This window comes from Pseudomonas sp. MWU12-3088, assembly GCF_023242405.1.
Classification (GTDB): Bacteria; Pseudomonadota; Gammaproteobacteria; order Pseudomonadales; family Pseudomonadaceae; genus Aquipseudomonas; species Aquipseudomonas kribbensis.
Genome location: NZ_JALJEA010000018.1, coordinates 1 through 56,191 on the forward strand (window position 1 = coordinate 1; position 56,191 = coordinate 56,191).

At 59.4% G+C, this 56,191-nt stretch carries 55 protein-coding genes and 5 tRNA genes (1 of these 60 cut by a window edge); 48 read left to right on the forward strand and 12 right to left on the reverse strand.

Annotation, left to right across the window (positions count from 1 at the left end; translation table 11 throughout):
* Positions 1-3 precede the first annotated feature (3 nt).
* Positions 4-3,282, reverse strand: coding sequence for a PAS domain S-box protein (locus M5B98_RS27680; RefSeq protein ID WP_248744594.1), 3,279 nt, complete (start codon positions 3,280-3,282; stop codon positions 4-6).
* A gap of 68 nt (positions 3,283-3,350) precedes the next feature.
* A complete protein-coding gene (locus tag M5B98_RS27685; protein ID WP_085711996.1) occupies positions 3,351-4,241 on the reverse strand; it encodes a LysR family transcriptional regulator in 891 nt (296 codons plus the stop codon).
* A gap of 140 nt (positions 4,242-4,381) precedes the next feature.
* Here M5B98_RS27685 and leuC point away from each other — a divergent pair, with 140 nt between their 5' ends.
* From leuC to M5B98_RS27800, 23 genes are all read left to right on the forward strand, one after another.
* Entirely contained in the window at positions 4,382-5,800 is a 1,419-nt protein-coding gene (gene leuC, locus M5B98_RS27690; RefSeq protein WP_248744595.1) for a 3-isopropylmalate dehydratase large subunit, read from the forward strand.
* 12 nt (positions 5,801-5,812) lie between these two features.
* Positions 5,813-6,457, forward strand: a complete 645-nt coding sequence (gene leuD, locus M5B98_RS27695; protein WP_064594825.1) for a 3-isopropylmalate dehydratase small subunit — start codon at positions 5,813-5,815, stop codon at positions 6,455-6,457.
* Positions 6,458-6,493: 36 nt separating this feature from the next.
* The gene (locus M5B98_RS27700) at positions 6,494-7,261 is read left to right on the forward strand and encodes a class I SAM-dependent methyltransferase (protein WP_115077206.1); all 768 of its coding nucleotides are present in this window, start codon (positions 6,494-6,496) and stop codon (positions 7,259-7,261) included.
* A 69-nt stretch (positions 7,262-7,330) separates the two neighbouring features.
* Positions 7,331-8,413, forward strand: a complete 1,083-nt coding sequence (gene leuB / locus M5B98_RS27705) for a 3-isopropylmalate dehydrogenase (protein WP_248744596.1) — start codon at positions 7,331-7,333, stop codon at positions 8,411-8,413.
* Positions 8,414-8,479: 66 nt separating this feature from the next.
* A complete protein-coding gene (asd, locus tag M5B98_RS27710; protein ID WP_011333354.1) occupies positions 8,480-9,592 on the forward strand; it encodes an aspartate-semialdehyde dehydrogenase in 1,113 nt (370 codons plus the stop codon).
* A 112-nt stretch (positions 9,593-9,704) separates the two neighbouring features.
* Positions 9,705-10,715 (forward strand): aspartate-semialdehyde dehydrogenase, encoded by a 1,011-nt coding sequence (locus tag M5B98_RS27715; RefSeq protein WP_248744597.1) that lies wholly within the window; start codon positions 9,705-9,707, stop codon positions 10,713-10,715.
* A 209-nt stretch (positions 10,716-10,924) separates the two neighbouring features.
* Positions 10,925-13,582 (forward strand): FimV/HubP family polar landmark protein, encoded by a 2,658-nt coding sequence (locus tag M5B98_RS27720; protein WP_248744598.1) that lies wholly within the window; start codon positions 10,925-10,927, stop codon positions 13,580-13,582.
* Between the two features lie 151 nt (positions 13,583-13,733).
* Positions 13,734-14,558 carry a tRNA pseudouridine(38-40) synthase TruA gene (truA, locus tag M5B98_RS27725; RefSeq protein WP_085712002.1) on the forward strand — a complete coding sequence of 275 codons (825 nt, stop codon included), beginning with the start codon at positions 13,734-13,736 and terminating at the stop codon, positions 14,556-14,558.
* Positions 14,559-14,622: 64 nt separating this feature from the next.
* A complete protein-coding gene (locus tag M5B98_RS27730; protein ID WP_248744599.1) occupies positions 14,623-15,237 on the forward strand; it encodes a phosphoribosylanthranilate isomerase in 615 nt (204 codons plus the stop codon).
* 191 nt (positions 15,238-15,428) lie between these two features.
* Positions 15,429-16,349, forward strand: coding sequence for an acetyl-CoA carboxylase, carboxyltransferase subunit beta (accD, locus tag M5B98_RS27735; RefSeq protein ID WP_085712004.1), 921 nt, complete (start codon positions 15,429-15,431; stop codon positions 16,347-16,349).
* A complete protein-coding gene (folC, locus tag M5B98_RS27740) occupies positions 16,346-17,653 on the forward strand; it encodes a bifunctional tetrahydrofolate synthase/dihydrofolate synthase (RefSeq protein ID WP_248744600.1) in 1,308 nt (435 codons plus the stop codon). The genes accD and folC overlap by 4 nt, the downstream gene beginning before the upstream one ends.
* The gene (locus tag M5B98_RS27745) at positions 17,637-18,305 is read left to right on the forward strand and encodes an SPOR domain-containing protein (RefSeq protein ID WP_248744601.1); all 669 of its coding nucleotides are present in this window, start codon (positions 17,637-17,639) and stop codon (positions 18,303-18,305) included. Before folC ends, M5B98_RS27745 begins: the two co-directional genes overlap by 17 nt.
* Before the next feature lie 98 nt (positions 18,306-18,403).
* Complete coding sequence (locus M5B98_RS27750; RefSeq protein ID WP_007956464.1) at positions 18,404-18,964, forward strand: CvpA family protein; 561 nt, start codon at positions 18,404-18,406, stop codon at positions 18,962-18,964.
* A gap of 41 nt (positions 18,965-19,005) precedes the next feature.
* On the forward strand, positions 19,006-20,511 hold the full coding sequence (gene purF / locus M5B98_RS27755; protein WP_007956466.1) for an amidophosphoribosyltransferase: 1,506 nt from the start codon (positions 19,006-19,008) through the stop codon (positions 20,509-20,511).
* 80 nt (positions 20,512-20,591) lie between these two features.
* Positions 20,592-21,803, forward strand: a complete 1,212-nt coding sequence (locus M5B98_RS27760; protein WP_248744602.1) for an O-succinylhomoserine sulfhydrylase — start codon at positions 20,592-20,594, stop codon at positions 21,801-21,803.
* The gene (locus M5B98_RS27765; protein ID WP_248744603.1) at positions 21,800-22,576 is read left to right on the forward strand and encodes an SDR family oxidoreductase; all 777 of its coding nucleotides are present in this window, start codon (positions 21,800-21,802) and stop codon (positions 22,574-22,576) included. Before M5B98_RS27760 ends, M5B98_RS27765 begins: the two co-directional genes overlap by 4 nt.
* A gap of 90 nt (positions 22,577-22,666) precedes the next feature.
* Positions 22,667-22,742, forward strand: a tRNA-Val gene (locus M5B98_RS27770).
* A gap of 54 nt (positions 22,743-22,796) precedes the next feature.
* A tRNA-Asp gene (locus tag M5B98_RS27775) sits at positions 22,797-22,873 on the forward strand.
* 93 nt (positions 22,874-22,966) lie between these two features.
* Positions 22,967-23,043, forward strand: a tRNA-Asp gene (locus tag M5B98_RS27780).
* Positions 23,044-23,453: 410 nt separating this feature from the next.
* Positions 23,454-26,285 (forward strand): xanthine dehydrogenase family protein molybdopterin-binding subunit, encoded by a 2,832-nt coding sequence (locus M5B98_RS27785; protein ID WP_248744604.1) that lies wholly within the window; start codon positions 23,454-23,456, stop codon positions 26,283-26,285.
* A complete protein-coding gene (locus tag M5B98_RS27790; RefSeq protein WP_039771584.1) occupies positions 26,278-26,817 on the forward strand; it encodes a (2Fe-2S)-binding protein in 540 nt (179 codons plus the stop codon). Before M5B98_RS27785 ends, M5B98_RS27790 begins: the two co-directional genes overlap by 8 nt.
* Positions 26,818-26,819: 2 nt before the next feature.
* Positions 26,820-28,055, forward strand: coding sequence for a c-type cytochrome (locus tag M5B98_RS27795; RefSeq protein ID WP_248744605.1), 1,236 nt, complete (start codon positions 26,820-26,822; stop codon positions 28,053-28,055).
* A 2-nt stretch (positions 28,056-28,057) separates the two neighbouring features.
* Positions 28,058-29,029, forward strand: a complete 972-nt coding sequence (locus M5B98_RS27800) for an XdhC family protein (protein ID WP_248744606.1) — start codon at positions 28,058-28,060, stop codon at positions 29,027-29,029.
* A gap of 51 nt (positions 29,030-29,080) precedes the next feature.
* Here the strand turns inward: M5B98_RS27800 and M5B98_RS27805 are convergent, their stop codons facing one another.
* Positions 29,081-30,364 carry an NAD(P)/FAD-dependent oxidoreductase gene (locus M5B98_RS27805; RefSeq protein ID WP_248744607.1) on the reverse strand — a complete coding sequence of 428 codons (1,284 nt, stop codon included), beginning with the start codon at positions 30,362-30,364 and terminating at the stop codon, positions 29,081-29,083.
* A gap of 184 nt (positions 30,365-30,548) precedes the next feature.
* Between M5B98_RS27805 and M5B98_RS27810 the strand changes: the two genes are divergently transcribed.
* The 3 genes from M5B98_RS27810 (at position 30,549) to M5B98_RS27820 (ending at position 32,018) form a co-directional block, all read left to right on the forward strand.
* A tRNA-Val gene (locus tag M5B98_RS27810) sits at positions 30,549-30,625 on the forward strand.
* Between the two features lie 152 nt (positions 30,626-30,777).
* Entirely contained in the window at positions 30,778-31,212 is a 435-nt protein-coding gene (locus M5B98_RS27815; protein WP_248744608.1) for a GNAT family N-acetyltransferase, read from the forward strand.
* Positions 31,213-31,562: 350 nt separating this feature from the next.
* Positions 31,563-32,018 (forward strand): DUF2214 family protein, encoded by a 456-nt coding sequence (locus M5B98_RS27820; RefSeq protein ID WP_248744609.1) that lies wholly within the window; start codon positions 31,563-31,565, stop codon positions 32,016-32,018.
* 216 nt (positions 32,019-32,234) lie between these two features.
* Here M5B98_RS27820 and csrA read toward each other — a convergent pair whose 3' ends face one another.
* Positions 32,235-32,429: a carbon storage regulator CsrA gene (csrA, locus tag M5B98_RS27825; protein WP_003179932.1), complete on the reverse strand. Its 195-nt coding sequence runs from the start codon at positions 32,427-32,429 to the stop codon at positions 32,235-32,237.
* Positions 32,430-32,680: 251 nt separating this feature from the next.
* Between csrA and M5B98_RS27830 the strand changes: the two genes are divergently transcribed.
* Positions 32,681-33,049, forward strand: coding sequence for an SPOR domain-containing protein (locus M5B98_RS27830; RefSeq protein WP_248744610.1), 369 nt, complete (start codon positions 32,681-32,683; stop codon positions 33,047-33,049).
* Positions 33,050-33,136: 87 nt separating this feature from the next.
* The gene (locus M5B98_RS27835; RefSeq protein ID WP_248744611.1) at positions 33,137-34,048 is read left to right on the forward strand and encodes a siderophore-interacting protein; all 912 of its coding nucleotides are present in this window, start codon (positions 33,137-33,139) and stop codon (positions 34,046-34,048) included.
* Between the two features lie 54 nt (positions 34,049-34,102).
* On the opposite strand, the gene M5B98_RS27840 is transcribed toward M5B98_RS27835, so the two are convergent.
* The 3 genes from M5B98_RS27840 to M5B98_RS27850 all read right to left on the reverse strand — a co-directional run bounded on the left by M5B98_RS27840 (position 34,103) and on the right by M5B98_RS27850 (position 36,355).
* A complete protein-coding gene (locus M5B98_RS27840; protein ID WP_248744612.1) occupies positions 34,103-34,792 on the reverse strand; it encodes an endonuclease in 690 nt (229 codons plus the stop codon).
* A gap of 4 nt (positions 34,793-34,796) precedes the next feature.
* Entirely contained in the window at positions 34,797-35,087 is a 291-nt protein-coding gene (locus tag M5B98_RS27845) for a DUF1654 domain-containing protein (RefSeq protein WP_119427440.1), read from the reverse strand.
* Positions 35,088-35,266: 179 nt separating this feature from the next.
* Positions 35,267-36,355, reverse strand: coding sequence for an asparaginase (locus M5B98_RS27850; RefSeq protein ID WP_248744613.1), 1,089 nt, complete (start codon positions 36,353-36,355; stop codon positions 35,267-35,269).
* A 348-nt stretch (positions 36,356-36,703) separates the two neighbouring features.
* Between M5B98_RS27850 and M5B98_RS27855 the strand changes: the two genes are divergently transcribed.
* From M5B98_RS27855 to M5B98_RS27890, 8 genes are all read left to right on the forward strand, one after another.
* Entirely contained in the window at positions 36,704-37,153 is a 450-nt protein-coding gene (locus M5B98_RS27855; RefSeq protein ID WP_085712020.1) for a hypothetical protein, read from the forward strand.
* A 201-nt stretch (positions 37,154-37,354) separates the two neighbouring features.
* Positions 37,355-38,314 (forward strand): sugar ABC transporter substrate-binding protein, encoded by a 960-nt coding sequence (locus tag M5B98_RS27860; RefSeq protein WP_248744614.1) that lies wholly within the window; start codon positions 37,355-37,357, stop codon positions 38,312-38,314.
* 56 nt (positions 38,315-38,370) lie between these two features.
* Positions 38,371-39,924 (forward strand): sugar ABC transporter ATP-binding protein, encoded by a 1,554-nt coding sequence (locus tag M5B98_RS27865; RefSeq protein WP_085712022.1) that lies wholly within the window; start codon positions 38,371-38,373, stop codon positions 39,922-39,924.
* Positions 39,921-40,898, forward strand: coding sequence for an ABC transporter permease (locus M5B98_RS27870; protein ID WP_025111208.1), 978 nt, complete (start codon positions 39,921-39,923; stop codon positions 40,896-40,898). Before M5B98_RS27865 ends, M5B98_RS27870 begins: the two co-directional genes overlap by 4 nt.
* A 3-nt stretch (positions 40,899-40,901) precedes the next feature.
* The gene (locus tag M5B98_RS27875; protein ID WP_248744615.1) at positions 40,902-41,921 is read left to right on the forward strand and encodes a LacI family DNA-binding transcriptional regulator; all 1,020 of its coding nucleotides are present in this window, start codon (positions 40,902-40,904) and stop codon (positions 41,919-41,921) included.
* A 24-nt stretch (positions 41,922-41,945) separates the two neighbouring features.
* The gene (gene rbsK / locus M5B98_RS27880; protein WP_248744616.1) at positions 41,946-42,863 is read left to right on the forward strand and encodes a ribokinase; all 918 of its coding nucleotides are present in this window, start codon (positions 41,946-41,948) and stop codon (positions 42,861-42,863) included.
* Complete coding sequence (gene rbsD, locus M5B98_RS27885; RefSeq protein ID WP_248744617.1) at positions 42,860-43,264, forward strand: D-ribose pyranase; 405 nt, start codon at positions 42,860-42,862, stop codon at positions 43,262-43,264. The genes rbsK and rbsD overlap by 4 nt, the downstream gene beginning before the upstream one ends.
* A 46-nt stretch (positions 43,265-43,310) precedes the next feature.
* Positions 43,311-44,339 (forward strand): nucleoside hydrolase, encoded by a 1,029-nt coding sequence (locus M5B98_RS27890; protein WP_248744618.1) that lies wholly within the window; start codon positions 43,311-43,313, stop codon positions 44,337-44,339.
* A 36-nt stretch (positions 44,340-44,375) separates the two neighbouring features.
* Here M5B98_RS27890 and M5B98_RS27895 read toward each other — a convergent pair whose 3' ends face one another.
* Complete coding sequence (locus M5B98_RS27895) at positions 44,376-44,588, reverse strand: hypothetical protein (RefSeq protein ID WP_085712027.1); 213 nt, start codon at positions 44,586-44,588, stop codon at positions 44,376-44,378.
* A 132-nt stretch (positions 44,589-44,720) separates the two neighbouring features.
* On the opposite strand from M5B98_RS27895, the gene M5B98_RS27900 reads away from it, so the two are divergent.
* Positions 44,721-45,026, forward strand: coding sequence for a hypothetical protein (locus tag M5B98_RS27900; RefSeq protein WP_248744619.1), 306 nt, complete (start codon positions 44,721-44,723; stop codon positions 45,024-45,026).
* A 166-nt stretch (positions 45,027-45,192) separates the two neighbouring features.
* Positions 45,193-45,510 (forward strand): I78 family peptidase inhibitor, encoded by a 318-nt coding sequence (locus tag M5B98_RS27905; protein WP_248744620.1) that lies wholly within the window; start codon positions 45,193-45,195, stop codon positions 45,508-45,510.
* A gap of 72 nt (positions 45,511-45,582) precedes the next feature.
* Here M5B98_RS27905 and M5B98_RS27910 read toward each other — a convergent pair whose 3' ends face one another.
* Together M5B98_RS27910 and M5B98_RS27915 are read right to left on the reverse strand one after the other, a co-directional pair.
* Complete coding sequence (locus M5B98_RS27910; protein WP_003179963.1) at positions 45,583-45,795, reverse strand: cold-shock protein; 213 nt, start codon at positions 45,793-45,795, stop codon at positions 45,583-45,585.
* 292 nt (positions 45,796-46,087) lie between these two features.
* Positions 46,088-46,387, reverse strand: a complete 300-nt coding sequence (locus tag M5B98_RS27915; protein ID WP_085712030.1) for a hypothetical protein — start codon at positions 46,385-46,387, stop codon at positions 46,088-46,090.
* Between the two features lie 370 nt (positions 46,388-46,757).
* Between M5B98_RS27915 and thrS the strand changes: the two genes are divergently transcribed.
* The 10 genes from thrS (at position 46,758) to M5B98_RS27965 (ending at position 54,800) form a co-directional block, all read left to right on the forward strand.
* A complete protein-coding gene (gene thrS, locus M5B98_RS27920; RefSeq protein WP_085689202.1) occupies positions 46,758-48,680 on the forward strand; it encodes a threonine--tRNA ligase in 1,923 nt (640 codons plus the stop codon).
* Positions 48,680-49,231, forward strand: a complete 552-nt coding sequence (infC, locus tag M5B98_RS27925; RefSeq protein WP_170929631.1) for a translation initiation factor IF-3 — start codon at positions 48,680-48,682, stop codon at positions 49,229-49,231. Before thrS ends, infC begins: the two co-directional genes overlap by 1 nt.
* A 60-nt stretch (positions 49,232-49,291) precedes the next feature.
* Entirely contained in the window at positions 49,292-49,486 is a 195-nt protein-coding gene (gene rpmI / locus M5B98_RS27930; RefSeq protein ID WP_002553160.1) for a 50S ribosomal protein L35, read from the forward strand.
* 30 nt (positions 49,487-49,516) lie between these two features.
* The gene (gene rplT, locus M5B98_RS27935; RefSeq protein ID WP_007913489.1) at positions 49,517-49,873 is read left to right on the forward strand and encodes a 50S ribosomal protein L20; all 357 of its coding nucleotides are present in this window, start codon (positions 49,517-49,519) and stop codon (positions 49,871-49,873) included.
* Positions 49,874-49,982: 109 nt separating this feature from the next.
* Positions 49,983-50,999, forward strand: a complete 1,017-nt coding sequence (gene pheS / locus M5B98_RS27940; protein WP_085712031.1) for a phenylalanine--tRNA ligase subunit alpha — start codon at positions 49,983-49,985, stop codon at positions 50,997-50,999.
* Between the two features lie 26 nt (positions 51,000-51,025).
* Positions 51,026-53,404: a phenylalanine--tRNA ligase subunit beta gene (gene pheT / locus M5B98_RS27945; protein ID WP_248744621.1), complete on the forward strand. Its 2,379-nt coding sequence runs from the start codon at positions 51,026-51,028 to the stop codon at positions 53,402-53,404.
* Between the two features lie 3 nt (positions 53,405-53,407).
* Positions 53,408-53,710, forward strand: a complete 303-nt coding sequence (gene ihfA, locus M5B98_RS27950) for an integration host factor subunit alpha (RefSeq protein ID WP_002553164.1) — start codon at positions 53,408-53,410, stop codon at positions 53,708-53,710.
* Positions 53,691-54,047, forward strand: coding sequence for a MerR family transcriptional regulator (locus M5B98_RS27955; protein WP_003179985.1), 357 nt, complete (start codon positions 53,691-53,693; stop codon positions 54,045-54,047). The genes ihfA and M5B98_RS27955 overlap by 20 nt, the downstream gene beginning before the upstream one ends.
* Before the next feature lie 89 nt (positions 54,048-54,136).
* Positions 54,137-54,213 (forward strand) — tRNA-Pro (locus M5B98_RS27960).
* A 197-nt stretch (positions 54,214-54,410) separates the two neighbouring features.
* Positions 54,411-54,800, forward strand: coding sequence for a hypothetical protein (locus M5B98_RS27965; RefSeq protein ID WP_248744622.1), 390 nt, complete (start codon positions 54,411-54,413; stop codon positions 54,798-54,800).
* Positions 54,801-54,852: 52 nt separating this feature from the next.
* Here M5B98_RS27965 and M5B98_RS27970 read toward each other — a convergent pair whose 3' ends face one another.
* Complete coding sequence (locus tag M5B98_RS27970; protein ID WP_248744623.1) at positions 54,853-55,062, reverse strand: hypothetical protein; 210 nt, start codon at positions 55,060-55,062, stop codon at positions 54,853-54,855.
* Positions 55,037-56,191 carry the 3' portion of an RNA repair transcriptional activator RtcR gene (rtcR, locus tag M5B98_RS27975; protein WP_248744624.1) on the reverse strand. It continues 465 nt past the right edge of the window, so the window shows 1,155 of its 1,620 coding nt (coding positions 466-1,620); the start codon falls outside the window, past its right edge; it ends in the stop codon at positions 55,037-55,039. Before rtcR ends, M5B98_RS27970 begins: the two co-directional genes overlap by 26 nt.

Here is a 56,191-nt window from a genome sequence, read left to right on the forward strand (position 1 = left end):
CTGTCAATCCAGCAAGCCTTTCAACACCTCCAGCGCCACCGGCCGACTGTGCAGATACCCCTGATACAAATGGCAGCCCAGCCCTTGCAGGAACGCCAGTTGCTCGGGGGTTTCCACGCCTTCGGCGATCACTTCCAGTTCCAGGCTGCGGGCCATGGCGACGATGGCGCGGATGATCTCGGCGTCGTTGGGGTCGCTGGTGGCGTCGCGGATGAAGGACTGATCGATCTTCAGGGTGTCCACCGGCAGGCGCTTGAGGTAAGTCAGCGATGAATAACCGGTGCCGAAATCGTCCATGGCGAAGCTCACGCCGAGTTTTTTCAGGCGGCGCATCTTGCTGATGGTGTCTTCCAGGTTCTGGATCACGATGCCTTCGGTGATTTCCAGTTTCAGCAGCGAGCAGGGCAGGCCATGGCTGGTCATGCTGTGTTCGATACGTTCGACGAAGTCGTTCTGGCGGAACTGCCGGGGGCTGATGTTCACGCACAGGCTGAACGCCAGCGGATCGATCAGGCCGTCGGCAATCAATTGCTTGAAGGCATCGCAGGCTTCATCGAGGATCCAGGTGCCGACTTCGAGGATCAGCCCGCTGTCTTCCAGGACCTTGATGAACTCGGTGGGCGATTGCGCGCCGAGTTCCGGGTGATTCCAGCGCACCAGCGCTTCGGCGCCGATGATGCGGTTGTCCCGGGCGTCTACTTGCGGCTGGAAATGCACGTTGAATTCGCCACGGGACAACGCCAGACGCAAGTCAGTCTCCATGCGCAGCCGTTCGCTGGCCGCTTTCTGCATGGTGTTGTGATACATCTGCGTGGTGTTGCGCCCGGAGTCCTTGGCGCGGTACAGCGCGATGTCCGCGCGTTTGAGCAAGTCGGTCGGGGTCGAGCCATGATCGGGAATCAGCGCCACGCCGATGCTCGGCGTCACTTGCAGGCGCTGGCCGTCGAGGAACATCGGCTCCGAAAGCAATTCGCGGATGGTGTCCGCCAACTCACGCACCTGAACGCTGACCTCGTTGCGCGTGCCTTCCAGCCCGCTGAGCAACACCACAAATTCATCGCCACCAAGCCGCGCCACCGTGTCTTCCATACGCACACTGGCTTCGAGGCGCGCGGTGATGATTTTCAGCACCGTGTCACCGACCGGATGGCCGAGCGAGTCGTTGATGTGCTTGAAGTGATCCAGATCGAGAAACAGCAGCGCGCCGCGCAAATTGTGGCGCTTGAGCAGGGCGATCTGCTGGCTCAGGCGATCCATCAGCAATGCGCGGTTGGGCAGGTTGGTCAGCGGATCGTGATAGGCCAGATGGCGGATCTGCGCTTCGGCGTTCTTCAGCAGGCTGACGTCCCGGGCGGTCATCAGCAGGCAGGCGATTTCGTTGAGGGTGATCGGCTCGACCGAAACTTCCACCGTCAGCAATTCACCGCGTTTGTTACGCCCGAGCATTTCCTGATGATGCACACGGCCCTTGATCTGTAGCTCGGCGAGCAACCCCGAGCGTTGTTTCTCCTCGGCCCAGATGCCGACCTGATACACGGTTTTGCCCACCACTTCGTCGGCGCGGTAACCAGTCAGGCGACAGAAACCGTCGTTGACCTCCAGATAGCGCCCGGTGTCGCGTTCGGTGATGGTGATCGCGTCGGGGCTCGAGTGAAACGCCTTGGCGAACTTCTCTTCACTGGCCTTGAGCGCTGCTTCCGAGCGTTGTTGCTGGGTGATGTCACGCAGAGTGGTGACGATGCACGGCTGGTTGCCGACGCTGATCTGGCGGCTGGAAATCACGCAGGTCAGCGATTGGCCGTCCTTGTGCTGGACGATGATCGCGACATTGCTCAGGCCCTGTTCGCGGATCACCCGTTCGATGCGCTGCAGGCTTTTCGCCGACGCATCCCACAGGCCGATTTCTTCAGCGGTATGGCCGATGACATCGGTGGCGCTCCAGCCGAAAGTCTGGGTGAAACTGGAGTTGATCTCGATGAACTCCCCGGTTTCCTGGCGGGTTACGCAGATCGGATCGGGGCTGACCTGGAACAAGGTGGCGAATTTCTCTTCGGAAGCCACGAGGCGCTGTTCGCGTTCGACTTGATCGGTGATATCGAGCAAGGTGCCGGCCATGCGCAGCGGCGCGCCGTTTTCGTCGCGATAGAGGCGGGCGCGGCTTTCCAGATAGCGCGAGCTGCCGTCCGGCAGTTGCACGCGGTACGTCAGCTGATAATTGCCCGCCGGGCCCTCGCGCAGGCTGCGGTAGGCGTCGCGCATACTGTCGCGCTCCTCGCCGGGTACACCTTCGAAGAACTCGTCAAAAGATTCGTGGAACGGAATCGGCTCCAGCCCGTGCAATTGAGCGGCCCGGGCCGAGCCGTAAAGCATGCCGCTGGGAATGTGCCAGTCCCAGGTGCCGAGCTGTGCCGAGTCCAGCGCCAGATCGAGGCGTTCCTGGCTGTCCTTGAGGGCGTGTTCGGCGGCTTTGCGTTCGGTGGTGTCGAGAAACGTGCTTAACAGGTACGGCTGGCCTTCGAGTTCGACCTTTTGCGCACTGAGAATCCCGTCGTGAACCTGACCGTTACTCGCGCGGAACTGCACTTCCATGCTGATCAGCTCGCCCTTGGCCTTGGTTTTCTTGACCAGCTCAGCCCGTTGTTCGGGATGCACCCACAGGCCCAGCTCCAGGGTGGTGCGCCCGATGGCGCTCTGCACCGGCCAGCCGAACAGGCTCTCGAAATACTGGTTGGCCTCGCTGATCAGGCCGTCTTCCTGGCGGGTCAGCAACACCATGTTCGGGCACAGGTGAAACAGTGTGGCGAAACGTTTCTCCGAACTGCTGAGGGCCTGTTCCCGTTGCCGCTGGTGGGTGATTTCACGGATCACCCCGATCATTCGGGGGCGACCATGCTTGTCCGGCAGCAGACTGCCATTGATTTCCAGCCAGTGCAGGCTGCCGTCGGGCCAGCGAATGCGGTGATGCATCGCCTGTTCCAGCGGCGCGCCCGCAATCACCGCGTGGAAGGCGCGAATGGTTTTCGCCCGGTCTTCCGGCGGCAACAGGTCGAGGTATTCCAGGTCTTCGGGCAACGGCTGCCGTGGATCGAAGCCGAACAGGGCCTGGGTGCCCCGGGACCAACTGATCTGCCCGCGCTCGATGTCCCAATACCAGGCGCCGAGGCGGGCGCCGTTGAGCGCCGCGAGCAATTGCGGCGCGCTCTCCCAGCTCTGTTCGGAACGCCGTGGATCAATGGCCTGAATACGCGGCATCGGCGGAATACGGTCAACAGATTTCGGCATTGTTAAGGGGCCTTGAGCTGATTTGGGCGTTAGGCACAGGGACGGCAGCTCTATAGGAGTAGCACAAGTCAGCCGAGAGTCCCTGGCAGATCGATTTGCGCGTCCAGCAGGGCCATAAACGCCCGTGCAGCATTCGACAGCGTCCGTTCGGTGTGCAGGATATAGCCTAGCTGGCGACTGAGCTGTATGCCCGGCAAAGGTATGCGCGCCACCTGTTCATCGAGCATGGTACGCGGCAAGACGCTCCAGGCCAGGCCGATCGAGACCATCATCTTGATGGTTTCCAGATAGTTAGTGCTCATGGCGATGTTCGGCGTCAGGCCCTGAGCCTCGAACAGGCGTTGGACAATATGGTGGGTAAAGGTGTTGCCGCCGGGGAAAACCGCCGGATGGCCGGCAATGTCCGCCAATGTGACAGCGCCGTTGCTGATCAATGTGTGTTCCGGGGCGACTACGAAATCCAGCGGGTCATCCCAGACCGGCGTGGCTTTGACCAGTGTGTGCGGCTCCGGTGCGAGGGTGATGACTGCCAGTTCTGCGCGGCCATGGAGAATTTCCTCGTAGGCCACTTCCGAATCGAGGAACTGAATATCCAGTGCCACCTGTGGGTAGCGGCGGGTGTATTCCCTCAACAGGGGCGGCAAACGGTGCAGGCCGATGTGGTGACTGGTGGCCAGAGTCAGACGACCGGTGACTTCGCCGGTGAGGTTGGTCAGGGCGCGGCGGGTGTCATCGAGCACGTTAAGAATCTGATAGGCCCGTGGCAGCAAAGCCCGGCCGGCCTCGGTCAGTCCCACTTCACGGCCCAGCCGGTCGAACAGCCGCACATTCAGTTGCTGCTCCAGCCCGGCGATGCGTTTGCTGATCGCCGGTTGCGTCAGATGCAGGCGTTCACCGGCGCCGGAGAAGCTCCCGGACTCGGCGATCGCGATAAAAGCATTGAGGTTGGCCAGATCCATGTTTGTATTCCAGTTGGTTATCCAAAGCATAAAAAATATGAATTTGAGTTATTCAATCTAACCCCATAGGATCGGCCTCACAAGCCAAAGGGTTATTGATAAGCCCAGGGCATAGAAACAAGCTGATGAGGAAACGTCTGATGGCCGGCAAAACGCTCTACGACAAGCTCTGGGATTCGCATTTGGTCAAGCAGCGCGACGATGGTTCGGCGCTGATCTATATCGATCGTCACATCATCCACGAAGTGACCTCGCCGCAAGCCTTCGAAGGCCTGCGTCTGGCCGGGCGCAAGCCATGGCGCATCGATGCCAACATCGCGACCCCGGACCACAACGTACCGACCACCCCGGAGCGCAAGGGCGGCATCAGCGCCATTGCCGACCAGGTCTCGCGTTTGCAGGTTCAGACCCTCGACGACAACTGCGACGAATACGGCATTGTCGAATTCAAGATGAACGACGTCCGTCAGGGCATCGTCCACGTCATCAGCCCGGAGCAGGGCGCAACCTTGCCGGGCATGACCGTGGTTTGCGGCGACTCGCACACCTCGACCCACGGCGCATTCGGCGCATTGGCCCACGGTATCGGCACCTCCGAGGTCGAGCACGTGCTCGCCACCCAGTGCCTGGTCGCCAAGAAAATGAAGAACATGCTGGTGCGCGTCGAAGGCCAGTTGCCGTTCGGCGTGACCGCCAAGGACATCGTTCTCGCCGTGATCGGCAAGATCGGCACCGCCGGTGGTAACGGCCATGCCATCGAATTCGCCGGCAGCGCGATTCGCGATCTGTCCATCGAAGGCCGCATGACCATCTGCAACATGTCCATCGAAGCCGGCGCCCGTGTGGGCCTGGTGGCGGCGGACCAGAAGACTGTGGATTACGTCAAGGGTCGTCCGTTTGCACCGAAAGGCGTCGAGTGGGATCTGGCGGTCGAATCCTGGAAAGACCTGGTGTCCGACGCCGACGCGCATTTCGACACTGTGGTTGAACTCGACGCTGCGCAGATCAAGCCGCAAGTCAGCTGGGGCACTTCCCCGGAAATGGTGTTGGCCGTTGATCAGAACGTGCCGGACCCGGCCAAGGAGATGGATCTGGTCAAGCGCGACTCGATCGTCCGCGCCTTGAAATACATGGGTCTGACCGCCAATCAGGCGATCACCGACATTCAACTCGACCGCGTATTCATCGGTTCCTGCACCAACTCGCGCATCGAAGACTTGCGCGCTGCGGCGGTGATCGCCAAGGGCCGCAAGGTCGCATCGACCATCAAGCAGGCCATCGTGGTGCCAGGTTCGGGTCTGGTGAAGGCGCAGGCCGAGGCCGAAGGTCTGGACAAGATCTTCCTCGAAGCCGGTTTCGAATGGCGCGAGCCAGGTTGCTCGATGTGCCTGGCGATGAACCCGGACCGTTTGGAGTCCGGCGAGCATTGCGCCTCGACGTCCAACCGTAACTTCGAAGGCCGTCAGGGCGCCGGTGGCCGTACCCACCTCGTCAGCCCGGCCATGGCCGCTGCGGCGGCGGTGAACGGTCGTTTCATCGACGTTCGTGAATTGATCTAAAAGGAGCGCAGCATGAAAGCTTTTACCCAGCACACTGGTCTTGTCGCGCCTCTGGATCGTGCCAACGTCGACACCGACCAGATCATCCCGAAGCAGTTTCTGAAGTCGATCAAACGCACCGGTTTCGGCCCGAACCTGTTCGATGAGTGGCGTTATCTGGATGTCGGCCAACCGTATCAGGACAACTCCAAGCGCCCGCTGAACAAGGAATTCGTGCTCAACGCCGAGCGTTATCAAGGCGCCAGCGTGTTGCTGGCCCGCGAAAACTTCGGTTGCGGCTCCAGCCGTGAGCACGCGCCGTGGGCGCTGGAAGAATACGGTTTTCGCAGCATCATTGCGCCGAGCTACGCCGACATCTTCTTCAACAACAGCTTCAAGAACGGCTTGTTGCCGATCATCTTGAGCGATGCCGAAGTCGACGAGCTGTTCAAGCAGGTCGAGGCAGAGCCGGGCTATCAGTTGCAGATCGATCTGCACGAGCAGACCGTGACCAGCCCGAACGGCAAGGTGTACCGCTTCGAGATCGACGCGTTCCGCAAGCACTGCCTGCTCAACGGTCTGGACGACATCGGCCTGACCTTGCAGGACGGCGACGCGATTGCGGCGTTCGAAGCCAAACATCGTGCGAGCCAGCCGTGGTTGTTCCGCGACGCGTGAATTTGAAAGGTTGAAACCCCAAAAAAGGAAGTCCCCATGACCAGCACCGCCCAGCACAGTCAGGTTGTACAGAAGCAATTCGGTGAACAGGCCGCCGCCTACCTGAGCAGCGCCGTTCACGCTCAAGGCACTGAATTTGCGCTGCTGCAGGCTGAGCTGGCGGGGCAGGGCGAGGCTCGGGTGCTGGACCTGGGTTGCGGCGCCGGGCACGTGAGTTTTCACGTCGCCCCGCTGGTGAAGGAAGTGGTGGCCTACGACCTGTCGCAGCAAATGCTCGACGTGGTGGCCGCCGCTGCGGTTGATCGTGGTTTGAGCAACGTTTCCACGGTCAACGGTGCGGCCGAGCGCCTGCCGTTCGCCGATGGCGAGTTCGACTTCGTGTTCAGCCGTTACTCGGCGCACCATTGGAGCGACCTCGGCGTGGCCCTGCGCGAAGTGCGTCGGGTGCTGAAACCGGGTGGCGTGGCGGCGTTCATTGATGTGTTGTCGCCGGGTAGTCCGCTGTTCGACACCTATTTGCAGAGCGTCGAAGTTCTGCGCGACACCAGCCATGTGCGCGATTATTCTGCCGGTGAGTGGCTGCGCCAGGTCAGCGAGGCCGGTTTGCACACCCGCAGCACCACGCGTCAGCGCCTGCGTCTGGAGTACAACAGCTGGGTCGAGCGCATGCGCACGCCCGAGGTGATGCGCGCCGCGATCCGCCAGTTGCAGCAATCGATGGGCAATGAAGTGCGCGAATATTTTGAGATTGAGGCCGATGGTTCGTTCAGTACAGATGTACTGGTGCTCTGGGCCGAGAAATAACTTTAGAACGACAAGCATTTTTCCGGGCGCGCCAGTCGCTGGCGCACCGACTGAAGACACGAGGAAAGCATGAGCAAGCAGATTCTGATTCTCCCAGGCGACGGTATTGGTCCGGAAATCATGGCCGAAGCGGTCAAGGTGCTGGAGCTGGCCAACGACAAGTACAGCCTGGGCTTCGAGCTGAGCCATGACGTGATCGGTGGCGCGGCCATCGACAAGCACGGCGTGCCGCTGGCCGATGAAACCCTGGACCGCGCCCGCGCTGCCGACGCCGTGCTGCTGGGCGCCGTGGGCGGCCCGAAATGGGACGCCATCGAGCGTGACATCCGCCCTGAGCGCGGCCTGCTGAAAATCCGTGCGCAACTGGGCCTGTTCGGCAACCTGCGTCCGGCGATCCTGTATCCGCAACTGGCTGATGCCTCGAGCCTGAAGCCGGAAATCGTTTCCGGCCTGGACATCCTGATCGTCCGTGAGCTGACCGGTGGCATCTATTTCGGCGCGCCGCGTGGTACTCGCACCCTGGAAAACGGCGAACGTCAGTCCTACGACACGCTGCCGTACAGCGAAAGCGAGATCCGCCGCATCGCCCGTGTCGGTTTCGACATGGCCATGGTTCGTGGCAAGAAGCTGTGCTCGGTGGACAAGGCCAACGTATTGGCGTCCAGCCAGCTGTGGCGTGAAGTGGTCGAGCAGGTGGCCAAGGATTACCCTGAAGTCGAACTGAGCCACATGTACGTCGACAACGCTGCCATGCAACTGGTGCGCGCACCGAAGCAGTTCGACGTGATCGTCACCGACAACATGTTCGGCGACATCCTGTCCGACGAAGCGTCGATGCTCACCGGTTCCATCGGCATGCTGCCGTCGGCTTCGCTGGATGCCAACAACAAGGGCATGTACGAGCCTTGCCACGGTTCGGCGCCGGACATCGCGGGCAAAGGCATCGCCAACCCGCTGGCGACCATTCTGTCGGTGTCGATGATGCTGCGTTACAGCTTCAATCTGCACGAAGCGGCGGATGCCATCGAGAAAGCGGTCAGCGTGGTGCTGGATCAAGGCCTGCGCACAGGCGACATCTTTTCGACCGGTTGCACTAAAGTCGGTACGCAGGAAATGGGTGACGCAGTAGTCGCCGCGCTGCGGAATCTGTAATCTCTCGGGCCCGCTGCGAAATTCAATACAAAGCAGCGGCCCACTTTTCAAGAAGGTGTAGTTGCGATGAAACGTGTAGGTCTGATCGGTTGGCGCGGTATGGTCGGTTCCGTGCTCATGCAGCGGATGCTGGAAGAGCAGGATTTCGATCTTATCGAGCCGGTGTTTTTCACCACTTCCAATGTCGGTGGCCAAGGCCCGTCCGTGGGCAAGGACATTGCTCCGCTCAAGGACGCTTACAGCATTGAAGAGCTGAAGACCCTCGACGTGATCCTGACCTGCCAGGGCGGCGACTACACCAGCGAAGTGTTCCCGAAGCTGCGCGAAGCCGGCTGGCAGGGTTACTGGATCGACGCGGCCTCGAGCCTGCGAATGAACGACGACGCCGTCATCATCCTCGACCCGGTCAACCGCAAGGTCATCGACCAGCAGCTCGATGCGGGCACCAAGAACTACATCGGCGGCAACTGCACCGTCAGCCTGATGCTGATGGGCCTGGGCGGTCTGTTCGAGGCCGGTCTGGTCGAGTGGATGAGCGCCATGACCTATCAGGCGGCCTCCGGTGCCGGCGCGCAGAATATGCGTGAACTGATCAAGCAGATGGGCGCGACCCACGCCGCTGTCGCCGATCAACTGGCCGATCCTGCCAGCGCGATCCTCGACATCGACCGTCGTGTGGCCGAAGCCATGCGCAGCGACGCGTACCCGACCGAAAACTTCGGCGTACCGCTGGCCGGCAGCCTGATCCCGTGGATCGACAAGGAACTGCCGAACGGCCAGAGCCGCGAAGAGTGGAAGGCCCAGGCCGAGACCAACAAGATCCTCGGTCGCTTCAAGAGCCCGATCCCGGTCGACGGCATCTGCGTGCGCATCGGCGCCATGCGCTGCCACAGCCAGGCGCTGACCATCAAGCTGAACAAAGACGTGCCGATCGCTGACATCGAAGGGCTGATCAGCCAGCACAACCCTTGGGTCAAGCTGGTGCCGAACAACCGTGAAATCAGCATGCAGGAGCTGAGCCCGACGAAAGTCACCGGCACCCTGAACGTACCGGTCGGTCGTTTGCGCAAGCTGAACATGGGTTCGCAATTCGTTGGCGCGTTCACCGTCGGCGACCAGTTGCTGTGGGGCGCGGCCGAACCGCTGCGCCGCATGCTGCGGATCCTGCTGGAGCGTTGATCGCTTGAAGCAATGAACGAACCCGTGCCTTGCAAGAGGCGCGGGTTTTTTTTGCCTGTCTGGCAGCCACCCGGTAAAGTGCCGCTCCCCCCGTTCCACCAGAGGTCGCACCATGAGCCAGCCCATTGATATTGCCGTGATCGGCGCCACCGGTATTGTCGGCGAAACCCTTGTGCAGATTCTCGAGGAGCGCGACTTTCCGGTCGGCAACCTGCATCTGCTGGCCAGCAGTGAATCCGCCGGCAGCTCGGTGCTGTTTCGCAACAAGAACGTGCGCGTGCGCGAAGTCGACGAGTTCGATTTCAGCAAGGTCAAACTGGCGTTCTTTGCCGCCGGCCCGGCGATCACTCTGAGTTTTGCCGCTCGCGCCCATGCAGCGGGTTGCTCGCTGGTCGATCTGTCCGGCGCCTTGCCGGCGGATCAGGCGCCGCAAGTGGTGCCGGAAGCCAATGCCGATGTACTGGCCGGTTTGAAACTGCCGTTCCAGGTCAGCAGCCCGAGCCCGTCGGCCGCCACGCTGGCCGTGGTGCTGGCGCCGTTGCTGGATCTGGTCGATCTGCAATATGTGCATGTCACCGCCAATCTGGCCGTTTCTGCCCAGGGCCGTGAGGCGGTTGCCGAGCTGGCCCGTCAGACGACGGAGCTGCTGAACATGCGTCCGCTGGAACCGACATTTTTCGATCGGCAGATGGCGTTCAACCTGTTGGCTCAGGTCGGTACGCCGGATGCGCACGGCCACACGCTGCTGGAAAAACGTCTGGTGCGCGAGCTGCGCCAGGTACTGGCCAAACCTTCATTAAAGATTTCCGCAACTTGCGTTCAAGCCCCGGTGTTTTTTGGCGATAGCTTTAGCGTGACCTTGCAGTCAGCGAGCGCGGTCGACCTGGAAAAGGTCAATGCCGCGCTTGAAGATGCCGAGGGGATCGAGCTGGTCGAGGCCGGCGATTATCCAACCGCCGTCGGTGACGCGGTGGGGCAGGACGTGGTCTATGTCGGGCGGGTTCGCGCCGGTGTCGACGAGCCGTCGGAACTTAATCTGTGGCTGACGTCAGATAACGTACGCAAAGGCGCGGCGCTCAACGCGGTGCAAGTGGCCGAGTTGTTGATAAAAGACCTGCTGTAAAAGATACTTGGCAACAATTTGTCGACTGATTCTAGCCGGGCGCTATGCTTGGCCAGACCGCTTGATGACGTAATACCCTCCGGGACTTTCCGGGGCATCAAAGAAATGATCGCGCGCGGCATGCTGTCGTCGTCGCGCGCAATGCCTTACGGCAGCGACAATCAACATCTTCTCGCTGGCCGAGGAACGTTCAAACAAAGGAAGAGGCTATGGTTCAAGTTCGCAAACTGGTGTTAGCAATAGCGGCCGCCTCGGCGCTGTCCTCCGGTATGGCGCATGCCCTCGGGCTCGGGGAGCTGACCCTGAAGTCGACCCTGAACCAGCCGCTGGTGGCGGAAATCGAGCTGCTCGATGTCAAGGATCTCACCGCTGCCGAAGTGGTGCCGAGCCTGGCCTCGCCCGAAGATTTCGCCAAGGCCGGCGTCGATCGCCAGGCCTTCCTCAATGATCTGACCTTCACCCCGGTGCTCAACGCCAGCGGCAAAAGCGTGCTGCGCGTAACCTCGAACAAGCCGCTGTCGGAACCGATGGTGAAATTCCTCGTGCAGGTGATGTGGCCGAACGGCCGCCTGCTGCGCGATTACAGCGTATTGCTGGACCCATCGAAATTCTCGCCGCAGACCGCCGATGCCGCTGCGCAACCGGCGCCGTCGCAGACGATCACCGCACCAACTACCGGCGCCACGCATCCGAGCCACACCACCACGCCGCGCGATACCCTGTGGGAAATCGCAGCCAAGGCGCGCACTGGCGGTTCGATCCAGCAGACCATGCTGGCGATTCAGGCTCTGAACCCTGACGCATTCATCGACGGCAACATCAACCGCCTGAAAACCGGCCAGGTGCTGCGTCTGCCGGATCAGGTGCAAAGCACTGCGCTGCCGCAGTCGAAGGCGATTGCCGAAGTGGCTGCGCAAAACGAGGCCTGGCGTCAGGGTCGTCGTTACGTGGCCAAGCCAGGCACCGGTCAGCAGCAACTGGACGCCACCAATCGCGGTCGTGCCAACACCGGTCCTGCGAAGAATGCCAAGGACAATCTGAGCCTGGTCTCCGCTGAAGGTGCCAAGGGGCGTGGCAAAGGTCCGGCCGGTGATGCCAAGGCCCTGAGCAACAAACTGGCGGTCACCCAGGAAAGCCTCGACACCACCCGTCGTGACAATGCAGAGCTGAAAAGCCGCATGGCTGATCTGCAAAGCCAGCTGGACAAACTGCAACGTCTGATCGAGCTGAAGAACAATCAACTGGCGAAAATGCAGGCTGAAGGTCCGGGCGCAACCCCGGCGCCGGCAGCTGACGCGGCTGCGCCAGCCGTTGCGCCGGTTCCGGCCATTACTGCGGAACTGGCGGCGACTCCACCGGCGACTCCGGCCGAGGCTGCACCTGCCGCACCTGCGCCCGAAGCCGCCGCTCCGGCACCGGTTGAGCCAGTGGTCGAGCCGAAGCCTGCTGCCGACGAAGACAAGACCTTCAACGAACTGCTGACCAACCCGATCCTGCTGGGTCTGGTCGGTGGTGGCGCGGTGGTGTTCCTGCTTCTGCTGTTGTTGCTGGCCCGTCGCCGCAAGGCGCAACAGGAAGCCGAGAAACATCTGCGCATGGCTCGCGCTCTGGAAGAACAGTCGTTCTCGCCAGAGCTCGATCTGCCGGAAGACAGCTTCGAAGGCCTGGAAGTGCCGGCAGCAAGCGTCAAGCTCACGCCTGCACCGGCTCCGGCCCCAACTCCGGCACCTGCCCCTGTGGTAGCTCCTGTGGTGATGGCCGAGCCGATCGCCGCGCCGCTGGTAGCCCCGGCAGCCGAACGCTCCGATGACGTGTTGGATAAGGCGCAGTCGCACATCGATGGCGGTCGTCTGAATCAGGCGGCAGCGTTGCTGGAGGAAGGCGTCAGTCTGGAGCCGCAGCGCAGTGATCTGCGTCTGAAGCTGATGGAAGTCTATGGTCGCCAGGGTGATCGTGATGCCTTCGTCGGCCAGGAACGCCAACTGGTCGCCAATGGCGACAACTTCGCCAAGGTCGAAGAGTTGAAAAAACGCTTCCCGGCCATGGCGGTCGTTGCGGCTGCCGGTCTGGCGGCAGCGGCCATTGCGGCCGAGCTGGACGAGGATTACGTCAAGGAACTGCTGCTTGATGAGCCAGAAGCGCCTGCCGCCAAGGCGGACGACGATCTGGACAGCGCTTTCGACCTGAGCCTGGATGATCTCGACAACATCAAACCGGTGGAGCCTGTCGCTCCTGTGGCTGCTGTCGAACCTGAAGCGCCGGTCGAGCTGGACGAATTCCCGGCCGATGACGACCTGAGCTTCGAGTCGGTGCTGCAGCAGCAGACCGAAATCAAGGAAAACCTCGACGACCTGTCTGACTTCGATCTGGACCTGGATCTCGGTGCCGATCCTGCGCCTGTGCCGGTTGAGCTGGCTGACGATGATTTCCTGCTGGATCTCGACGAGAGCGTGAAGGATCTGCCGCCGGTCGAGCCGCCAGTGGTGGCTGAAGCCCCTCTGGATGATCTGGAGCTGCCAGCCGATTTCGATCTGTCCCTGGCCGACGAGATGGATGCGACCCCGGCCGAACCGGATGCCTTCGCCGCCGAGCTGGACGACGTCAATGCCGAGCTGGATCGCCTGTCGGGCAGCATCAACGAGCCGAGCTTCACCGAAACCGACGCAGCGTTGGGCGGCGATCTGAATGACGAGGACTTCGACTTCCTCGCCGGTACCGACGAAGCCGCCACCAAACTCGATCTGGCCCAGGCCTACATCGACATGGGCGACAACGATGGTGCACGCGATATCCTCAACGAAGTGCTCAGCGAGGGTGATGACAAGCAGAAGAGCGAAGCGAAGGAAATGCTTTCGCACCTGGCCTGAGTCAGCGTTCGGCAGTAAACAAAACGGCAGCCCATCGAGGCTGCCGTTTTTGCTTGGGTCTGGTATCCCCGGTGCGCCGCCTTATAATGCCCGCCTTTGTAGATCAGCAGGCTGTACCGACTTGGCAAACATAGATAACCCGGCCGCCGAAATGGCCCCCGAAGGCTTTTTTCGCGTCGCCCTGGGCGTTGAGTACAAGGGTTCGCGCTACAGCGGCTGGCAGCGCCAGTCCACGGGTGTGCTCACCGTGCAGGAAACCCTGGAAAAAGCCTTGTCGAAGGTCGCCAATTCGCCGATCTCGCTGCAATGCGCCGGGCGCACCGATGCCGGCGTGCATGCCTGTGGGCAGGTCGTGCATTTCGACACCCAGGTCGACCGCTCGCTGAAAGCCTGGGTCATGGGCGCCAACATCAATCTGCCCCATGACATCAGTGTCAGCTGGGCGAAGGTCATGCCTGCGCACTTCCATGCGCGGTTCAAGGCTATTGCCCGGCGCTATCGTTACGTGATCTACAACGATCAGATCCGTCCGGCGCATCTCAATGAAGAAATCACCTGGAATCACCGTCCGCTGGACGTCGAACGCATGGCTGAAGCCGCTCAGTACCTCATTGGTACTCATGATTTCAGCGCCTTCCGTGCTGGTCAGTGTCAGGCCAAGTCGCCGATCAAGCAGATGCATCATCTGCGCGTGACCCGTCACGGCAAGATGATCGTGCTGGACATTCGCGCCAATGCCTTCCTGCACCACATGGTGCGCAATATCGCCGGGGTGCTGATGACGATCGGTGCCGGCGAGCGGCCGCCGGAGTGGATGAAAGAAGTGCTGGAAAGCCGCGAGCGGCGTTCCGGCGGGGTCACGGCGCATCCGTTCGGTCTGTATCTGGTGCAGGTCGAGTATCACGACGAGTTCCCGTTGCCCGAGCGTTTCATCGGGCCACATTTCCTTACGGGTTTCTCGGAACTTGACGGCTGACGCCCTCGAATGCATTTGTTACCATCCGGGACTTTCCCGGATTTGCCCTGAGGTTTTTATCGACATGTCGGCCGTTCGCAGCAAGATTTGCGGGATTACCCGCATGGAAGATGCGTTGGCAGCCGTCGAGGCCGGGGCCGATGCCATCGGGTTCGTGTTCTACGCTAAAAGCCCACGTGCGGTGACAGTGCAGCAGGCGCGGGCGATCATTGCCGCGTTGCCGCCGTTCGTGACCACGGTGGGGCTGTTCGTCAATGCCAGCCGTTGCGAGCTTGGCGAAATCCTCGATGCCGTGCCGCTGGATCTGCTGCAATTTCATGGCGATGAGACCGCTGCCGAGTGCGAAGGCTGGCACCGGCCATATATCAAGGCCCTGCGGGTCAAGGCGGGCGATGACATCGCCGCCGCCTGCAATGCCTACCCGAGCGCCAGTGGTGTGCTGCTCGACACCTACGTTGAAGGCGTGCCCGGTGGAACCGGCGAGGCATTCGACTGGTCATTGATTCCGCAGGGTTTGAGCAAACCGCTGATTCTGGCCGGCGGTCTGACCCCGGAGAACGTCGCTGACGCCATTGTCCGGGTGCGACCGTACGCCGTGGACGTCAGTGGTGGGGTAGAGGTGAGCAAGGGCATCAAGGATCACGCAAAGATTCGGGCGTTCATCAACGCCGTACGTTGATGTGACGGCTGGCAGACTGCCGCCGTCCACAGCTCTGTAGAAAAGAGGCTGAGGGTCTTTTCGGGTTGTACGCAGGTCAGTTCCGCTGACCCGGCAATCCATCGATCATCGCCACACATGAATTTAGCTGAAGGGCATACGCGGGGCCGCGAACCAGAGCGTTCGGGCCGCCGGTACTGGAGAAAGAAAGCATGAGCAACTGGTTGGTAGACAAGCTGATCCCTTCGATCATGCGTTCGGAGGTCAAGAAGAGCTCGGTGCCTGAAGGTCTGTGGCACAAATGCCCGTCCTGCGAGGCCGTGCTGTATCGTCCGGAGCTGGAAAAGACCCTGGACGTTTGCCCCAAATGCAACCACCACATGCGTATTGGCGCACGTGCGCGCATCGACATTTTCCTGGATGCCGAAGGCCGTGTTGAACTGGGTGCAGACCTGGAGCCGGTTGACCGTCTGAAATTCCGCGACGGCAAGAAGTACAAGGATCGTCTGGTGGCTGCCCAGAAGCAGACCGGCGAGAAAGACGCACTGGTGTCCATGAGCGGCACCCTGCTGGGCATGCCTGTCGTGGTTTCGGCGTTCGAATTCAGCTTCATGGGCGGCTCCATGGGCGCCATCGTCGGTGAGCGCTTCGTGCGCGCCGCCAACTACGCCCTGGAAAACCGTTGCCCGATGGTCTGCTTCTCCGCCTCCGGTGGTGCGCGGATGCAGGAAGCCCTGATCTCGCTGATGCAGATGGCCAAGACCTCGGCGGTGCTGGCACGTTTGCGTGAAGAAGGCATTCCGTTCATCTCCGTACTGACCGACCCGGTCTACGGCGGCGTTTCCGCCAGTCTGGCAATGCTCGGCGACGTGATCGTCGGCGAGCCGAAAGCCCTGATCGGTTTTGCCGGTCCGCGTGTGATCGAACAGACCGTTCGCGAAAAACTGCCTGAAGGCTTCCAGCGCAGCGAGTTCCTGCTGGAGCACGGCGCAATCGACCTGATCATCGACCGTCGCGAGCTGCGTCCACGCCTGGGCAACCTGCTGGCGCAACTGACCGGCAAGCCGACGCCAACCTTCGTTGCCGCGCCGATCGAACCGATCGTCGTTCCGCCGGTGCCTGCCAACGTATGACCGAACGTACCCTTGGCGAGTGGCTCGCCTACCTTGAGCAGTTGCATCCTTCGGCCATCGACATGGGGCTGGAGCGTTCGCAACAGGTAGCGTCCCGCATGGGGCTGGGCCAGCCGGCGCCTCGGGTGATTACGGTCACCGGCACCAACGGCAAGGGTTCGACCTGCGCTTTCGTGGCTTCGCTGCTGCGGGCGCAGGGCCTGAACGTTGGTGTCTACAATTCCCCGCATCTGCTGCGTTACAACGAGCGGGTGCAGCTCAATGGCGTCGAAGCCACTGATGCGCAGCTGTGCGAAGCCTTCGCGGCGGTCGAGGCCGGGCGTGGCGAGACTTCCCTGACTTACTTCGAAATGGGTACCCTGGCAGCGTTCTGGCTGTTTCAGCAGGCCGGGCTCGATGCGGTGGTGCTGGAAGTCGGTCTGGGCGGGCGTCTGGACACGGTCAACGTGGTCGATGCCGACATCGCGCTGGTCACCAGCATTGGTGTCGATCACGCCGATTACCTGGGCAACACCCGTGAATCCGTGGCTTTCGAGAAGGCCGGGATTTTCCGTCAGGGCAAACCTGCGCTGTGCGGCGATCTGAATCCTCCACAACCTTTGCTGGACAAGGCGCGCGAGCTTGCTTGCCCGTTCTTCCTGCGTGGGCGCGATTTCGATCTCGGCATCACCGATCAATTCTGGCAGTGGCGCGGCACCGGTGCTGACGGTCAGGTCGTCGAGCTGCGGGATTTGCCGCTGCTCGATCTGCCGATGGAAAACGCTGCGCTGGCGTTGCAGGCTTATCTGCTGCTCGGTCTGCCTTGGGATGCTCAGCAGATTGTTGCGGCCTTGCAGGCGACTCGCGTGGTCGGTCGTCTGGATCGTCGCTCGTTCGAATGGAACGGCAAGCGCTTGAACCTGCTGCTGGATGTCGGGCATAACCCGCACGCAGCGGAGTATCTGGCCCGGCGTCTGGCGGCTCGCCCGCCGGTCGGCAAGCGCCTGGCGGTGTTCGGCCTGCTGGCGGACAAAGATCTGGACGGTGTGGTCGGTGAATTGAATGCCAGCGTCCAGCATTGGGCGGTGGCGCCACTGGATTCGCCGCGTGCGCGTCCGGTGGTTGAATTGAATGTTGCATTGCAGAACCTTGGTGCGTCGGTCACGTCTTATGACAGCGTGGCGGCCGCCCTGGAAGGGCAGTGCGCAGTGGCCACCAGCGACGACGAGATCTTGCTGTTCGGATCATTTTATTGTGTCGCCGAGGCCCTTGAATGGCTGGCCCGGCGCTCCACGGAGGAAGCGGCAAATGGCTTTGCTGGATAAAGCGTACAAGCAGCGCATGGTCGGTGCTCTGGTGCTGGTGGCGCTGGCGGTGATTTTCCTGCCGATGCTGTTTTCCCGTCAGGACGAGCAGCGTCAGGTGACCGTCGATGCGCCGGCTGCACCGCAGGCACCTGCCGTGGCGCAGATCCAGATGGAGACGGTAGCGGTGCCTGAGCCACAGGTTCTGCCTCAGGAGCCAGTGCCGAGCGACTACGAAGTTGCCGAGCAAACGGCGCCAGCGACACCGATTGCGCCTGCTGCGCCGACACCGGCTCCAGCTCCGGTAGCCAAACCAGTCGCAGTTGCTCCGGCACCTGCACCCGTGACCAAGCCTGCTGCAGCCCCGGCCCAGCCGATCGCTGCGCTGTCTGCCAAGCCGGATACCACCCAGAGCCGCGTCGATGCCAATGGCCTGTCGGTGAGCTGGTCGGTGCAACTGGCCAGTCTGTCGAGCCGCGCCAGCGCCGAAAGCCTGCAGAAAACCCTGCGCAGTCAGGGCTACAACGCTTATATCCGCTCCGCCGATGGCAAGAATCGGGTGTTTGTCGGTCCGCTGATCGAGCGCGCCGAAGCCGATCGTTTACGCGATCTGTTGAGCCGCCAGCAGAACCTAAAGGGGTTTGTGGTGCGCTTCCAGCCCGAGCGTGGCTGAAAACTATCACCTCGATTGAAATGCACTGACAATCGCAGCTTACCGACAGCCATGCGCTCTGCTAAAATGCGCCGCCTTATCCGTCTGTAGGCTGCACTGTGCCATTTACCTGGGTTGACTGGGCGATCGTTGCAATCATCGCCATCTCCGCTTTGATCAGTTTGAGCCGCGGCTTCGTCAAAGAAGCACTATCGCTGGTGACCTGGATCATCGCAGGAGCGGTTGCCTGGATGTTCGGTGGTTCACTGTCCGAGTACCTCGCCGGATACATTCAAACACCGTCGGCTCGTGTGATCACGGGCTGTGCCATCATGTTTGTCGCCACACTGATCGTGGGCGCAATGATCAATTATCTTATCGGCGAGTTGGTTCGCGTCACCGGGTTGTCCGGGACTGACCGATTCCTCGGCATGGCCTTCGGCGCTGCGCGTGGCGTGTTGCTGGTGGTCGTGGCGGTCGGGCTGTTGAGCCTGGGGCCGGTACAGCAGGACGGGTGGTGGAAAGAATCACAGCTCGTGCCAAAGTTTCTATTGGTCGCCGACTGGTCCAAAAACCTGATTCTCGGGTGGAGCAGTCAGTGGCTTGCCAGCGGAATCAGCGTACCCGCTGATATTCCGTTCAAGGAGCAACTCTTGCCGTCGGCCAAAACGCCTCAGTGAGTGTTGTTCAGTTCAGATCCATTAAGTAGGGGTTGCGTCGCATGTGTGGCATCGTCGGTATCGTCGGTAAGTCGAACGTCAATCAGGCGCTGTATGACGCGCTAACCGTGCTCCAGCACCGCGGCCAGGACGCTGCCGGTATCGTGACCAGCCATGATGGCCGGTTGTTCTTGCGCAAGGACAATGGCCTGGTGCGTGACGTGTTCCAGCAGCGTCACATGCAGCGCCTGGTCGGCCACATGGGTATCGGCCACGTCCGTTACCCGACTGCCGGCAGCTCGACCTCGGCCGAGGCCCAGCCATTCTACGTCAACTCGCCGTACGGCATCACCCTGGCGCACAACGGCAACCTGACCAACGTTGAACAGTTGGCCAAAGAAATCTACGAATCCGATCTGCGTCACGTCAACACCAGTTCCGACTCGGAAGTGTTGCTCAACGTGTTCGCCCACGAACTGGCCCAGCGCGGCAAGCTGCAACCGACCGAAGAAGACGTGTTTGCCGCCGTGACCGACGTGCACAACCGTTGTGTCGGTGGTTACGCCGTCGTGGCGATGGTGACCGGTTACGGCATCGTCGGTTTCCGTGACCCGCACGGCATCCGTCCGATCGTGTTCGGCCAGCGTCACACCGACGAAGGCGTCGAGTACATGATCGCGTCCGAAAGCGTTTCCCTCGACGTACTCGGCTTCACCCTGATTCGCGACCTGGCGCCGGGCGAAGCGGTCTACATCACTGAAGACGGCAAGCTGCACACCCGTCAGTGCGCGACCAACCCGTCCCTGACCCCGTGCATCTTCGAACACGTCTACCTGGCGCGTCCGGACTCGATCATCGACGGCGTGTCGGTCTACAAGGCCCGTCTGCGCATGGGTGAGAAACTGGCCGAGAAGATCCTGCGCGAGCGTCCAGAGCACGACATCGACGTGGTCATCCCGATTCCGGACACCAGTCGCACTGCGGCACTGGAACTGGCGAATCACCTGGGTGTGAAATTCCGCGAAGGCTTCGTCAAAAACCGTTACATCGGTCGTACTTTCATCATGCCCGGCCAGGCCGCGCGCAAGAAATCGGTACGCCAGAAGCTCAACGCCATCGAGCTGGAGTTCCGCGGCAAGAACGTGATGCTGGTGGACGACTCGATCGTTCGCGGTACCACCTGCAAGCAGATCATCCAGATGGCTCGCGAAGCTGGCGCGAAAAACGTCTACTTCTGCTCGGCCGCCCCTGCGGTGCGCTTCCCGAACGTGTACGGCATCGACATGCCGAGCGCTCACGAGCTGATCGCACACAATCGTTCGACTCAGGATGTCGCTGACCTGATCGGCGCTGACTGGCTGATCTATCAGGACCTGCCTGACTTGATCGAAGCGGTCGGCGGCGGCAAGATCAAGATCGAAAACTTCGACTGCGCAGTGTTCGACGGCAAGTACGTCACCGGCGACGTCGACGAGGCTTACCTGAACAAGATCGAACAGGCACGCAACGATGCCTCGAAGGTCAAGACCCAGGCGGTCAGTGCGATCATTGATCTGTACAACAACTGAGTTTCAACCGGCCCTTAGGGGCCGGTTTTGTATCTGGCAAAAGACTTTTATTTATCGAGAACAGGGCAAGGAGTGACAGCATGAGTCAGGAATGGGATGCCGGTCGGCTGGACAGCGACCTCGAAGGCGTAGCGTTCGATACCCTGGCCGTACGTGCCGGTCAGCACCGTACGCCGGAAGGCGAGCACGGTGATCCGATGTTCTTCACTTCCAGCTACGTGTTCCGTACCGCCGCCGACGCCGCTGCGCGGTTTGCCGGGGAAGTGCCGGGCAACGTTTACTCGCGTTATACCAATCCGACCGTTCGCTCGTTCGAAGAGCGCATTGCTGCGCTGGAAGGTGCCGAGCAGGCCGTAGCGACGGCGACTGGCATGGCCGCGATCATGGCGGTGGTGATGAGCCTGTGCAGCGCCGGCGATCATGTGCTGGTGTCGCGCAGCGTATTCGGTTCGACCATCAGTCTGTTCGAGAAGTACTTCAAGCGCTTCGGTGTGGAAGTCGACTACGTGCCGCTGGCTGATCTGTCGGCCTGGGATGCGGCGATCAAGTCCAACACCAAGTTGCTGTTCGTCGAGTCGCCGTCCAATCCGCTGGCTGAGCTGGTGGATATCACCGCGCTGTCGGAAATCGCTCACGCCAAGGGCGCGATGCTGGTGGTCGACAACTGCTTCTGCACGCCGGCGTTGCAGCAGCCGCTGAAGTTGGGCGCAGACATCGTTGTGCATTCGGCCACTAAGTTCATCGATGGCCAGGGCCGTTGCATGGGCGGCGTGGTTGCCGGTCGCAGCGAGCAGATGAAAGAAATCGTCGGCTTCCTGCGTACCGCCGGGCCAACCCTGAGCCCGTTCAACGCCTGGATCTTCCTCAAGGGTCTGGAAACCCTGAATCTGCGGATGAAGGCGCACTGTGCCAACGCCCAGCAACTTGCCGAATGGCTGGAGCAGCAGGATGGCATCGAGAAGGTGCATTACGCCGGTCTCAAGAGTCATCCGCAGCACGAACTGGCCCAGCGTCAACAGAAGGGCTTTGGTGCGGTGGTCAGCTTCGAGGTGAAGGGCGGCAAAGAGGGCGCCTGGCGCTTTATCGATGCGACCCGGTTGATTTCGATCACCGCCAACCTGGGTGACAGCAAGACCACCATCACTCACCCGAGTACCACGTCCCACGGCCGTCTGGCGCCGCAGGAGCGTGAAGCGGCGGGGATTCGTGACAGCCTGATCCGCATCGCGGTCGGCCTGGAAGACGTCGCTGACCTGCAAGCCGACCTGGCGCTCGGTCTGGCGGCGTTGTGATCGAGTTGTCCACACCAAATACGGGCATCCATGGCCGCGTTGCGCTGGTTACGGGGGCCGCTCGCGGTATCGGTCTGGGGATCGCAGCGTGGCTGATCAGCGAAGGCTGGCAAGTGGTGCTGACGGACCTGGACCGGGCGCGTGGTTCCAAAGTGGCGAAAGTGCTGGGTGAAAATGCCTGGTTTATCGCCATGGACGTGGCGGATGAAAGCCAGGTGGCGCTCGGTGTCGCGGAAGTATTGGGGCAGTTCGGTCGTCTGGATGCATTGGTGTGTAACGCGGCGGTGGCCGATCCGCACAACATCACTCTGGAAAGCCTGGATCTGGCCTACTGGAACCGGGTGCTGGCGGTGAATCTCGGCGGGCCGATGTTGCTGGCCAAGCACTGTGCGCCGTATCTGCGGGCGCACAATGGGGCAATCGTCAATCTGGCCTCGACCCGGGCGGCGCAGTCAGAACCCGATACCGAAGCCTATGCGGCGAGCAAGGGCGGCTTGCTGGCGTTGACTCATGCGCTGGCAATCAGCCTCGGGCCGGAGATTCGCGTCAATGCGGTCAGCCCGGGCTGGATCGACGCGCGGGATCCTTCCGCACGGCGTGCCGAACCACTGACTGATACCGATCATGCCCAGCATCCGGCAGGCAGGGTAGGGACGGTTGAGGATGTGGCGGCGATGGTGGCGTGGCTGCTGTCGAAGAATGCAGGGTTTGTGACGGGGCAGGAATTCGTGGTCGACGGCGGTATGACCAAGAAGATGATCTACTCGGAATGACATGTTTTTGTCTTTTTGAGAAAAACTTCAATCCTGCTATTGACTTAGGTTCGCTACCTGCGTAAATTTCGCGGCCTCGGAGATGCAAACGGGTGATTAGCTCAGCTGGGAGAGCGTCTGCCTTACAAGCAGAATGTCGGCGGTTCGATCCCGTCATCACCCACCACTCCCGAGAGACTTGCGAAAGCAAGAGGTAGGCTGAAAGTGCCTCCACCGACGCGCAGCGGTAGTTCAGTCGGTTAGAATACCGGCCTGTCACGCCGGGGGTCGCGGGTTCGAGTCCCGTCCGCTGCGCCATATTTAACGAGTCAGGCACTGTCTGGTTCGCGATTGAAAAGCACCGAAGCTTTCAGTCAAACGAGTTACTTGAGCGTCAGCTCAAAGCGATACGCAGCGGTAGTTCAGTCGGTTAGAATACCGGCCTGTCACGCCGGGGGTCGCGGGTTCGAGTCCCGTCCGCTGCGCCATATCTGTTTCAAGGACCACTGAACGCCTTGAAACACCGAAAGCAACCGTTGGTTGATTCGGAGTCGATAGCAAAGACCCTGGTCGAAAGACCGGGGTTTTTTGTGTCTGAAATTTGACCTTTCCCAAATTCCTCCTCCAGTTGCCTCGCGACGACTGCACGTTGTCCGCGCGGCAATATCCTCTGCGTCATCGGGTCGCTGCGATGCAATGCCACATTGATTTTTGATTCTTTAGTCAGATTTTTGTAACTGGTTGTTTGCTGCGAGCGCAGAAACCTTTAAAGTTAACCTTTCGGTCAGCTTTGCACTGTCATCACGCCCTTTGTTTAGCCAAAAAGGGCTTCTGCAAGACTCGAGATTCCCAGTAGATAACCAGAAGGGCGGATCCATAACCGCCCAGAGGATGATCCATGTCCAACCGTGAAATATCCCGGCGCTCGTTCCTTCAGGGCGGGCTGGTGGCGGGTGTGAGCGTTACGCTCACTCCGCTCAGCAGTCAGGCGCTGGCTGCCTTGATGGAAAACAGCGTGACCGTGCCGTCCGAGCAGTGGCTCGGCAACAACGGCAAGGCGCGCCAGCGTAACGATGCCTTGTCCAAGGTCTGCGGCAGCAAAGTGTTTGCCCGTGACATCCGTTCCAAGGACATGCCGGGCTGGCCCCAGCAGCAAGGCCACGCCATGTTGCTGAAAACCATCAAGGCCGATCGCATCTACGACGGCTACGACCTGTCGTGGCTTGGCGCCGATCTGCAGCCTGACCGCATCGTCACCGCGGCCGATCTGGACAAGGACGGCATCGTATTCCCGGAAGAGCACGCTCCGGATCCATTGCTGCCGGAAGGCAAGGTGCCGATGTTCATCGGTCATCCGGTCGCGATCCTGATCTGGAACGACTTCGAGCGTTTCCGTCAGGCCAAGAACAAACTCAAATTCAATGACAAAGCGATTCGTTACGGTGCAAAAGTACCGTTCTACGAAGGCGATCCCTATGGCAGTTTCCGCTACGTGCGCGTCGGTGGCCCGACCTCGGCGGACGAAGACGAGTTCGCCAGCCTCAAGGACTCGATCCTGTTCCCGATGCTGAAGAACCGTCGCCCGGTGTGGAATTCCCAGCCGAACCTGCACGGCAACCTGACCGAGCGCGGTCTGTTCTACGCCGACCGCATGAAGAAAGAGATCGACACGCCGCCGGACAACTGGCTGGTGTTCGACGAGCGCTACAAGACCCCGTCGATCGAACCTGCCGCGATGGAGCCGGACAACGGCAACGGCTGGTACGACCCTGCGACCAAAACCCTGCATTTCGTCGTCGCCACCCAGTGCCCGCTGGAAGCCGCCACCGAGACCGCAAAAATGATCTCGCCGTCGCGCTTCGGCTTGGCGAACCTGAACATGCATCCGGGTTACACCGTCGGTTACGGTTCCAAGGACCACAACATTTTCGTCTACTACGCGGCCCTGGCAGCGTTGTACGGCGCAGGTGTGCCGATTCGCCTGGCCAACGACCGCTACGAGCAGTTCCAGAGCGGCATCAAGCGCCACCCGTTCGACATCCGCTACCAGTTGGCAGTGGACAAGACCGATCACAGCTTCAAGATCTTCCGCGCCGAAATGAGCGTCGACGGTGGTGGCCGGATCAACTACAGCCCGTCGGTGGCTGCGGTTGGTGCAACAGCAGCTCAGTCGATTTACTACATGCCGCAGAACGATCTGCAAGTTACCGCTTACCACTCCCGTGGGGTTGAAGCGGGTTCGATGCGCGGCTACGGTACGCTGCAGAGCATGGCTTCCACCGAAATGATGGTCGATGAAATCGCCGATCGCCTCGGTGTCGATGCCATCGACCTGCGTCGCAAGAACGCGCTGCGTTCGGGGATGAAAAACACCCAGGGCGCGATCCCGGCCGGTGCACTGCGCCTGCACGAGATTCTCGACAAGGCTTCGCTGCACGAAGTCTGGAAGAGCCGCGACGCGATCAAGAAACAGCGCGAATCAGCGGATCCGGACAACTGGTACGGCGTCGGTTTCGCCATTTGCCAGAAAGACTTCGGCACCGGTTCCGAAGCGCCGATGGCCAGCATCGAATTCACCGCTGAAGGGCGCATTTCCCTGCGTCACATCGGCATCGAGATCGGCACCGGCATGTCCACTTCGCAAGCCCTGGTGGTCGCCGATTTCCTCGGCAGCCCGGCGCACGACGTGAAGACCGGCGAAACCGAATGGAAGGAAATGCAGCTGGTCACCGCCGGCAACCCTTACATCATGAGCCAGGCCGAGCAGGACAACTTCCTGCGCAACCCGCGCTGGGTCGGCAAGCTGGCGTCGGCCTCGTCGGCAACCAACTCCGCCTACTACTTCAGCCACGCCACCCGTGAAGCGGCGCGCGTGCTGTTCAACCACGGTCTGTGGCCGGCAGCGCTGGAGATCTGGCGTCAGGGTCCATACGGTGGCCAGGCCAACCCTTACGTCGTACGTCGCGAAGATGCGCATTGGGTCGACGGCAAACTGACGGCCAACGGCATGCAGCCGCTGAGTTTCGAAGAACTGGCCAAGCGCGCTCACGAGCGCGGTCTGGTCACGGCTGCCACGGTTCACGGCTTCAACCGCTGGAGCTGGGCAGAAGCCGAATACAGCATCGACGGCGTGCGCGAGCGTCTGCCGCTCGACGGTCTGGCCGTGAAGTACGGTGACGGCGCCCCGAAAGCCAAGAAAGCGCAAATGACCAGCGACGGTTTCCACCTGCTGGATCGGCAGAACATCGCCTATCCGGTGGTTCAGCTGAACAACGCTGCTGTGACCTACTACAGCCCGGTCGCAACGCTGGTCGAGTTGAAGGTCAACAAAGGTTCGGCAGAAGTCGAAGTGCTCAACCATCACTCGTGGCTGGAATGCGGTCGGGTGCTGGTCGAAGAACTGGTTCGTGGCCAGCTCGAAGGCGGGATCGCCATGGGCATCGGTCACGCCTTGATGGAAGAGATGCCGCTGTACGAAGGCGGGCCGGGGGAGGGGGACTGGAACTTCAACCGTTATCGCCTGCCGATGGCGCGCCATGTGGCGGTGTGGAAGCAGACGTCGGAAATCCTGCCGCCGCTGTCGCCAAGCGATCCGTCCAAAGGCATCGCCGAAGTGGTGATGATCCCGGTGGTTGGCGCCATCGGCAACGCCGTGGCCCACGCCATCGGCAAACGTGTCCGCGATCTTCCAATCACTGCTGCGCGCATCAAGGAGGCCCTCAATGGCTAACCGTCCGCTTCAACTGACCCTCAACGGTCAATCCGTCGGCCCGGTGGACATCCCTGATGACCTGCCGATGATCGATTACCTGCACGAATACAAGAACCTCACCGGTTCGCGCCTGGGCTGCGGCCAGGGCATCTGCCACGCCTGTGTGGTGATCGTCGACAACCCGGACGGCACCAGCGAAGAAGTGCGCACCTGCATCACCGGCGCGCATTACTTCGAGGGCAAGAAAGTCCGCACCATCGAAGGCCATGCCAAGCGTGACGAGCAGGGACAGGTCACCGAGCTGAACCCGATCCAGCAGCGTTTCGTCGATGAGTTTGCCTTCCAGTGCAGCTACTGCGCGCCAGGCTTCGTCAACGCCGCGACCGTGCTGGTGGAAAAGCTGCAACGCCAGCCGATCGTCAAAAGCAAACTGGAACAAGTCATCGAGGACAGCCTCGGCCATCACATCTGCCGTTGCACCGGGTACGTGCGTTACTACAACGCCACCCGCAACGTGCTGACCGATCTCGGCCTGGTCAAGGAGGGTTAAGCATGAAGCGTTTATTGACCCGCCTGACCCTGGCGGTCGGGTTTGCCGTGCCTGTTCTGGCGGTTCATGCGGATGATCAGGTCAAGCGCGGCGAATACCTCGCCCGCGCCGCCGACTGCATGGCTTGCCACACAGCTCCGGGCGGCGCACCGTTTGCCGGTGGCCTGCCGATCGTGTCGCCGTTCGGCACGATCTACGGCACTAACATCACCCCGAGCAAAGAGCACGGCATCGGTTTGTACAGCGATGACGACTTCTTCGCTGCACTCACCGAAGGCAAGCGTCGTGACGGCGCCAATCTGTACCCGGCGATGCCGTACACCTCGTATCACCTGATGCCGCGTGCGGATTCGGATGCGATTCACGCGTATCTGAAAACCATCGAACCGATTGAGCGCGCCGCGCCGGTGACGAGCCTGAGCTTCCCGTTCAACGTGCGTCCGGGCCTGATCGGCTGGAACATGATGTACGGCAAAGCCTTGAAGCTGGAGCCGGCCGAAGGCAAAAGTGACGCCTGGAAGCGCGGCCAGTACATGGTCGAAGTGCTGGGGCACTGCGGCGAATGCCACACGCCACGCGGCTTGCCGGGCGCGATGCAACTGGACAAGCGCCTGACCGGCGGCATCCTCAACGGCTATCTGGCACCGAGCCTGCTGGCAACGGATCTGGCAGCGCGCGGCTGGAATCAACAGGACCTGAGCACGTTCCTCAAGCACGGCATGAGTGCCCAGGGCACGATGTTCAACGAGATGTTCCCGGTATTCCACAACAGCACCCAGGGCCTGAATGATCCGGATCTGGCAGCGATGGCAACCTTCCTGCTCGGCGACAAGCCGCCGGCAGCGAAAGAGCTGACCGACGTGCCAGTGGAGAAGCTCAGTGCCAGCGCCCAGCGCGGCCGTCAGGAATACTTGAACGTCTGCGCCGGCTGTCACGCGGCCGGTGGCGAAGGCAAACCGCACATTGCGGTAGCCATGCGCGGCAATACCACGCTGCGCCTGGAAGATCCGCGCAATCTGGTTCGAGTGATCGAGGACGGTATCGGCGAGCAGAAATTCGCCGGATTCGAACACATGCAGCCGATGCCGGGTTTTGCCGACAAGCTCAGTGCTGAACAGTTGACCGATCTGCTGAACTACCTGCGTCAGGGTTGGGGTGGTCAATCTGCTGAACTGGCGGTGGGCGACGTGCAGAAGCTGCAGGCTGATGCCCCGTCCATCGAGCACAAGGCGCACTGATCATGCAGCATCTCGATCTGCAGGTTGTGCGTCGGGCGCTGGAATGGTCGACGGCGGGACAGCGCATCTGGCTTTGTACCGTGCTGACGACCTACGGCTCGGCGCCTCGTGCGCCGGGTTCGCTGCTGGCGGTGAACGATGACGGGCAGTGGATCGGGTCGCTGTCCGGTGGTTGCGTTGAGGAAGATTTTCTCGAGCGCGTCGCCGAAGGTGCATTTCTCGATGCAATCAACGTCGTGCGTTATGGCGAAGGTGACGATCCGCGTTCGCGGGTCAGCCTGCCCTGTGGCGGCATTCTCGATGTGCTGGTAGAGAAATTTGACGCCGGTTGCGATGTGCAGGCGCATCTGCGTGAACTCGAATCGGCGTTGCTTGGGCAGCGCCGCTTGATTCGCGAGGTCGATCTGGCCACGGGCGCGCGCAGCCTGTTTGCGGATCGCGAGCAGGGTGCGCGGATCGAGCGTGAAATCGATCGCGTGCGGATCCGCATCGGTGCTGCTCAGCGTTTGTTGCTGGCCGGCTATTCCAGTGTGGCGCAGGCCTGTGCGGAGTTCGCGGTCGGTCTCGGCTTCGAAGTGATTCTCTGCGACCCGCGTGACGAGGTGCTGGAAGGCGTGGTGCTCAATGGCGTGGAGATTCGCCGGCAACTGCCGTCAGTGTTCATCGCCGAGGGTGGCTGTCACCGTGATACGGCGGTGGTGGCGTTGACCCACGATCCGCGTATCGACGATCTGGCGATGATGGAAGCGGTGCGCACCGAGGCGTTCTACATCGGCGTGATGGGGTCGTTACAGACGTCGCAGAAGCGCTTTGAGCGTTTGCGTCGGATTGGCGGTCTGGGGGAAAGCGAGCTGGCGCGGATTCATGCGCCGATCGGTCTTAACCTTGGCAGCAAGACACCGTCGGAAATCGCTTTGGCAGTGCTCGCGGATATCCTGCGGATTCGTAGCGGGATTGCACGAGATCAGCTGTGATTGATGCTGAATGTAAAAAGGGCCGCTTTTCAGCGGCCCTTTTTTTGCGCGTCAGAAACCGAGCTTGTCGCGCAGTCCGTAATACCACGCGCCCAGCGCGGCAAACGGTGTGCGCAGCAGTTGCCCGCCGGGGAACGGGTAGTGCGGCAGGTCGGCAAACGCATCGAAGCGCTCGGCCTGGCCGCGCAGCGCCTCGGCCAGCACCTTGCCGGCGAGGTGCGTGTAGGTCACGCCGTGGCCGCTGCAGCCCTGGGAATAATAGATGTTGTCGCCCAGGCGCCCGACCTGAGGCAGACGCGACAGGGTCAGCAGGAAATTGCCGGTCCAGGCGTAGTCGATCTTCATGTCCTTGAGTTGCGGGAAGGCCTTGAGCATTTTCGGGCGGATGATCGCCTCGATATTCGCCGGATCCCGCGCGCCGTACACCACGCCGCCGCCGAAGATCAGGCGTTTGTCGCCAGTGAGGCGGTAGTAGTCGAGCAAGTAGTTACAGTCCTCGACGCAGTAGTCCTGTGGCAGCAGGGATTTTGCCAGCTCATCGCCGAGCGGTTCGGTGGTGATGACCTGCGTGCCGCACGGCATCGACTTGGCTGCCAGTTCCGGCACCAGATTGCCCAAGTAGGCGTTGCCGGCAACGATGATGAATTTGGCCCTGACTTTGCCCTGCGGTGTATGCACGACCGGGTTGGCGCCGCGTTCGATGCGCACGGCCGGTGACTGTTCATAGATGGTGCCGCCCAGAGATTCCACGGCAGCGGCTTCGCCAAGTGCCAGATTAAGAGGGTGGATGTGACCGCCGCTCATGTCGAGCATGCCGCCGACGTATTGATCGCAGGCGACCACTTCACGGATGCGGCGCTGATCCAGTAGCTCGAGCTGGGTGTGTCCGAAACGCTCCCACAGGCGCTTCTGTGATTCCAGGTGGCCCATCTGCTTGGCCGACAGGGCCGCGAATACGCCACCGTCCTTCAAGTCGCACTGGATATCATATTTGGCGACTCGCTCGCGAATGATCCGGCCGCCCTCGAACGCCATTTGCCCGAGCAACTGAGCCTGCTTCGGGCCGACGCTGCGTTCGATCACGTCGATGTCACGGCTGTAGCTGTTGACGATTTGCCCGCCGTTGCGTCCTGAAGCGCCGAAGCCGACTTTGGCGGCTTCCAGCACGGTCACGCGAAAACCGTTCTCCAGCAGGAACAGGGCCGAGGAAAGACCCGTATAACCAGCGCCGATCACACAGACATCCGTCTCCACGTCATCCTGCAGGGCAGGGCGTGGCGGTACGGCGTTGGCCGACGCAGCGTAATAAGACTCTGGGTAAGGGGTGTTCGCCATCCTGCAGCCTCTGTTTAATATATTTTACGAGTGCGACGATCCTACCCGAGTTGAAAAACCTCCGCCAGCCACCGGGAAATCTTCTTGCGATGGGTCGAAATTAAATATTTTGCATATTCATAGGGTTAGGTGAAAAAAAGGTGTTGACACCCCTCCGGAATTCCGTAGAATGCCGCCTCACAGCAGGCACGTAGCTCAGTTGGTTAGAGCACCACCTTGACATGGTGGGGGTCGTTGGTTCGAGTCCAATCGCGCCTACCAAACAAAATCCGCTCTGCTGGGCGGTCTGGAAGGGCTCACCGAAAGGTGGGCCATTTTTTGTTGTCTGCGATTTCTAAGGCCCGGCCTTGAAGCGTCAACTCGATTCATGATGGCTACACTCCGGCGAATGTCAGCTGTGGGGGAGGGAGTGCGTGAATCGCCAAGTCAGACGAGCCATCACGGGCGATATCGAAAGCCTGTTGAAGATTGATCCTGTCGCCGGAAGAGATGACAGCCGCCGAAAATACATTGCGAGGGCTGTCCGGGCGGGGGAGTGTTGGGTTGTCTACGAGAAGAACGATCCTGGTGCTCCTATCGGCTACGGTTGCCTGGATCGAAGTTTTTTTGGCGAATGGTTTATTCCTCTCGTGGTCGTCTCCAGTGAAATCAGGCGTTCCGGTGCAGGCCGGCAAATCGTGAGTTATATGGAGTGTCACTCCTCGGCAGAAAAGATCTTTACCTCGACCAATGTGTCCAATTTGCCGATGCGACGGCTTTTGGAGGGGCTTGGTTATCAACACAGCGGACGGGTGGAGAATCTGGATCCGGGCGATCCTGAGCTCGTTTTCGTGAAGTTCTTGAGTTAAGCGCGTGCCGCCGTTCGTCGCCGAAAACCTTGGCGTCCATTTAAAAAGTGTGGATATTTAAGGGGTTACGGTTTTTTTTAACTGGCCGGTTATCAAAAATACGTTGTTACACACTGAGAAAATCAGTAATATCCGCCCCGCGTTCACCACCACGGTTTATGCATTTTTAAATCCCAAGCTTCCATCAGCTGCTTGGGATTTTTTTTGCCTGCGATTTACCCCTCCTCACGCATTTGTCCTGTCGTCTTTCTCAACCTGCGCTGCCTTTCAGATCGGCATCGGGCAAGTCCATATTTTTTCGACTACTACTGTCTGGCCGATTTTCATCTCAGTCTGACGGGAGTTCATCAATGCTGGTTCATTGGTTTCTGGCTGCAGTTCACTTGCTGGCATTTGCCCTGGGTTTCTGGGCCGTGCTGACGCGCGGAACAGCTTTCAGCCGCCTGGCGGCCGGGGCGGGCGAGGTTCGGCGGGTTTTGCTCGCTGACAATCTATGGGGGTTATCTGCGCTGGTGCTGCTGGTTACGGGTGGCATGCGAGCTTTTGGCGGTTACGAAAAGGGCACCGATTACTATCTGCATCAGCCGCTGTTCCATTTGAAGATGACGCTGTTTGTGCTGATTCTGCTTCTGGAGCTTGCGCCGATGATTACATTGATCAAGTGGCGGATAGGTCTGGCGCGGGGAAATTCCCTCGAGACAGGGCGAGCGAAGATGTTTGCACGAATCAGTCATGCCGAGGCGTTGTTGCTGGTTCTGATGGTGATAGCGGCCACCGGGATGGCGCGTGGGGTGACGTTCGGCTAGGCGGGCGCAATTCCCGGCTTTGATTCGGAAACGTCCGACAGCCAGCCATTGAAATGATGGTTAGTATCGGTGGCGAGGAAGGGGGAGGGAGTTGCAGCAGGAGGGAAAATAGCCTGCGCCGTCACCAATGAGGTGGGGGGATGGCAATACGGCGCTCGGATCTTTAGCCAGTCATTACGCGAAGGTGAACAGACTGGCTACTGACTGCGAAAGGGCTCAGGGGGTTTGTGGCTTGTCCGGTGCGGTCAGGCCAGCCTGGATGCGCTGATAAATCTCTTCGCGGTGTACGGCAACGTTCTTTGGAGCGTTGATGCCGATGCGAACCTGTTGGCCGCTTACGCCGAGGATGGTGATCGTAATGTCATCACCAATGTTTATGCTTTCACCGACTTTGCGGGTGAGTATCAGCATGGTCTTCTCCTTGATTGCTTTGTAGGGCACCTGATTCAGACAGTGCAGAGGTCGGTGGTACGTATAGATTAGTGCGAAGTCTCACGGTTTGGGTGCCTCTTTCTGACGCGCAGATGCGGCATTAATTCCCAGCGCGTAACTATACAGGTGCGGCAATCATCAATCTCGTAGTTTTGTGCCCATTTTGCTGGGCTCTGAAAGTATTCGCGAATGTTAAGATCCCCCCTTTCGAGAATTCAGAGGGAAGCGTTGTGCGCAAATTGGTCTGGTTGGTCGCAGCACTGGCATTGGCGGGATGTGGTGAAGGCAAGAGTGTAGATGCTCAAAAGTCAAAATCGGTAGCGGTGGCAGCGCCGGCAGCCGTGTCCGGTCCGCAATGGGATCTGGAAGTGCGGGGCGAAACGCCTCAAGCCGTCAGTGATCTGAGCGGCTGGTTGATCGAGCATGCGTTTATCGCCAATGTCATCAAGGATGCCAGCGGAAAAACCCGGATCCTGCTGGGGCCATTCAATTCCAAAGCTGAAGCCGAAGCGAAACAGGCTGATGTGAATGCGGCGCTGATCAAGGCGAAAAAACAGAATATCGAGACGCTCGTGATCGAGCGTACCGCAGCACAGTAAAGATTCCTTTCGGCGGGGCTGACTAAAGGGTGTCCGGTGTGATTCGTTTTTAAAGGCGTCACCGAAGATACTCAGAAGGAGCTCCGCATGGCCTCCGCCAGTCCCTACAAGTTGTTCGACGTTGTTTTACGACACAAGCATCAGCTGAGTCCGCACCTCATGCGGATTACCCTCGCCAGCGAGGCTGTTGCCGAGATGGCAACGTGGGCGCCTGATCAGCGCGTCAAACTGTTTTTCCCGGCCGCGGACGGTTCGCCAGCCCGGCTCTCTCAGAGTGAGGGTTGGTACGCTCGTTTCCGCTCAATGCTGGCGGATCGACGCCCGGCGATGCGCACCTACACCATTCGCCACTTGCGTGCCGATCGGGGCGAAGTCGACATCGACTTTGTACTGCATGGCGAAACCGGGCCGGCTTCTCGCTGGGCTCTTCGAGCGCGGCCGGGCGAGTCGATGCAGATTCTGGCGCCCGATAGCCGGTTTTCGGCCGAGGAGGCGGGTGGTTTTGAATGGAAGCCGCCTCAAACCCTTCAACAACTCTTGTTGGTCGCCGACTCAACGGCTTTGCCCGCTGCGATGGGGATACTCGATGAACTGGCCGCGCTTGCAGAACCACCCCAGACTCAAGTGTTCTTCGAGGTCGACAGTGCTCAGGACATGCTCGCAGTCCCGGACTGGCCCGGCCTGTCGGTACAGTGGTTGATTCGAGAGCAGGAGGGAGCGGCGGTTGCCGGGACGCTGATGGTGGAGGCGGTGCGGAAGGCTGCGCTACCTGTCGACGCATCGACGGTCAATCAGGCGGTAGAACTGGCCGACGTCGATATCGATCAGGAGATCCTCTGGGAAATCGCCGAAACCGCCACTGACGGTTTTTATGGCTGGATTGCCGGTGAGTCTGCGGCGGTCATGAATTTGCGCCGATACCTGATCAAGGAGCGCGGTATCCCGCGAGATGCGCTCAATCTGATGGGCTACTGGCGATACAACAAGCCCGGCGGCTGACCACAAAAAAGGCCTCGAGCTTGAAACGCGAGGCCTTTTCTATTGCGTGATTGATTAGCCACAGGCTTTCATGTTCACCGGCCCGACAAACTCATTGCCGCGCCCCATCACGCACGCCACGCTTTGATTGCGCTGACGCTCCCAGTCTTGCACCGGGTACGTCTTGTCCCACGCTTCATACAGTTGGCGATCCTGCTTCGACAGGCGCAAGCCGTATTGCTTGCTCATGTAGAAATAGGTGCGGGCGATCATGCCGCGAATCGAAGGGCGGGGCATGACCTTCTTCGCCTTGAAGTCGACTTGGGTCAGGCAGGAGCCATATTGACCCTTTTCGACCGGTAGCCAGCCATAGCTGAAGTTGCTGCGATCACCGTTGACCTCGCCGATGCTCGGGACCAGATTGTGCAGGTCGGCTTCAGCTTTCTGGTAGCTCGGGTCATAACGCGTGCAGTTCTTGCGTCCACCTTCCTGCCAGCACTGGCGCTGATGGCCGAACTCCCAGGCCGGGACGATGTGCTCCCATTCAATGCGGGCGGCGCGCTTGGCATTTTTACGCGGTACATAACCGCAAGCCGCCAGGTCGACCTTGTTTCCCGTGTATTTGCACCCGCAATAAAACTCGGTGGATTGTGGTGCGTACAGCTTCCAGGCGACCTTCTTGGCCTCGGTGAATGTGCGGGGTGCGCCAGCCTGGGCACCCAGGGAAATGAGCAGTAAAAGCAAAGCAAAAAAACGGACAATCATTGAGTCAATCTTCCTTCGGTACAACCCAGAAAATCTGCACACCACCATCGTCTCGGTAGGCGAGGGTGACGTTGTCGTTCTCGTCGATCTCTTCCAGCAGGCGCTCCCACTCATCGATCGGTTCATCCGGAAGACGGAAGATCAGAGCGGCTTTGGCTTTTTGTGCGGTGGGGGAGTTGATGATCTTTTGAACGCGCATGCCCATGCGTTCGTAGGCATCGGGAGCGTCAGAGGAAGTGGCCACGAGGTTATCCTTATTAAGCTGTACGTGCATACAGTATTTAACTGTAGGCATTTTCGCAACTGCTTAAAAATCAAGAAAATCCTCTGACAGCGGTTTTCCGGTTTTGATGTGGCTCATCCGAATTTTTTGTGCAGGAAAGAAGCAGGGGCGGTGTAGGTAATTGCACCACCCGCCAGGACAGCGAGTGGTGAGACGGGTGCCCGACCGAGATCTGGCCGGGCGAGGGTGAATCAGTACTCCCAGAACATCCGTTGCAGCTCTTTGCTGTCATTGGTTTTGGTCAGGGCGACCATCGCCAGGATGCGGGCCTTTTGCGGGTTCAGGTCGTGAGCCACGACCCAGTCGTACTTGTCGTCAGGCTGTTCGGCGTTGCGTAGAACGAAGCCGCCGGCATTGACGTGGGAAGAACGAATGATCTGAACGCCATCCTTGCGCAGGGCCTGCAGGGCCGGGACGACGCGAGAAGACACCGAACCATTGCCGGTGCCGGCGTGAATGATGGCTTTGGCGCCGGACTGGGCCAGGGCTTTGTAGGCGGTGTCGCCGACATTACCGTAGGAATAGGCGATTTCTACGTCAGGAAGGCTCTTGATGTTCTTGATATCAAATTCCGAATCCATGGTATGGCGCTTGGCTGGCAAGCGGAACCAGTAGGACTTGCCTTCGACCACCATGCCCAGCGGGCCCCATGGGCTCTTGAACGCTTCGGTCTTGATGTTGATCATTTTGCTGACATCGCGGCCGGACTGGATTTCATCATTCATGGTCACCAGCACACCTTTGCCGTGGGCTTCTTTGCTGCTGGCGACGGCGACGGCGTTGTACAGATTGAGCATGCCGTCTGCCGACATGGCGGTGCCTGGGCGCATCGAGCCGACAACGATGATCGGCTTGTCGGTTTTCTCCACCAGGTTCAGGAAGTAAGCGGTTTCTTCCAGGGTGTCGGTGCCGTGGGTGATGACGATGCCATCGACGTCTTTGCTGTCGGCCAGCTCGGATACGCGGCGACCCAGTTGCAGCAGGTTTTCATTGGTGATGCTTTCCGACGCGATCTGCATGACTTGCTCGCCACGCACGTTCGCCAGTTTGCTCAGCTCGGGAATGCCGGCGATCAATTGCTCGATGCCGACCTTGGCGGCCTGATAGGTAGCGCTGTTGGCCGCACTGGCGCCGGCGCCGGCAATGGTGCCGCCGGTAGCGAGAACCACCACGTTGGCCAGTTTGGCCTGGGTTTCGACTTCTTTTGCCTGAAGGGCGGAGGGCAGGAGCAGCATTAGGGCCAAAGCGCCCGGAACCAATGTCTTGAAAGCAGATTTCATTATTTTTCTCTCTAGTAGTGAGACGGTGCTGATGCAGGTTCATCTAGATACGCCCCGGGCCGATCTGAATGCCAGGGGTGCAGGGAGGGAGCAGGATCTGTACCAGCCGTACTTTGCGTTAGAGAAATGTTTAACCTTATGATTTATATCAATATTTTATGGATTGGTGAGTCCCCGGCCGAATCGCTGATCCGGTATTCCGAACATTGGAGGCTTTCGCGTTCGGCTCTCCGAAAAGGACTACATCTTTTGCAGGACAAGTGAGGTTGCCGGATTTGCATTCTCTGCTAAAGAAAGCATCCCGCAGGCCGATGGGTTTTGAAGGAAACTGGAATTGAGGGAGTTCACATGTCACTGACGATCGGTTTTTCCAACCCCGGAGCTGTCACCATCGGCGGCAAAACCGCAGCTACGATCAATGCGATGAGTGATGCGCAAGCGGATGCTTCTACCGAAGCGCTGGGCGCAGAAAAACCAGAGAGCAATCAGGTCAGGACCGGCGGTCCCGCGCAAGAAGACAGCAAGACCGAAGGGGGTGGCGATAACCTGAGTGTCACCGTCAAGATGCTGCTCAAGCGGATGCAGGAATTACAGAAACAATTGCAGGAGCAGCAGCAACGATTGGCTGCGGCACAAGCTGCGAGCTATCCGACTCCGGAAGCGAAGTCGCAGGCGGTCATGGCCGTTCAGGGCGAGATCGCCGAAACCAGCGGTGCGCTGCTGGAAGTCTCGGCCGCGCTGGTCAAGGAAATGTCGAAAGGTTCTTCCGCCGGTAACGTGGTCAACACCACGGCTTGAACACTTAAGGGGCGAATCTGCGGATTCGCCCTACAATCAATACCGATTTCTGATTGTTGACAAACGTGGGCAGGATTCGCATAGTTCGGTCTACGCAAACGTTTGCGCGGCTTTTCCGAGACCCTGTTGTCTGGAAGATGCCGACGAAGCTTACGCCAGCGCAAGCGTTGCTCACAATAATCATAAGATCGGAGTGAACCCATGAAGCTGCCATTCGCTGGACGTCTTCTCGCTGTCGCCATGCTGGCTGCCGCATCCGCCGCACTGCCTGTCTCTTCGGCTTTCGCCGAGTCCCCCGAAAAACCCAAGGTCGCACTGGTCATGAAGTCTTTGGCCAACGAATTCTTCCTCACCATGGAAGACGGCGCCAAGGCTTATCAGAAAGAACACTCCGCCGATTTCGACCTGATCTCCAACGGGATCAAGGATGAAACCGACACGGCAGGCCAGACCCGCATCGTCGAGCAGATGATCCTGGCGAAGGTCAATGCACTGGTCATCGCGCCTTCTGACTCCAAGGCCATGGTGCCGGTGATCAAGAAGGCCGTCGACGCCGGCATCACCGTGATCAACATCGACAACCAACTCGATCCCGCCGTCATCAAAAGCAAGAATATCTCCGTACCGTTCGTAGGCCCGGACAACCGCAAAGGTGCACGTCTGGTGGGCGAGTACCTGGCCAAGCAACTGAAGGCTGGTGACGAAGTCGGCATCATCGAGGGCGTTTCCACAACGACCAACGCCCAGCAGCGTACCGCTGGCTTCAAGGATGCGATGGAAGCCGCGCAGATCAAGGTGGTTTCCCTGCAGTCCGGCGACTGGGAAATCGACAAGGGCAACAAGGTTGCCGCGTCGATTCTCAGCGAGTACCCGGACGTCAAGGCGTTGCTGGCCGGTAACGACAGCATGGCGGTCGGCGCTGTTTCCGCTGTGCGTGCGGCCGGCAAGGCCGGGCAGGTACAAGTGGTCGGTTACGACAACATCAATGCCATCAAGCCGATGCTGCAGGATGGTCGCGTACTCGCAACGGCTGACCAGTTCGCTGCCAAACAGGCCGTGTTCGGTATCGAGACCGCGCTGAAAATCATCAAGGGCGAGAAAGTCGACAGTGGCGCCAACGGCGTCATCGAAACCCCGATCGAGCTGGTCACCAAAAAGTAGTCCTTCGGCGACACAACGGCGCTCGCCCGTCCGGGCGAGCGCATGGAGAGTTTTTTATGTCAGTTTCCGCCCCGAACGCTGTCCTCTCGGTCAGCGGTATCGGTAAGACCTATGCGCAGCCGGTGCTCACCGGCATCGACTTGACGCTGATGCGCGGTGAAGTGCTGGCACTGACCGGCGAGAACGGTGCCGGTAAAAGTACCCTGTCGAAAATCATCGGTGGTCTGGTGACCCCGACCACCGGGCAGATGCAGTTCCAGGGCAAGGAATACCGCCCTGGTAGCCGTACCCAGGCCGAAGAGCTTGGCGTGCGCATGGTCATGCAAGAACTCAATCTGTTGCCGACTCTTTCGGTGGCGGAAAACCTGTTTCTCGACAACCTGCCAAGCAACGGTGGCTGGATCAGTCGCAAACAGCTTCGCAAGGCTGCCATCGAAGCCATGGCTCAGGTCGGCCTGGATGCCATTGACCCGGACACACTGGTCGGTGAACTGGGTATCGGTCACCAGCAAATGGTCGAGATCGCGCGCAACCTGATCGGCGATTGCCATGTGCTGATTCTCGACGAGCCGACCGCGATGCTCACCGCTCGCGAAGTCGAAATGCTCTTCGAGCAGATCACCCGGCTGCAGGCGCGCGGCGTTGCGATCATTTATATCTCCCACCGCCTCGAAGAGCTGGCCCGAGTCGCACAGCGCATTGCCGTGCTGCGTGACGGCAATCTTGTTTGCGTCGAGCCGATGGCCAATTACAACAGCGAGCAACTGGTCACCCTGATGGTCGGTCGCGAGCTGGGCGAACACATGGACATGGGCCCGCGAAATATCGGTGCTCCTGCGTTGACGGTGAAAGGCCTCACTCGTTCCGACAAGGTTCGCGACGTGTCCTTCGAAGTGCGTGCCGGTGAGATTTTCGGCGTTTCCGGGTTGATCGGGGCAGGGCGCACGGAACTGCTGCGCCTGATTTTCGGCGCCGATCTCGCCGACAGCGGCAGCGTTGCCCTCGGCTCACCGGCGCAGGTGGTGAGTATCCGCTCGCCGGTCGATGCTGTGCGTAACGGCATCGCCCTGATCACGGAAGACCGAAAGGGTGAGGGCCTGCTGCTGAGCCAGTCGATCAGCGCCAACATTGCCCTGGGCAATATGCCGGAGATCTCCAGCGGTGGTTTCGTCAACAATGGCGACGAAATCTCCCTGGCCAAACGGCAGATCGATGCCATGCGCATCCGCAGTTCGAGTCCGACTCAACTGGTGTCCGAACTGTCCGGCGGCAACCAGCAAAAGGTCGTGATCGGCCGCTGGCTGGAGCGCGATTGTTCGGTGTTGCTGTTCGATGAGCCAACTCGCGGTATCGACGTCGGTGCCAAGTTCGACATTTATAACCTGCTGGGTGAGCTGACCCGGCAGGGCAAGGCACTGGTGGTGGTCTCCAGCGACCTGCGCGAGCTGATGCTGATCTGCGACCGCATCGGGGTGTTGTCGGCGGGGCGTCTGATCGACACGTTCGAACGCGACAGCTGGACCCAGGATGACTTGCTTGCCGCCGCGTTCGCCGGCTACCAAAAACGTGATGCGTTGCTCAATGAAGCAGCGCCTAGGGATCTCCCATGAAAACTGCATCTTCTGCCGGTAAACGTAGTGGCAACTTCTACGGTCTGGGCACTTACCTGGGCCTGGCCGGTGCCCTGCTGGCGATGGTTGCGCTGTTCTCGGTCATGAGCAGCCACTTCCTGTCGTACAACACTTTCAGCACCCTGGCCAACCAGATCCCCGACCTGATGGTGTTGGCGGTCGGCATGACCTTCGTACTGATCATTGGCGGGATCGACCTGTCGGTGGGGTCGGTGCTGGCGCTCGCGGCATCGACCGTCAGCGTGGCGATCCTGGGCTGGGGCTGGAGTGTTTTGCCGGCTGCGCTGCTTGGCATGGCAGTGGCGGCGCTGGCTGGTACGGTGACCGGCTCGATCACGGTTGCGTGGCGAATTCCGTCGTTCATCGTTTCGCTCGGTGTGCTGGAAATGGCCAGGGGTCTGGCGTATCAGATGACCGGTTCGCGCACGGCCTACATCGGTGACTCGTTCGCGTGGCTGTCGAACCCGATTGCCTTTGGTATTTCGCCGTCGTTCATCATTGCCCTGCTGGTGATCTTCATTGCTCAAGCGGTGTTGACCCGGACCGTGTTCGGTCGCTACCTGATCGGCATCGGTACCAACGAGGAAGCTGTACGGCTGGCGGGCATCAATCCCAAACCCTATAAGATTCTGGTGTTCAGCCTGATGGGGCTGCTGGCCGGTATCGCGGCGCTGTTCCAGATTTCCCGTCTGGAAGCTGCCGACCCGAATGCCGGTTCAGGCCTTGAGCTGCAAGTGATCGCTGCGGTAGTGATCGGCGGCACCAGCCTGATGGGCGGCCGTGGTTCGGTCATCAGTACGTTCTTCGGGGTTTTGATCATCTCCGTCCTGGCGGCCGGTCTGGCGCAGATCGGCGCAACCGAGCCGACCAAGCGCATCATCACCGGCGCAGTGATCGTCATCGCGGTAGTGCTCGATACGTATCGCAGCCAACGCGCAAGCCGGCGGGGCTGAGACATGGCGACAATCAAGGATGTGGCGGCGCTTGCGGGAATTTCCTACACGACCGTCTCCCATGTTGTGAACAACACCCGGCCGGTAAGCCAGGAAGTGCGGCTGAAAGTCGAGGCGGCGATCAAGAGCCTCGACTACGTGCCAAGCGCTGTTGCCCGATCGCTGAAGGCCAAGACCACTGCCACCATTGGCTTGCTGGTGCCCAACAGCCTTAACCCGTACTTTGCCGAGCTGGCCCGGGGGATCGAGGATTATTGTGAGCGTAATGGCTACTGCGTAATTCTCTGCAACTCCGACGACAATCCGGAAAAGCAGCGCAGCTATTTGCGGGTGTTGCTGGAGAAGCGTATCGATGGCTTGATCGTCGCCTCCGCTGGCGGTGACAGTGGCCTGGTGCAAGGTCTGGCCGGAGTCAAGACGCCGATGGTGATCGTAGACCGGGGGCTGGAAGGGGTGGACGCTGATCTTGTGCGCATCGACCATGAATATGGCGCCTATCTGGCGACAAGGCACCTGATTGAGCTTGGGCATCGTGATATCGCCACGATTGGCGGACCGGCGAGCACCAGTGTTGCGCAAATGCGTCGGGCAGGATTTTGCCGCGCCTTGAAAGAGGCAGGTATTGAAGTGCCGCCATCGCGGATGCTGGAAAGCGATTTCACCAGCACTGGCGGTTACAACGCGGCTGCGGTTTTGCTTGAGGGCAATCCCCCCAGTGCAATCTTTGCCGGCAACGACATGATCGGTATCGGTGTGCTGCGCGCCGCCGCCGAGCGCAATGTGCGCGTACCTGCGCAGTTGTCGGTGATCGGCTTCGACGATATCCAGATGAGCCGTTACGTGTACCCGGCGCTGACCACTGTGGGGCAGTCGATCCTGCAGTTGGGCGAGATGGCGGCGGAAGTGTTGCTGCGAAGAATTGCTACCCCTGATCTGGCTACGGATCAGCGGATCGTGACCCCGAGTATTGTCTTGCGAGAGTCGACTGCGCCGTTGGCTGGCGTGTTTACCGAATATCGCTGAAACCGAATTGATGAGTAGTGATGTATGCCTGCAAATGTCGTGGTAATAGGCAGTCTGAACATGGATCTGGTCACCCGGGCACCTCGTTTGCCCCGGGGTGGCGAGACACTGATCGGACATTCGTTCGCCACTGTGTCAGGTGGCAAGGGTGCCAATCAGGCGGTGGCCGCCGCCCGGTTGGGTGCGCAAGTGTCGATGGTCGGCTGTGTCGGCAATGACGACTACGGCGTGCAATTGCGCGAGGCTTTGCTGGCCGAGCAGATCGATTGTCAGGCGGTCAGCGTGGTCGAGGACTCCAGTGGTGTAGCGCTGATTGTGGTCGATGACAACAGTCAGAACGCTATCGTCATCGTTGCCGGAGCCAACGGTTCGATGACGCCTGCGGTGATCGACCAGTTCGATGCGGTCTTGCAGGCCGCGGATGTGATCATTTGTCAGCTGGAAATTCCCGATGCCACCGTCGGTCATGCGCTCAAGCGCGGTCGTGAACTGGGCAAGACGGTTATCCTGAATCCGGCCCCGGCCAGTCGTCCTTTGCCTGCGGACTGGTTTGCTTCCATCGACTACCTGATTCCCAATGAAAGCGAGGCTGCCGCCCTCAGCGGCTTGCCGGTGGACTCGCTGGAAAGCGCTGAAAAAGCAGCTGCACGGCTGATTTCCATGGGCGCCGGCAACGTGATCGTCACGCTGGGTGCTCAGGGGGCGTTGTTCGCCAACGGCTCGGGTTACCAGCATTTCCCTGCGCCCAAAGTGAAGGCGGTCGATACCACGGCTGCCGGGGACACCTTCGTCGGCGGTTTCGCGGCGGCGCTGGCCGCCGGCAAAACCGAAGTCGAGGCCATTCGTTTTGGTCAGATAGCCGCGGCGCTGTCTGTTACTCGTGCGGGTGCCCAGCCGTCCATTCCCACATCATCCGACGTACAGGCGTTCAAACCCGCATGAAAAAGACTCCATTGCTCAATATCGCGCTGTCTCGGCTGATTGCCTCCCTGGGGCATGGCGACATCGTCGTGATCGGTGATGCCGGCTTGCCCGTGCCACCGGGTGTCGAGTTGATCGATCTCGCGCTGACCCACGGTGTTCCGGATTTCGTCAGCACCCTGAAGATCGTGCTCAGCGAAATGCAGGTGGAAAGTCATGTGCTCGCCCAGGAAATCTTCGACAAACAACCCACTGCGCTGGCCTCGCTGGATGCATTGAATGAAGAAGGTGTACTGGGGCGGCGCGATCTGCTCGGTCATGAGCAATTCAAGGCTCTCAGCCGACAGGCGCGAGCGATTGTCCGTACAGGCGAATGTCAGCCGTACTGCAACATCGTGCTGGTGGCCGGGGTAACGTTTTAACGGGGCTCAGTCCCTTTTCTGATTTCAAATGCACAAGGAATGCGCCATGCACCGCTATGCTCAAAAAATTCACCAACTGATCCGGAGCCTGCTGCTTTTGTCCGTGATAACCGCGACCGGCGCCCAGGCGGCGGAAAAGATCGATCTGATCATCGATACCGATCCAGGTGCCGATGATGTGGTGGCCCTGTTGTTTGCTCTGGCATCGCCGGAGGAGCTGAACATTCGCGCGCTGACCACCGTGGCTGGCAACGTGCGTCTCGACAAGACATCACGCAATGCGCGACTGGCCCGCGAGTGGGCCGGGCGTGAAGAGGTGCCGGTCTACGCCGGTGCACCGAAGCCGTTGATGCGCACACCGATCTACGCCGAGAACATCCATGGCAAGGAAGGCCTGTCGGGTGTCGCCGTGCATGAGCCGAAAAAAGGCCTGGCTGAAGGCAATGCGGTCAACTACCTGATCGACACCCTGAAAAAAGCCAAGCCGCACAGCATCACTATTGCCATGCTGGGGCCGCAAACCAACCTGGCGCTGGCACTGATCCAGGAGCCGGAGATCGTTCAGGGCATCAAGGAAGTGGTCATCATGGGTGGCGCGCACTTCAACGGTGGCAACATCACGCCAGTGGCCGAATTCAACCTGTACGCCGATCCGCAAGCGGCTGAAGTCGTGCTCAAGAGCGGCGTGAAGCTGACTTACCTGCCGCTGGATGTAACCCACAAGATTCTCACCAGCGATGCACGCCTGAAACAGATCGCGGCGCTGAACAACAACGCGAGCAAGATTGTCGGCGATATCCTCAACGAGTACATCAAGGGTGATATGGAACACTACGGTATTCCGGGCGGTCCGGTGCATGACGCCACGGTCGTGGCTTACCTGCTCAAACCAGAACTGTTCACCGGCCGTTCGGTGAACGTGGTGGTTGATAGCCGTGAAGGTCCGACCTTCGGGCAGACCATCGTCGACTGGTATGACGGCCTGAAAGCCCCGAAAAATGCCTTCTGGGTGGAAAACGGTGATGCTCAGGGCTTCTTCGATCTGTTGACCGAACGCCTGAAGCGTCTGAAGTAAGCAACAGGCCCGCAGGTGCCAGCCTGCGGGCCTTTTTTATTCTTTCTCGATGTCCGATGTGCCTTTGAAGTCATCCGGATACTTCTCGAACAGCTGGGCAATAAATGATTGCGCGGCTTGTGTTCCCAGTGTCTTGACCAGCAGGTCGATGCTGATCAATGCCAATTCCTCCGGGCTGCCCGGACTGTAAGAGCTATGGCCTTGTGGCCAGTGGGCCTTGATGTCGGCTGAGATGCTTACGGTCGTCATGATGGGCTCGGAAGGTTGCGGGACTGGAGTCTTGAGTTAACCACTTTGTCCGATGTTTGGCACTGCGACTTAGGCATGAGCGCAAGGCTATGCGACACTTGGTCGTCTTCGAAATAACCAGGGGCCTGAGCTGTGCAGATCGATTTGAATTCCCCCGACGGCCTGACGCTGGACGCCGTGCGTCTGATGCTGGCTTCGGCCAGTGACGATGAGCACACCCAGTTGCGCGTGACCAAGGGCGGCATTGCGTATATCTCTTCGGGTGTCACCGGTGGCCAGGCTATCGATGGCTTGTCGTTTCGCCTGGAGACCTGGGCAAAGGGTTCGGGTTATGTGGGCAACGTTGCGGCCAGTGATGAGGTCTGGGTGATGCAGATCTTCAACGCGCTCAAGGACAACTGGCCGAATCCGGCCTTTGACTACATTGATGTCTACTGAGCACTGGTCATATTCAGTGACGATTGTATAAAGAAGGATCGGGCGTTGCTGAGGCAAACTTGCCGTTTTTCTGATCGTGGGGCAGGGGGGTGGCGCAGGTCATGAAACCAAACGCTGTATTGGCGGTCGCACGATGTTCGCTCAACTATTGAAAAAAGGAGGCTTCATGCCTTGGAAGCTCGCGTCACTGGGTACTTTGATGGCGGTTGCCATGCTGGCTGGCTGCACTAGCACGTCCAGCGAGTCGCAGAAGGATCCCGTGGCGACCGAAACCGGTCACAGTCGTTGCGAGGCAACCGCTGCAGAGTTCGCCGTCGGCAAAAAGGCTTCGCCGGAATTGCTGGATCAGGCGCGCAAAAAGGCCGGCGCGCAGAATGCCCGGTTCCTCAAGCCTGACGACATGATCACCCTTGAGTACCGGTCTGATCGGCTGAATCTCAATACCGACAACAATCTGGTGGTCACCCGGGCCAGCTGTGGCTGAGTTGTACAGACTTTTGTCGCGCGCATAAAAAACCCCGTCACATGGACGGGGTTTTTTTAGTGCGCCGAGAAATTACTCTGGGCGAACTTGTGCAGCTTGCATACCCTTTTGGCCTTTCTCAGCCACGAAGGAAACGGTCTGGCCTTCTTTCAGGCTTTTGAAACCGTCGGATTCGATAGCTTTGAAGTGTACGAACAGGTCGTCACCGCCACCTTGAGGAGTGATGAAGCCGAAGCCTTTTTCATCGTTGAACCATTTAACGGTGCCGGTTTGGCGATTAGACATGGTGTATCTCCAAGAAACATATATTTTCAGTAGTACTGTGCTGCTCAGGCCAACTGGGCACACCGGGGTATCATAGTCGAAATGTTCGCTTTGGTAGCCCCCCGGACGTGCTGTTTGCTTTCATATTGCAGACGCTTCGACAGTTTGAATGTCTGTAACCCCCGGTTTCAGAGGCTTTCAGCCAATTCGGCGGGGTGTAAAAAAAGCTATAAAACCTGCATAAAATATCGGATTCAGGGGCATTCCGGCCGTTTTTTGCTCGTTGAATGCCCGTAAATCCGCCCGACAGGGTCTATTTCTGCACTCGGCAAACCGAGATTTCCTTCAGTGCGCGCTGACCCAGCTCACCGCTCGGCGGGGTGTTCTTGTCCATCAGCTGAGAGATTTCCTGTGTGGTGAATTTCTTCTCCAGGACATCAGCGCCACAGGTGCAGTGTTGTTTGGCTACGGTCGGGTTGACGCTTTGGCTGGCCGCTTTTGTGCAGTCGTTCATGTATTGCTCTTTGACGCCTTTCGGCCAGGCAGCCTGCGCGCTCAGCGGCAACAGCAGAACTAAAGGGACGACTGCGGCGAATAGGGTGTTCAGACGCATGCGAGGATGCTCCTTGTGGGTCGATGTCTTGTTATCTGATGGCTGAGTGGCCGATCAAGTTCATCACTCTGGCATAAAACTGACGATTTGCCTGCCGGTAAACCAGAGTGCGTGTGTGACCGTTCATCTGTGCTAGCATGGCCGACTCGGGCGTTCGCAGGCTCCGGATGACCTTCAGTCCCGGCAGCGGCGGCGTACGAATACTCTGATTTGAATCCCAGTCACTCTGGTTCGGTTTTCCGGTTGGCCGCAAGGCTCCTGCCGCTGTAAGGCAGGCGTTCGTCATTGAATGGCCTGGATCGGATCTTGTACTGGCTCATCCCAACCCACGTGACCTTTGGTAGGGGTCACCACTAGGAGAGGAGGCGCCATGCCAACTATTACTCTTCCCGACGGCAGTCAACGTTCATTCGATCACCCGGTTTCCGTAGCCGAGGTCGCCGCATCTATCGGTGCAGGCCTGGCCAAGGCCACCCTGGCCGGCAAGGTGAACGGCAAGCTGGTCGACGCTAGCGACATCATTGACAGCGACGCAACGCTGCAAATCATCACGCCAAAGGATGAAGAGGGGCTGGAGATCATTCGCCACTCTTGCGCCCACCTGGTTGGCCATGCGGTCAAGCAGCTGTACCCGACGGCAAAAATGGTCATCGGCCCGGTCATCGACGAAGGCTTCTATTACGACATCGCCTTCGAGCGTCCTTTTACTCCGGACGACATGACTGCCATCGAACAGCGCATGCAACAGCTGATCGATACCGAATACGACGTCATCAAGAAAGTCACTCCGCGCGCCGAAGTGATCGAAGTGTTCAAGGCCCGTGGCGAAGACTACAAGCTGCGCCTGGTCGAGGACATGCCGAACGAGCAGGCCATGGGCCTGTACTATCACGAAGAATATGTCGACATGTGCCGCGGTCCGCACGTGCCGAACACTCGCTTCCTGAAATCCTTCAAGTTGACCAAGCTGTCCGGTGCCTACTGGCGCGGTGATGCCAAGAACGAGCAATTGCAGCGCGTTTACGGCACCGCATGGGCTGACAAGAAGCAGTTGGCAGCGTACATCCAGCGAATCGAAGAAGCTGAAAAGCGCGATCACCGCAAGATCGGCAAGCGTCTGGGCCTGTTCCACACCCAGGAAGAAGCGCCGGGCATGGTGTTCTGGCACCCGAATGGCTGGACGCTGTACCAGGTACTCGAGCAGTACATGCGCAAGGTGCAGCGCGACAACGGCTATCTCGAGATCAAGACGCCGCAAGTCGTTGACCGTAGCCTGTGGGAAAAGTCCGGGCACTGGGCCAACTACGCCGACAACATGTTCACCACCGAGTCGGAAAGCCGCGACTACGCGATCAAGCCGATGAACTGCCCTTGCCACGTGCAAGTATTCAACCAGGGTCTGAAGAGCTACCGCGAACTACCGATGCGTCTGGCCGAGTTCGGTGCCTGTCACCGTAACGAGCCGTCGGGTGCGCTGCACGGCATCATGCGCGTGCGTGCATTCACTCAGGACGATGCCCACATTTTCTGCACCGAAGAGCAGATGCAGGCCGAATCCGCCGCGTTCATCAAGCTGACCATGGATGTTTACCGCGACTTCGGTTTCACCGACGTCGAGATGAAACTGTCCACTCGTCCGGAAAAACGCGTTGGTTCCGACGAGCTGTGGGATCGCGCCGAAGCGGCTTTGGCCGCGGCCCTTGATAGCGCGGGCCTTCCGTACGATCTGCAGCCGGGTGAAGGCGCTTTCTATGGTCCGAAGATTGAATTCTCGCTGAAAGATTGCCTCGGTCGCGTGTGGCAATGTGGTACTTTGCAGCTCGATTTCAACCTGCCAGTGCGTCTCGGTGCCGAATACGTCTCCGAAGACAACAGCCGCAAGCATCCGGTCATGTTGCACCGTGCGATTCTCGGTTCGTTCGAGCGTTTCGTCGGGATTCTGATCGAGCACTACGAAGGTGCATTCCCTGCGTGGCTGGCGCCAACCCAGGCAGTGATCATGAATATCACTGATAAACAGGCAGATTTTGTTGCTCAGGTCGAAAAAACTCTCAACGAAAGCGGGTTTCGTGCCAAGTCTGACTTGAGAAATGAAAAGATCGGCTTTAAAATCCGCGAGCATACTTTGCTCAAGGTTCCATATCTCTTGGTTATTGGGGATAAGGAAGTCGAGATGCAGACTGTCGCTGTGCGTACTCGTGAAGGTGCTGACCTGGGCTCGATGCCCGTCGCCCAGTTCGCTGAGTTTCTCGCGCAAGCGGTTTCCCGGCGTGGTCGCCCAGATTCGGAGTAATTATTATTAAGCGTGAAATGAGACAAGATAAACGAACTGCACCGAAAGCCCCGATCAACGAGAATATCTCGGCACGCGAGGTTCGGTTAATTGGCGCTGACGGCGAGCAGATTGGCATCGTCTCGATTGATGAAGCGCTTCGTATCGCTGAAGAAGCAAAGCTTGATCTGGTAGAAATCTCTGCAGACGCAGTCCCACCGGTTTGCCGTGTGATGGACTACGGCAAATCGATCTTCGAAAAGAAGAAGCAGATTGCTGCGGCGAAGAAGAACCAGAAGCAGATTCAGGTAAAAGAAATCAAGTTTCGTCCAGGGACGGAGGAAGGGGATTACCAGGTAAAACTGCGCAACCTGGTACGTTTCCTGAGTGACGGGGACAGGGCCAAGGTATCCTTGCGATTCCGCGGCCGTGAGATGGCCCACCAGGAGCTGGGGATGGAACTCCTCAAGCGGGTTGAACAAGACCTGCTCGAGTACGGTTCGGTCGAACAGCATCCTAAGATGGAAGGACGCCAGCTGATCATGGTCATCGCCCCGAAAAAGAAGAAGTAATCAACAGGGCACGGCAGGCCTTCTGATTATGTTTATCAACTGAATGCGGAGTATCCGAACATGCCAAAGATGAAAACCAAAAGTGGTGCTGCTAAGCGGTTTCTGAAAACTGCTAACGGTATCAAGCACAAGCACGCTTTCAAGAGCCACATCCTGACCAAAATGTCGACCAAGCGTAAGCGTCAACTGCGCGGTAGCAGCTTGCTGCATCCGTCTGACGTGGCAAAAGTCGAGCGCATGCTGCGCCTTCGTTAATTTTTGGATCAAGAATAGAGGAAGTAACTCATGGCTCGTGTAAAGCGTGGCGTCATTGCCCGTAAACGTCACAAAAAAATTCTGAAACTTGCTAAAGGCTACTACGGCGCTCGCTCGCGCGTATTCCGTGTTGCCAAGCAAGCGGTAATCAAGGCAGGCCAATACGCCTACCGTGACCGTCGTCAGAAAAAACGTCAGTTCCGCGCTCTGTGGATCGCTCGTATCAACGCTGGTGCTCGTGTTAACGGTCTGTCCTACAGCCGTTTCATCGCTGGCCTGAAAAAAGCGTCCATCGAGATCGACCGTAAGGTTCTGGCTGATCTGGCAGTGAACGAAAAAGCGGTGTTTGCCGCGATTGTCGAGAAAGCTAAAGCCACCTTGGCTTAAGTACCCCCGACAGTCACCCGGCCTCACCTCTGTGGGGTCAGGTGGTAAACGTCATAAATAGGGGAAGAGCCTTCAAGCTCTTCCCCTATTTTGTATCTGGAGTCTGTACATGGAAAACCTGGATGCGCTGGTCTCTCAAGCACTAGAGGCTGTGCAAAGCGCTGAAGATATCAATGCCCTGGAGCAAATCCGGGTTCAATACCTTGGCAAAAAGGGTGAATTGACTCAGGTGATGAAGACCCTGGGGAATTTGCCGGCAGAGGAGCGTCCGCAGGTCGGCGCCCTGATCAACGTTGCCAAGGAACGTGTCACAGGCGTTCTCAATGCGCGCATGGCGCTGTTTGAAGAGGCCGAACTGGCTGCCAAACTGTCCGCCGAATCCATTGACGTAACCCTGCCGGGCCGCGGTCAGACCTCCGGTGGTCTGCATCCGGTAACCCGGACTCTGGAACGTATCGAGCAGTTCTTCACCCGCATCGGCTACGGCATTGCCGAAGGCCCTGAGGTCGAAGACGACTATCACAACTTCGAGGCGCTCAACATCCCAGGCCATCACCCGGCCCGGTCGATGCACGACACCTTCTATTTCAACGCGAACATGCTGTTGCGCACCCATACCTCACCGGTACAGGTCCGCACCATGGAATCGCAGCAGCCGCCGATCCGCATCGTCTGCCCAGGCCGTGTGTATCGCAGCGACTCCGATATCACTCACTCGCCGATGTTCCACCAGGTCGAAGGCCTGCTGGTCGATCGCGACATCAATTTCGCCGACCTGAAAGGGACTATCGAAGAGTTCCTGCGGGTGTTCTTCGAAAAAGAACTGGCGGTGCGTTTCCGTCCTTCCTACTTCCCGTTCACCGAGCCATCCGCTGAAGTCGACATGGAATGCGTGATGTGCAGCGGTAAAGGCTGCCGCGTCTGCAAGCAGACCGGTTGGCTGGAAGTGATGGGCTGCGGCATGGTTCACCCGAATGTGCTGCGCATGTCCGGGATCGACCCGGAAGAGTTCTCGGGCTTTGCCTTCGGCATGGGCGTCGAGCGTCTGGCCATGCTGCGTTACGGCGTGAACGACTTGCGTCTGTTCTTCGACAACGACTTGCGGTTCCTCGCGCAATTTCGCTAGTCGTAACGAATTCTTAGGAGAGCAGGATGAAATTCAGTGAACAATGGCTGCGTGGCTGGGTCAGCCCGCAGGTAAATCGCGACGAGCTGGTTGCCCGTCTGTCGATGGCCGGTCTTGAGGTCGATAGCGTTACGCCGGCCGCCGGTGCATTCAGTGGTGTAGTGGTGGGTGAGGTTCTGAGTACCGAACAACACCCTGACGCCGACAAGCTGCGTGTGTGCCAGGTCAGCAATGGCACGGAAACCTTCCAGGTCGTGTGCGGTGCGCCAAACGTGCGTCCGGGCCTGAAGATTCCGTTCGCCATGATCGGTGCCGAGCTGCCGGGTGACTTCAAGATCAAGAAAGCCAAGCTGCGTGGCGTCGAGTCCAACGGCATGCTGTGCTCGCAAACCGAGCTGCAGGTCGGTGAAGGCAATGACGGTCTGATGGAGCTGCCGGCCGATGCGCCGGTGGGCGAAGATTTCCGTGTTTACCTGGATCTGGAAGACGCCAGCATCGAGGTTGACCTGACTCCGAACCGCGGCGACTGCCTGTCCCTGGCGGGTCTGGCGCGTGAAGTGGGTGCGTTGTACGACGCTCCGGTCACTCGTCCGGTGGTGATGACTGTTCCTGCGGTGCACGACGAAGTGCGTTCGGTAGAAGTGCTGGCGCCTGCTGCGTGCCCGCGTTACCTGGGTCGTGTCATCCGCAACGTTGATTTGTCCAGGCCTACGCCGCTGTGGATGGTGGAGCGCCTGCGTCGCGCCGAAGTCCGCAGCATCGACGCCGCGGTCGACATCACCAACTACGTGATGCTTGAGCTGGGCCAGCCGCTGCACGCTTTCGACCTCGCTGAAATCAATGGCGGCATTCGTGTGCGCATGGCGGAAGAGGGCGAGAAGCTCGTTCTGCTCGATGGTCAGGAAGTCAGCCTGCGTAGCGATACGCTGGTGATCGCCGACCACACTCGCGCTCTGGCCATTGCCGGTGTGATGGGTGGCGAGCACAGCGGTGTATCCGCGACCACTCGCGACGTGTTCCTTGAAAGTGCATTCTTCGACCAGATCGCGGTGGCGGGCAAGGCTCGCTCTTATGGTCTGCACACTGATGCTTCGCACCGCTACGAGCGTGGCGTGGACTGGCAACTGGCCCGTGAAGCCATGGAGCGCGCCACTGGCCTGCTGCTGGAAATCACCGGTGGCGAAGCCGGCCCGATCATCGAGACCGTCAGCGAGCACCACTTGCCGTCGATCGCGCCGATCACTCTGCGTGCTCAGCGCATCACCCAGATGCTGGGCATGGAAATGGATTCGGCCGAAGTCGAGCGTCTGCTCAACGCTTTGGGCCTGAAGATTTCCACTGACGGGGCAGGGCAGTGGCGCGTAGAAGTGCCGAGCCATCGCTTCGATATCAGCCTGGAAGTCGATCTGATCGAAGAGTTGGCGCGTCTGTACGGTTACAACCGTCTGCCGGTTCGTTACCCGCAAGCTCGTCTGGCGCCGCAAGCCAAGGCTGAAGCGCGCAGCGATCTGCCGGAGTTGCGTCGTCTGTTGGTCGCTCGTGGTTATCAGGAAGCGATCACCTATAGCTTCATTGATCCAAAGCAATTCGAGCTGTTCAATCCAGGTGTCGAGCCGCTGCTGCTGGCGAACCCGATCTCCAATGACATGGCCGCCATGCGTTCTTCGCTGTGGCCGGGTCTGGTCAAGGCGCTGCAGCACAACCTGAATCGTCAGCAGGATCGCGTCCGTCTGTTCGAGAGCGGTCTGCGCTTCGTCGGTCAGCTGGAAGGCCTGAAGCAAGAGCCGATGCTGGCCGGTGTTGTCTGCGGTAGCCGTCTGCCGGAAGGCTGGGCGCAAGGTCGCGATACCGTCGACTTCTTCGACGTCAAGGCTGACGTGGAAGCGGTGCTGGGTTTTGCCGGTGCGCTGGATTCGTTCACTTTCACTCCGGGCAAACACCCGGCGCTGCACCCTGGTCAAACCGCGCGCATCGAGCGTGAAGGGCGTGAAGTCGGCTTTATCGGCGCGATTCACCCTGAACTGTCGAAATCCTTGGGTCTCGACCGTCCGGTCTTCGTCTTCGAGCTGGTTCTGGCTGAAGTAGCGTTGGGTAAAATGCCGAAATTCCACGAGTTGTCGCGCTTTCCTGAAGTGCGTCGTGACCTGGCACTGATTGCGCACAAAGACGTTGCGGCCTCGGCTGTACTGGACGTAATTCGTGAAAATGCAGGCGAATGGCTCACGGATCTCAGGCTGTTTGACGTGTATCAGGGTAAAGGTATTGATCCTGATAGAAAAAGCCTTGCAGTCGGCTTGACCTGGCAGCATCCATCGCGCACTCTTAATGACGATGAGGTGAATTCGACGACGCAAAATATCCTCACCTCGCTCGAACAAAGGTTGAACGCCACGTTAAGGAAGTGACGTATGGGGGCTTTGACGAAAGCTGAGATGGCGGAACGTCTGTATGAAGAGCTGGGCCTGAACAAGCGGGAAGCCAAGGAATTGGTCGAACTGTTTTTCGAGGAAATCAGGCACGCTCTTGAAGACAACGAGCAGGTCAAATTGTCGGGTTTCGGCAATTTCGACCTTCGGGACAAGCGCCAGCGGCCTGGCCGCAACCCGAAAACGGGGGAAGAAATCCCGATCACGGCTCGCCGTGTGGTCACCTTTCGTCCAGGGCAGAAGTTGAAGGCCCGAGTTGAGGCTTATGCTGGAACCAAGTCATAACGACGAACTACCCGTCATCCCGGGCAAACGCTACTTCACCATTGGTGAAGTCAGCGAGCTGTGTGCGGTAAAGCCGCACGTGCTGCGCTACTGGGAGCAGGAGTTTCCTCAGCTCAACCCCGTCAAACGCCGCGGAAACCGCCGGTATTATCAGCGCCAGGACGTGCTGATGATCCGGCAGATCCGCGCGCTCCTTTACGATCAAGGGTTCACCATCGGCGGTGCGCGTCTGCGCCTGTCCGGTGATGAAGCCAAAGACGATACAACCCAATACAAGCAAATGATCCGCCAGATGATCGCCGAGCTCGAAGATGTTCTGGTGGTCCTCAAGAAATAATTTCCTGCTTTTAAATACTTCCAGTTTTCAAAAGCTTGCGATATATTCTTGAGCGTTCTTCGAGATGGAGAACGAGTTTCAAACCTAGTCGGGGCGTAGCGCAGTCCGGTAGCGCACTAGCATGGGGTGCTAGGGGTCGAGTGTTCGAATCACTCCGTCCCGACCATATAATTCAATGACTTAGCCCAACTTTAGCGAGTTGGGCTTTTTCATGTGCGTGGCATTTACGGGACTTCTTTTCGCCTTTGTTCCACAGTTGGTTGTTCATTTTCTTTATCGCCCACAGCTGCTAATCAGAATCGCCTGAAACGACCTAATCGGAAAATCAGAGTGTGCCGGCAAAACTTGGAGGCAGTGAAAGTCATGGAGCACAAGAACCATCCTTTGACGTTCCTCAAGCGCTTTCGCTATCTGATACTAACTTTGATGGTTGCAGCGGCTCTGGTGAATGCCTTTGTGCGCTACACGGGAGAATGGAGCCTTTTCTGGCTGTCCTTGGCGATGCAGGCGTGGTTTATGCAAGCCGTCTTTGCTTACCTGCGGGACGGTTGGGTGGCCATCGGGCCGGGTGGTTTAGCTAAAGATGCCAACCCGGTTGGCAGGGCGATATTGGCGGCAACAGCGTTTGGATTGTATTTGCTGATGTTCGGTTACGACGGCCATGATCGTGAAGGCTCTATTTACGAGCGGCGCCCCTCGGACTGGACCATGCCGACTCGCGAGGAAATCGGCCGGTCTTCCGAGCGCAAGTGATTCATGCTGTTGTAGATTATCCCAGGTTCTGTTGACTGTCTTGGTGTTCATCTTAATGGAGCGTCGCAGCTCTGCGACTTTCTCCAATCCTGATCCTGTCGAGCGCTCGATTTAGCGCATCCAGAGCGTCAAGGAGTGCCTTGGCCTCGGACTCGCGTCCATCGCCCCAAAGACGTTCCGCCATGTTGTTCAGGGCCTGGATCGAGCGCTCTATCTCGGCAGCGGTTGCTGCCGTTTTACTTTGCGGCTGATTCTTTTGCATCGCTCACCTGGCTCCATTCAATTCCAAACCGTCCCAGATACTTTCTCAATCGGTCCGCATCATTAGGTTGTGCCTTCGCCTGGCGCGATACGCCGAACAACCGTCTGCCGGCATCCGACAAGCTATCTGACTCTCTACACACTGCCAGTACGGCCTTCAATTGCAGTCGGTCAAACAGGTCCATGCCTTCGGCGTCTCCTGGCAAATCTTCCGTCATTCCTCCTGGTTGCTGCAGTCCCCAGGCGTAACGAAGTCGATCAATTTCTTCCTGTACCTGCGCTTCATCGATTCGTCCGCTGTCGGCCAGTGTTGCCATGCGTGTGATCGAGGCTGAAAGTTCGCGAAAGTTGCCAAGCCATGCCGCTTCGCGTGAGCTGGCAAAGGCCAGATAGCGCCTGCGTGCTTCGAGGTTGAAGCGTACCAGTTGGCCGTGTTCGCGCGCGTGACGCTCAAGTTCGAAGTCGATGTTCGGTTCGATGTCCTCGCGCCGACCCGCCAGGCCTGGCAGATCGAACGTCCAGAGGTTGATTCGTGCGTAGAGATCCTCCCGAAACAAGCCCTCAGCGACGCGGCTACGAAGGTCGCGGTGGGTGCCGGCGATAATCAGGAAGTCGCTGTCGATTTCCTTGTCCGAGCCGAGCGGGAAGAAGCGCTTCTCCTCAATGGCCTTGAGCAGCATGGCTTGTTCGTCTGCGCCCAGTTCGCCGATTTCATCGAGAAACAACATGCCACCGTCGGCGGCGCGCAACAGGCCGTCGCGGGCATTTTGCGCGCCGGTGAAGGCGCCTTTGACGTGGCCGAACAGCGCGGACATCGCGCCGTCGCCGCGCAGGGTGGCGCAGTTCACTTCAACGAAACGCCCCTGCATCTGGTGGCGGCCGCGCTTGAGCTCATAGATCCGTCGGGCGAGGAAGGATTTGCCGGCCCCGGTCGGGCCGATCAGCAACATTGGCGCTTTCGAGCGCACGGCGACGCGTTCAATCTGTTCGATGGAGCGGTTGAACGCGGTGTTGCGTGTGGCGATGCCGGATTTAAGAAACTCGAGGCCTTCCAGGCGTTTGTTGGTAAAGCGAGTGGCAATGCGATCGTAGCGCGACAAATCCAGATCGATCAGCGCGTGAGTACCATT

Excerpts from the sequence above, each read along its gene's own strand:
- M5B98_RS27680 (WP_248744594.1), bottom strand. The coding sequence starts at position 3,282 with ATGCCGAAATCTGTTGACCGTATTCCGCCGATGCCGCGTATTCAGGCC.
- M5B98_RS27685 (WP_085711996.1), bottom strand. The coding sequence starts at position 4,241 with ATGGATCTGGCCAACCTCAATGCTTTTATCGCGATCGCCGAGTCCGGG.
- leuC (WP_248744595.1), top strand. The coding sequence starts at position 4,382 with ATGGCCGGCAAAACGCTCTACGACAAGCTCTGGGATTCGCATTTGGTC.
- leuD (WP_064594825.1), top strand. The coding sequence starts at position 5,813 with ATGAAAGCTTTTACCCAGCACACTGGTCTTGTCGCGCCTCTGGATCGT.
- M5B98_RS27700 (WP_115077206.1), top strand. The coding sequence starts at position 6,494 with ATGACCAGCACCGCCCAGCACAGTCAGGTTGTACAGAAGCAATTCGGT.
- leuB (WP_248744596.1), top strand. The coding sequence starts at position 7,331 with ATGAGCAAGCAGATTCTGATTCTCCCAGGCGACGGTATTGGTCCGGAA.
- asd (WP_011333354.1), top strand. The coding sequence starts at position 8,480 with ATGAAACGTGTAGGTCTGATCGGTTGGCGCGGTATGGTCGGTTCCGTG.
- M5B98_RS27715 (WP_248744597.1), top strand. The coding sequence starts at position 9,705 with ATGAGCCAGCCCATTGATATTGCCGTGATCGGCGCCACCGGTATTGTC.
- M5B98_RS27720 (WP_248744598.1), top strand. The coding sequence starts at position 10,925 with ATGGTTCAAGTTCGCAAACTGGTGTTAGCAATAGCGGCCGCCTCGGCG.
- truA (WP_085712002.1), top strand. The coding sequence starts at position 13,734 with ATGGCCCCCGAAGGCTTTTTTCGCGTCGCCCTGGGCGTTGAGTACAAG.
- M5B98_RS27730 (WP_248744599.1), top strand. The coding sequence starts at position 14,623 with ATGTCGGCCGTTCGCAGCAAGATTTGCGGGATTACCCGCATGGAAGAT.
- accD (WP_085712004.1), top strand. The coding sequence starts at position 15,429 with ATGAGCAACTGGTTGGTAGACAAGCTGATCCCTTCGATCATGCGTTCG.
- folC (WP_248744600.1), top strand. The coding sequence starts at position 16,346 with ATGACCGAACGTACCCTTGGCGAGTGGCTCGCCTACCTTGAGCAGTTG.
- M5B98_RS27745 (WP_248744601.1), top strand. The coding sequence starts at position 17,637 with ATGGCTTTGCTGGATAAAGCGTACAAGCAGCGCATGGTCGGTGCTCTG.
- purF (WP_007956466.1), top strand. The coding sequence starts at position 19,006 with ATGTGTGGCATCGTCGGTATCGTCGGTAAGTCGAACGTCAATCAGGCG.
- M5B98_RS27760 (WP_248744602.1), top strand. The coding sequence starts at position 20,592 with ATGAGTCAGGAATGGGATGCCGGTCGGCTGGACAGCGACCTCGAAGGC.
- M5B98_RS27785 (WP_248744604.1), top strand. The coding sequence starts at position 23,454 with ATGTCCAACCGTGAAATATCCCGGCGCTCGTTCCTTCAGGGCGGGCTG.
- M5B98_RS27790 (WP_039771584.1), top strand. The coding sequence starts at position 26,278 with ATGGCTAACCGTCCGCTTCAACTGACCCTCAACGGTCAATCCGTCGGC.
- M5B98_RS27795 (WP_248744605.1), top strand. The coding sequence starts at position 26,820 with ATGAAGCGTTTATTGACCCGCCTGACCCTGGCGGTCGGGTTTGCCGTG.
- M5B98_RS27800 (WP_248744606.1), top strand. The coding sequence starts at position 28,058 with ATGCAGCATCTCGATCTGCAGGTTGTGCGTCGGGCGCTGGAATGGTCG.
- M5B98_RS27805 (WP_248744607.1), bottom strand. The coding sequence starts at position 30,364 with ATGGCGAACACCCCTTACCCAGAGTCTTATTACGCTGCGTCGGCCAAC.
- M5B98_RS27820 (WP_248744609.1), top strand. The coding sequence starts at position 31,563 with ATGCTGGTTCATTGGTTTCTGGCTGCAGTTCACTTGCTGGCATTTGCC.
- csrA (WP_003179932.1), bottom strand. The coding sequence starts at position 32,429 with ATGCTGATACTCACCCGCAAAGTCGGTGAAAGCATAAACATTGGTGAT.
- M5B98_RS27835 (WP_248744611.1), top strand. The coding sequence starts at position 33,137 with ATGGCCTCCGCCAGTCCCTACAAGTTGTTCGACGTTGTTTTACGACAC.
- M5B98_RS27840 (WP_248744612.1), bottom strand. The coding sequence starts at position 34,792 with ATGATTGTCCGTTTTTTTGCTTTGCTTTTACTGCTCATTTCCCTGGGT.
- M5B98_RS27845 (WP_119427440.1), bottom strand. The coding sequence starts at position 35,087 with ATGCCTACAGTTAAATACTGTATGCACGTACAGCTTAATAAGGATAAC.
- M5B98_RS27850 (WP_248744613.1), bottom strand. The coding sequence starts at position 36,355 with ATGAAATCTGCTTTCAAGACATTGGTTCCGGGCGCTTTGGCCCTAATG.
- M5B98_RS27855 (WP_085712020.1), top strand. The coding sequence starts at position 36,704 with ATGTCACTGACGATCGGTTTTTCCAACCCCGGAGCTGTCACCATCGGC.
- M5B98_RS27860 (WP_248744614.1), top strand. The coding sequence starts at position 37,355 with ATGAAGCTGCCATTCGCTGGACGTCTTCTCGCTGTCGCCATGCTGGCT.
- M5B98_RS27865 (WP_085712022.1), top strand. The coding sequence starts at position 38,371 with ATGTCAGTTTCCGCCCCGAACGCTGTCCTCTCGGTCAGCGGTATCGGT.
- M5B98_RS27870 (WP_025111208.1), top strand. The coding sequence starts at position 39,921 with ATGAAAACTGCATCTTCTGCCGGTAAACGTAGTGGCAACTTCTACGGT.
- M5B98_RS27875 (WP_248744615.1), top strand. The coding sequence starts at position 40,902 with ATGGCGACAATCAAGGATGTGGCGGCGCTTGCGGGAATTTCCTACACG.
- rbsK (WP_248744616.1), top strand. The coding sequence starts at position 41,946 with ATGCCTGCAAATGTCGTGGTAATAGGCAGTCTGAACATGGATCTGGTC.
- rbsD (WP_248744617.1), top strand. The coding sequence starts at position 42,860 with ATGAAAAAGACTCCATTGCTCAATATCGCGCTGTCTCGGCTGATTGCC.
- M5B98_RS27890 (WP_248744618.1), top strand. The coding sequence starts at position 43,311 with ATGCACCGCTATGCTCAAAAAATTCACCAACTGATCCGGAGCCTGCTG.
- M5B98_RS27895 (WP_085712027.1), bottom strand. The coding sequence starts at position 44,588 with ATGACGACCGTAAGCATCTCAGCCGACATCAAGGCCCACTGGCCACAA.
- M5B98_RS27905 (WP_248744620.1), top strand. The coding sequence starts at position 45,193 with ATGCCTTGGAAGCTCGCGTCACTGGGTACTTTGATGGCGGTTGCCATG.
- M5B98_RS27910 (WP_003179963.1), bottom strand. The coding sequence starts at position 45,795 with ATGTCTAATCGCCAAACCGGCACCGTTAAATGGTTCAACGATGAAAAA.
- M5B98_RS27915 (WP_085712030.1), bottom strand. The coding sequence starts at position 46,387 with ATGCGTCTGAACACCCTATTCGCCGCAGTCGTCCCTTTAGTTCTGCTG.
- thrS (WP_085689202.1), top strand. The coding sequence starts at position 46,758 with ATGCCAACTATTACTCTTCCCGACGGCAGTCAACGTTCATTCGATCAC.
- rpmI (WP_002553160.1), top strand. The coding sequence starts at position 49,292 with ATGCCAAAGATGAAAACCAAAAGTGGTGCTGCTAAGCGGTTTCTGAAA.
- rplT (WP_007913489.1), top strand. The coding sequence starts at position 49,517 with ATGGCTCGTGTAAAGCGTGGCGTCATTGCCCGTAAACGTCACAAAAAA.
- pheS (WP_085712031.1), top strand. The coding sequence starts at position 49,983 with ATGGAAAACCTGGATGCGCTGGTCTCTCAAGCACTAGAGGCTGTGCAA.
- pheT (WP_248744621.1), top strand. The coding sequence starts at position 51,026 with ATGAAATTCAGTGAACAATGGCTGCGTGGCTGGGTCAGCCCGCAGGTA.
- ihfA (WP_002553164.1), top strand. The coding sequence starts at position 53,408 with ATGGGGGCTTTGACGAAAGCTGAGATGGCGGAACGTCTGTATGAAGAG.
- M5B98_RS27955 (WP_003179985.1), top strand. The coding sequence starts at position 53,691 with ATGCTGGAACCAAGTCATAACGACGAACTACCCGTCATCCCGGGCAAA.
- M5B98_RS27965 (WP_248744622.1), top strand. The coding sequence starts at position 54,411 with ATGGAGCACAAGAACCATCCTTTGACGTTCCTCAAGCGCTTTCGCTAT.
- M5B98_RS27970 (WP_248744623.1), bottom strand. The coding sequence starts at position 55,062 with ATGCAAAAGAATCAGCCGCAAAGTAAAACGGCAGCAACCGCTGCCGAG.